The 53,969-nt window shown below is 70.0% G+C and carries 58 protein-coding genes (2 of these 58 cut by a window edge); 28 read left to right on the forward strand and 30 right to left on the reverse strand.

The genetic code is table 11. The features are described from left to right. Positions 1–75: the start of a DUF6049 family protein gene (locus FHS38_RS18755; protein WP_184734792.1), read on the reverse strand. It extends 2,241 nt beyond the left edge of the window; 75 of the gene's 2,316 nt are visible here — the first part of the coding sequence; the start codon lies at positions 73–75; the stop codon falls past the left edge of the window. 208 nt (positions 76–283) lie between these two features. Between FHS38_RS18755 and FHS38_RS18760 the strand changes: the two genes are divergently transcribed. Next, a complete protein-coding gene (locus FHS38_RS18760) occupies positions 284–1,762 on the forward strand; it encodes a CCA tRNA nucleotidyltransferase (protein ID WP_184734793.1) in 1,479 nt (492 codons plus the stop codon). 82 nt (positions 1,763–1,844) lie between these two features. Here FHS38_RS18760 and FHS38_RS18765 read toward each other — a convergent pair whose 3' ends face one another. The 4 genes from FHS38_RS18765 to FHS38_RS18780 form a co-directional block, all read right to left on the reverse strand. Further along, the gene (locus FHS38_RS18765; RefSeq protein WP_184734795.1) at positions 1,845–2,360 is read right to left on the reverse strand and encodes an LppU/SCO3897 family protein; all 516 of its coding nucleotides are present in this window, start codon (positions 2,358–2,360) and stop codon (positions 1,845–1,847) included. 121 nt (positions 2,361–2,481) lie between these two features. Beyond that, positions 2,482–3,750, reverse strand: a complete 1,269-nt coding sequence (locus FHS38_RS18770; protein WP_184734797.1) for an MFS transporter — start codon at positions 3,748–3,750, stop codon at positions 2,482–2,484. A gap of 107 nt (positions 3,751–3,857) precedes the next feature. Beyond that, entirely contained in the window at positions 3,858–4,940 is a 1,083-nt protein-coding gene (locus FHS38_RS18775; protein WP_184734799.1) for an inositol-3-phosphate synthase, read from the reverse strand. A gap of 50 nt (positions 4,941–4,990) precedes the next feature. Beyond that, complete coding sequence (locus FHS38_RS18780) at positions 4,991–5,659, reverse strand: PadR family transcriptional regulator (protein WP_184734802.1); 669 nt, start codon at positions 5,657–5,659, stop codon at positions 4,991–4,993. Between the two features lie 358 nt (positions 5,660–6,017). Here FHS38_RS18780 and FHS38_RS18785 point away from each other — a divergent pair, with 358 nt between their 5' ends. Together FHS38_RS18785 and FHS38_RS18790 are read left to right on the forward strand one after the other, a co-directional pair. After that, positions 6,018–8,657, forward strand: coding sequence for a transglycosylase domain-containing protein (locus FHS38_RS18785; RefSeq protein WP_184734804.1), 2,640 nt, complete (start codon positions 6,018–6,020; stop codon positions 8,655–8,657). 126 nt (positions 8,658–8,783) lie between these two features. After that, positions 8,784–10,277: a glycosyltransferase family 87 protein gene (locus FHS38_RS18790; RefSeq protein ID WP_184734806.1), complete on the forward strand. Its 1,494-nt coding sequence runs from the start codon at positions 8,784–8,786 to the stop codon at positions 10,275–10,277. 35 nt (positions 10,278–10,312) lie between these two features. On the opposite strand, the gene FHS38_RS18795 is transcribed toward FHS38_RS18790, so the two are convergent. The 3 genes from FHS38_RS18795 to FHS38_RS18805 form a co-directional block, all read right to left on the reverse strand. Continuing rightward, complete coding sequence (locus tag FHS38_RS18795; protein ID WP_184734808.1) at positions 10,313–11,344, reverse strand: alanine racemase; 1,032 nt, start codon at positions 11,342–11,344, stop codon at positions 10,313–10,315. A 96-nt stretch (positions 11,345–11,440) separates the two neighbouring features. Then, complete coding sequence (locus tag FHS38_RS18800; RefSeq protein ID WP_184734810.1) at positions 11,441–12,559, reverse strand: lipid II:glycine glycyltransferase FemX; 1,119 nt, start codon at positions 12,557–12,559, stop codon at positions 11,441–11,443. Between the two features lie 182 nt (positions 12,560–12,741). Further along, positions 12,742–13,071, reverse strand: coding sequence for a hypothetical protein (locus FHS38_RS18805; RefSeq protein ID WP_184734812.1), 330 nt, complete (start codon positions 13,069–13,071; stop codon positions 12,742–12,744). 275 nt (positions 13,072–13,346) lie between these two features. Between FHS38_RS18805 and rpsF the strand changes: the two genes are divergently transcribed. The 4 genes from rpsF to rplI all read left to right on the forward strand — a co-directional run bounded on the left by rpsF (position 13,347) and on the right by rplI (position 15,086). Beyond that, positions 13,347–13,637 carry a 30S ribosomal protein S6 gene (gene rpsF, locus FHS38_RS18810; protein ID WP_058045341.1) on the forward strand — a complete coding sequence of 97 codons (291 nt, stop codon included), beginning with the start codon at positions 13,347–13,349 and terminating at the stop codon, positions 13,635–13,637. An 81-nt stretch (positions 13,638–13,718) separates the two neighbouring features. Further along, positions 13,719–14,309, forward strand: coding sequence for a single-stranded DNA-binding protein (locus FHS38_RS18815; protein ID WP_130878562.1), 591 nt, complete (start codon positions 13,719–13,721; stop codon positions 14,307–14,309). 75 nt (positions 14,310–14,384) lie between these two features. Further along, on the forward strand, positions 14,385–14,621 hold the full coding sequence (gene rpsR, locus FHS38_RS18820; RefSeq protein WP_004950692.1) for a 30S ribosomal protein S18: 237 nt from the start codon (positions 14,385–14,387) through the stop codon (positions 14,619–14,621). Between the two features lie 18 nt (positions 14,622–14,639). Then, positions 14,640–15,086 (forward strand): 50S ribosomal protein L9, encoded by a 447-nt coding sequence (rplI, locus tag FHS38_RS18825; protein ID WP_184734814.1) that lies wholly within the window; start codon positions 14,640–14,642, stop codon positions 15,084–15,086. A gap of 302 nt (positions 15,087–15,388) precedes the next feature. Here the strand turns inward: rplI and FHS38_RS18830 are convergent, their stop codons facing one another. Next, positions 15,389–16,726, reverse strand: a complete 1,338-nt coding sequence (locus tag FHS38_RS18830) for an MATE family efflux transporter (RefSeq protein ID WP_184734816.1) — start codon at positions 16,724–16,726, stop codon at positions 15,389–15,391. Between the two features lie 470 nt (positions 16,727–17,196). On the opposite strand from FHS38_RS18830, the gene dnaB reads away from it, so the two are divergent. Next, the gene (gene dnaB, locus FHS38_RS18835) at positions 17,197–18,684 is read left to right on the forward strand and encodes a replicative DNA helicase (protein ID WP_184734818.1); all 1,488 of its coding nucleotides are present in this window, start codon (positions 17,197–17,199) and stop codon (positions 18,682–18,684) included. A gap of 133 nt (positions 18,685–18,817) precedes the next feature. On the opposite strand, the gene FHS38_RS18840 is transcribed toward dnaB, so the two are convergent. Together FHS38_RS18840 and FHS38_RS18845 are read right to left on the reverse strand one after the other, a co-directional pair. Continuing rightward, positions 18,818–19,381, reverse strand: coding sequence for a dihydrofolate reductase family protein (locus FHS38_RS18840; RefSeq protein WP_184734820.1), 564 nt, complete (start codon positions 19,379–19,381; stop codon positions 18,818–18,820). A gap of 92 nt (positions 19,382–19,473) precedes the next feature. Further along, on the reverse strand, positions 19,474–20,217 hold the full coding sequence (locus FHS38_RS18845; RefSeq protein ID WP_184734822.1) for a GbsR/MarR family transcriptional regulator: 744 nt from the start codon (positions 20,215–20,217) through the stop codon (positions 19,474–19,476). Between the two features lie 232 nt (positions 20,218–20,449). Between FHS38_RS18845 and FHS38_RS18850 the strand changes: the two genes are divergently transcribed. The 3 genes from FHS38_RS18850 to FHS38_RS18860 are packed head-to-tail and all read left to right on the forward strand — an operon-like array spanning position 20,450 to position 22,889. Further along, positions 20,450–21,118, forward strand: a complete 669-nt coding sequence (locus FHS38_RS18850; RefSeq protein WP_184734824.1) for a DUF4097 family beta strand repeat-containing protein — start codon at positions 20,450–20,452, stop codon at positions 21,116–21,118. A gap of 26 nt (positions 21,119–21,144) precedes the next feature. Continuing rightward, the gene (locus tag FHS38_RS18855; protein WP_184734826.1) at positions 21,145–22,107 is read left to right on the forward strand and encodes an ATP-binding cassette domain-containing protein; all 963 of its coding nucleotides are present in this window, start codon (positions 21,145–21,147) and stop codon (positions 22,105–22,107) included. Then, the gene (locus FHS38_RS18860) at positions 22,104–22,889 is read left to right on the forward strand and encodes an ABC transporter permease (protein ID WP_184734828.1); all 786 of its coding nucleotides are present in this window, start codon (positions 22,104–22,106) and stop codon (positions 22,887–22,889) included. The genes FHS38_RS18855 and FHS38_RS18860 overlap by 4 nt, the downstream gene beginning before the upstream one ends. 166 nt (positions 22,890–23,055) lie before the next feature. Here FHS38_RS18860 and FHS38_RS18865 read toward each other — a convergent pair whose 3' ends face one another. Then, positions 23,056–23,400, reverse strand: coding sequence for a putative quinol monooxygenase (locus tag FHS38_RS18865; protein WP_184734830.1), 345 nt, complete (start codon positions 23,398–23,400; stop codon positions 23,056–23,058). 100 nt (positions 23,401–23,500) lie between these two features. Between FHS38_RS18865 and FHS38_RS18870 the strand changes: the two genes are divergently transcribed. Further along, positions 23,501–23,818: an ArsR/SmtB family transcription factor gene (locus tag FHS38_RS18870; RefSeq protein WP_184734832.1), complete on the forward strand. Its 318-nt coding sequence runs from the start codon at positions 23,501–23,503 to the stop codon at positions 23,816–23,818. A gap of 2 nt (positions 23,819–23,820) precedes the next feature. Here FHS38_RS18870 and def read toward each other — a convergent pair whose 3' ends face one another. Beyond that, positions 23,821–24,483, reverse strand: a complete 663-nt coding sequence (gene def / locus FHS38_RS18875; RefSeq protein ID WP_184734834.1) for a peptide deformylase — start codon at positions 24,481–24,483, stop codon at positions 23,821–23,823. Between the two features lie 112 nt (positions 24,484–24,595). On the opposite strand from def, the gene FHS38_RS18880 reads away from it, so the two are divergent. Beyond that, positions 24,596–25,171 (forward strand): ArsR family transcriptional regulator, encoded by a 576-nt coding sequence (locus FHS38_RS18880; RefSeq protein WP_184734835.1) that lies wholly within the window; start codon positions 24,596–24,598, stop codon positions 25,169–25,171. A gap of 10 nt (positions 25,172–25,181) precedes the next feature. Here FHS38_RS18880 and FHS38_RS18885 read toward each other — a convergent pair whose 3' ends face one another. Continuing rightward, positions 25,182–25,976, reverse strand: coding sequence for an NAD(P)H-dependent oxidoreductase (locus tag FHS38_RS18885; RefSeq protein ID WP_184734837.1), 795 nt, complete (start codon positions 25,974–25,976; stop codon positions 25,182–25,184). Between the two features lie 97 nt (positions 25,977–26,073). Here FHS38_RS18885 and FHS38_RS18890 point away from each other — a divergent pair, with 97 nt between their 5' ends. Next, positions 26,074–27,012: a helix-turn-helix domain-containing protein gene (locus tag FHS38_RS18890; protein ID WP_184734839.1), complete on the forward strand. Its 939-nt coding sequence runs from the start codon at positions 26,074–26,076 to the stop codon at positions 27,010–27,012. Positions 27,013–27,049: 37 nt separating this feature from the next. Here the strand turns inward: FHS38_RS18890 and trxA are convergent, their stop codons facing one another. Then, on the reverse strand, positions 27,050–27,409 hold the full coding sequence (gene trxA, locus FHS38_RS18895; RefSeq protein ID WP_184734841.1) for a thioredoxin: 360 nt from the start codon (positions 27,407–27,409) through the stop codon (positions 27,050–27,052). Beyond that, entirely contained in the window at positions 27,406–27,855 is a 450-nt protein-coding gene (locus FHS38_RS18900; protein WP_184734843.1) for a MerR family transcriptional regulator, read from the reverse strand. Before FHS38_RS18900 ends, trxA begins: the two co-directional genes overlap by 4 nt. A 104-nt stretch (positions 27,856–27,959) precedes the next feature. On the opposite strand from FHS38_RS18900, the gene FHS38_RS18905 reads away from it, so the two are divergent. From FHS38_RS18905 to FHS38_RS18915, 3 genes are all read left to right on the forward strand, one after another. Continuing rightward, positions 27,960–29,357 carry a serine hydrolase domain-containing protein gene (locus FHS38_RS18905; RefSeq protein ID WP_184734845.1) on the forward strand — a complete coding sequence of 466 codons (1,398 nt, stop codon included), beginning with the start codon at positions 27,960–27,962 and terminating at the stop codon, positions 29,355–29,357. 354 nt (positions 29,358–29,711) lie between these two features. Continuing rightward, positions 29,712–30,839 (forward strand): pyridoxal-phosphate-dependent aminotransferase family protein, encoded by a 1,128-nt coding sequence (locus FHS38_RS18910; protein WP_184734847.1) that lies wholly within the window; start codon positions 29,712–29,714, stop codon positions 30,837–30,839. Positions 30,840–31,042: 203 nt separating this feature from the next. Next, on the forward strand, positions 31,043–31,822 hold the full coding sequence (locus tag FHS38_RS18915) for a TetR/AcrR family transcriptional regulator (protein ID WP_184734849.1): 780 nt from the start codon (positions 31,043–31,045) through the stop codon (positions 31,820–31,822). 18 nt (positions 31,823–31,840) lie between these two features. Here FHS38_RS18915 and FHS38_RS18920 read toward each other — a convergent pair whose 3' ends face one another. Together FHS38_RS18920 and FHS38_RS18925 are read right to left on the reverse strand one after the other, a co-directional pair. Then, positions 31,841–32,293, reverse strand: a complete 453-nt coding sequence (locus FHS38_RS18920; protein WP_184734851.1) for a GNAT family N-acetyltransferase — start codon at positions 32,291–32,293, stop codon at positions 31,841–31,843. A 212-nt stretch (positions 32,294–32,505) separates the two neighbouring features. Further along, on the reverse strand, positions 32,506–32,967 hold the full coding sequence (locus FHS38_RS18925) for a MarR family winged helix-turn-helix transcriptional regulator (RefSeq protein ID WP_184734853.1): 462 nt from the start codon (positions 32,965–32,967) through the stop codon (positions 32,506–32,508). Positions 32,968–33,217: 250 nt separating this feature from the next. Here FHS38_RS18925 and FHS38_RS18930 point away from each other — a divergent pair, with 250 nt between their 5' ends. Together FHS38_RS18930 and FHS38_RS18935 are read left to right on the forward strand one after the other, a co-directional pair. Beyond that, on the forward strand, positions 33,218–34,447 hold the full coding sequence (locus FHS38_RS18930) for an MFS transporter (protein ID WP_184734855.1): 1,230 nt from the start codon (positions 33,218–33,220) through the stop codon (positions 34,445–34,447). A 69-nt stretch (positions 34,448–34,516) separates the two neighbouring features. After that, positions 34,517–34,966, forward strand: coding sequence for a GlcG/HbpS family heme-binding protein (locus tag FHS38_RS18935; RefSeq protein WP_184734857.1), 450 nt, complete (start codon positions 34,517–34,519; stop codon positions 34,964–34,966). Here FHS38_RS18935 and FHS38_RS18940 read toward each other — a convergent pair. Then, positions 34,921–35,550 carry a DUF2269 domain-containing protein gene (locus FHS38_RS18940; protein WP_229822873.1) on the reverse strand — a complete coding sequence of 210 codons (630 nt, stop codon included), beginning with the start codon at positions 35,548–35,550 and terminating at the stop codon, positions 34,921–34,923. The genes FHS38_RS18935 and FHS38_RS18940 overlap by 46 nt on opposite strands. 91 nt (positions 35,551–35,641) lie before the next feature. Between FHS38_RS18940 and FHS38_RS18945 the strand changes: the two genes are divergently transcribed. Together FHS38_RS18945 and FHS38_RS18950 are read left to right on the forward strand one after the other, a co-directional pair. Continuing rightward, entirely contained in the window at positions 35,642–36,274 is a 633-nt protein-coding gene (locus tag FHS38_RS18945; RefSeq protein ID WP_184734859.1) for an HAD family hydrolase, read from the forward strand. A 715-nt stretch (positions 36,275–36,989) separates the two neighbouring features. After that, on the forward strand, positions 36,990–38,612 hold the full coding sequence (locus tag FHS38_RS18950) for a globin domain-containing protein (protein WP_373301871.1): 1,623 nt from the start codon (positions 36,990–36,992) through the stop codon (positions 38,610–38,612). 9 nt (positions 38,613–38,621) lie between these two features. Here the strand turns inward: FHS38_RS18950 and FHS38_RS18955 are convergent, their stop codons facing one another. The 4 genes from FHS38_RS18955 to FHS38_RS18970 form a co-directional block, all read right to left on the reverse strand. After that, positions 38,622–39,128 (reverse strand): NUDIX hydrolase, encoded by a 507-nt coding sequence (locus FHS38_RS18955; RefSeq protein WP_184734863.1) that lies wholly within the window; start codon positions 39,126–39,128, stop codon positions 38,622–38,624. Positions 39,129–39,205: 77 nt separating this feature from the next. Continuing rightward, complete coding sequence (locus FHS38_RS18960) at positions 39,206–40,102, reverse strand: LysR family transcriptional regulator (RefSeq protein WP_184734865.1); 897 nt, start codon at positions 40,100–40,102, stop codon at positions 39,206–39,208. Between the two features lie 249 nt (positions 40,103–40,351). Next, positions 40,352–40,546, reverse strand: a complete 195-nt coding sequence (locus FHS38_RS18965; protein WP_184734867.1) for a DUF397 domain-containing protein — start codon at positions 40,544–40,546, stop codon at positions 40,352–40,354. Continuing rightward, the gene (locus tag FHS38_RS18970; RefSeq protein WP_184734869.1) at positions 40,546–41,781 is read right to left on the reverse strand and encodes a helix-turn-helix domain-containing protein; all 1,236 of its coding nucleotides are present in this window, start codon (positions 41,779–41,781) and stop codon (positions 40,546–40,548) included. Before FHS38_RS18970 ends, FHS38_RS18965 begins: the two co-directional genes overlap by 1 nt. Before the next feature lie 117 nt (positions 41,782–41,898). Here FHS38_RS18970 and FHS38_RS18975 point away from each other — a divergent pair, with 117 nt between their 5' ends. Continuing rightward, positions 41,899–42,207, forward strand: coding sequence for a hypothetical protein (locus FHS38_RS18975; protein ID WP_184734871.1), 309 nt, complete (start codon positions 41,899–41,901; stop codon positions 42,205–42,207). An 8-nt stretch (positions 42,208–42,215) separates the two neighbouring features. Beyond that, positions 42,216–42,371: a DUF6255 family natural product biosynthesis protein gene (locus tag FHS38_RS36370; protein ID WP_373301872.1), complete on the forward strand. Its 156-nt coding sequence runs from the start codon at positions 42,216–42,218 to the stop codon at positions 42,369–42,371. On the opposite strand, the gene FHS38_RS18980 is transcribed toward FHS38_RS36370, so the two are convergent. Next, entirely contained in the window at positions 42,325–43,176 is an 852-nt protein-coding gene (locus tag FHS38_RS18980) for a hypothetical protein (RefSeq protein ID WP_184734873.1), read from the reverse strand. The genes FHS38_RS36370 and FHS38_RS18980 overlap by 47 nt on opposite strands. A gap of 219 nt (positions 43,177–43,395) precedes the next feature. Continuing rightward, positions 43,396–44,349 (reverse strand): AraC family transcriptional regulator, encoded by a 954-nt coding sequence (locus tag FHS38_RS18985; protein WP_184734875.1) that lies wholly within the window; start codon positions 44,347–44,349, stop codon positions 43,396–43,398. An 81-nt stretch (positions 44,350–44,430) separates the two neighbouring features. On the opposite strand from FHS38_RS18985, the gene FHS38_RS18990 reads away from it, so the two are divergent. Next, positions 44,431–45,264, forward strand: coding sequence for an NAD-dependent epimerase/dehydratase family protein (locus tag FHS38_RS18990; RefSeq protein WP_184734877.1), 834 nt, complete (start codon positions 44,431–44,433; stop codon positions 45,262–45,264). Between the two features lie 41 nt (positions 45,265–45,305). Here the strand turns inward: FHS38_RS18990 and FHS38_RS18995 are convergent, their stop codons facing one another. Further along, the gene (locus FHS38_RS18995) at positions 45,306–46,457 is read right to left on the reverse strand and encodes a cystathionine gamma-lyase (RefSeq protein ID WP_184734879.1); all 1,152 of its coding nucleotides are present in this window, start codon (positions 46,455–46,457) and stop codon (positions 45,306–45,308) included. A gap of 17 nt (positions 46,458–46,474) precedes the next feature. Beyond that, a complete protein-coding gene (locus FHS38_RS19000; protein ID WP_184734881.1) occupies positions 46,475–46,855 on the reverse strand; it encodes a phage holin family protein in 381 nt (126 codons plus the stop codon). 63 nt (positions 46,856–46,918) lie between these two features. Here FHS38_RS19000 and FHS38_RS19005 point away from each other — a divergent pair, with 63 nt between their 5' ends. From FHS38_RS19005 to FHS38_RS19015, 3 genes are all read left to right on the forward strand, one after another. After that, the gene (locus tag FHS38_RS19005; protein ID WP_130878534.1) at positions 46,919–47,236 is read left to right on the forward strand and encodes a cupin domain-containing protein; all 318 of its coding nucleotides are present in this window, start codon (positions 46,919–46,921) and stop codon (positions 47,234–47,236) included. A 163-nt stretch (positions 47,237–47,399) separates the two neighbouring features. Beyond that, the gene (locus tag FHS38_RS19010; RefSeq protein ID WP_184734883.1) at positions 47,400–47,621 is read left to right on the forward strand and encodes a DUF5326 family protein; all 222 of its coding nucleotides are present in this window, start codon (positions 47,400–47,402) and stop codon (positions 47,619–47,621) included. A 664-nt stretch (positions 47,622–48,285) separates the two neighbouring features. Continuing rightward, positions 48,286–48,732: an SsgA family sporulation/cell division regulator gene (locus FHS38_RS19015; RefSeq protein WP_130878532.1), complete on the forward strand. Its 447-nt coding sequence runs from the start codon at positions 48,286–48,288 to the stop codon at positions 48,730–48,732. A 194-nt stretch (positions 48,733–48,926) separates the two neighbouring features. On the opposite strand, the gene FHS38_RS19020 is transcribed toward FHS38_RS19015, so the two are convergent. Further along, positions 48,927–50,279, reverse strand: coding sequence for a YibE/F family protein (locus FHS38_RS19020; protein ID WP_373301873.1), 1,353 nt, complete (start codon positions 50,277–50,279; stop codon positions 48,927–48,929). Between the two features lie 183 nt (positions 50,280–50,462). Between FHS38_RS19020 and thiC the strand changes: the two genes are divergently transcribed. Beyond that, the gene (gene thiC / locus FHS38_RS19025) at positions 50,463–52,220 is read left to right on the forward strand and encodes a phosphomethylpyrimidine synthase ThiC (protein WP_184734885.1); all 1,758 of its coding nucleotides are present in this window, start codon (positions 50,463–50,465) and stop codon (positions 52,218–52,220) included. A gap of 88 nt (positions 52,221–52,308) precedes the next feature. Here the strand turns inward: thiC and FHS38_RS19030 are convergent, their stop codons facing one another. Then, positions 52,309–53,220, reverse strand: coding sequence for a hypothetical protein (locus tag FHS38_RS19030; protein WP_184734887.1), 912 nt, complete (start codon positions 53,218–53,220; stop codon positions 52,309–52,311). A 180-nt stretch (positions 53,221–53,400) separates the two neighbouring features. Further along, positions 53,401–53,969: the 3' portion of a metallophosphoesterase gene (locus FHS38_RS19035; RefSeq protein ID WP_373301868.1), read on the reverse strand. Its footprint extends 517 nt past the window's final position; 569 of the gene's 1,086 nt are visible here — the last part of the coding sequence; the start codon falls outside the window, past its right edge; its stop codon occupies positions 53,401–53,403.

Consider the following 53,969-nt stretch of genomic DNA (forward strand, 5'->3'; position numbering starts at 1 on the left):
CAGTGTCGCGGTGTGCCGGAACCACCGGCAGGCAGGAGCGGACCTCGTCCCCTGGATCTCTGCCGCCTCGGCCACGCGCTCGCCCGTCCCTCGTCGTCGTCAGTGGTCGTCGGTTGTGCGTCCACGAATGGTAACGAGGCCCGCTGTGACGAAGTGCTGCGGACCGCTGTACAAGATCGCCGTCGGGGCCCGATGTCCCGGCTGCGCCTGGTTTGCGGGGGCGAGGACAAGCGCCAAGGAACGAAGAGGCCCTCGCGCGCGCGGCCACGTACCCTCTTCTGTTGTGTCGAATGCCAACAATGACAGCCTCACCCCGCCGTCGCCGAACGAGCTCAGCCAGGTGCAGCGACGTGCCGTGAGTGAGCTCCTGCGGGTATCCCCCGTAGCCGACGACCTCGCCCGCCGATTTCAGGAGGCCGGGTTCACTCTTGCCCTGGTCGGCGGATCGGTGCGGGACGCGCTGCTCGGCCGGCTCGGCAACGACCTGGACTTCACGACGGACGCCCGCCCGGACGATGTACTGAAGATCGTCCGCCCCTGGGCGGACGCGGTCTGGGAAGTGGGCATCGCCTTCGGGACCGTGGGCTGCCGCAAATCAGACTTTGAGATTGAGATCACGACATATCGGTCGGAAGCGTACGACCGGACGTCGCGGAAGCCCGAGGTCTCCTACGGCGACTCCATCGAGCAGGACCTCGTCCGCCGCGACTTCACCGTCAACGCGATGGCCGTGGCGCTCCCGGAGAAGGAGTTCATTGACCCGCACAACGGCCTGGAGGACCTGGCGGCGCGTGTTCTGCGCACCCCGGGCACCCCGGAGGAGTCCTTCTCGGACGACCCGCTGCGCATGATGCGGGCCGCGCGTTTCGCCGCGCAGCTGGACTTCGAGGTCGCGCCCGAGGTCGTCGAGGCGATGACGGCCATGGCCGACCGCCTGCAGATCGTCTCGGCCGAGCGGGTCCGTGACGAACTGAACAAGCTGCTCCTCTCCGAGCAGCCCCGCAAGGGCCTGCGGCTGCTGGTCGACACCGGTATGGCTGACCTCGTGCTGCCGGAGCTCCCGGCCCTGCGCCTGGAGAGTGACGAGCACCACCGGCACAAGGACGTCTACGAGCACTCGCTGACCGTCCTGGAGCAGGCCATCGACCTCGAGGCCCCTCGTGATCAGCCCGGGGGCGGCCCCGACCTCGTGCTGCGCCTCGCCGCGCTGCTGCACGACATCGGCAAGCCGAGGACGCGTCGCTTCGAGAAGGACGGCCGGGTCTCCTTCCACCACCACGAGGTGGTGGGCGCGAAGATGACCAAGGCCCGGATGACGAAGCTCAAGTACTCCAACGAGCTGATCAAGGACGTCTCCAAGCTCGTCGAGCTGCATCTGCGCTTCCACGGCTACGGAACGGGCGAGTGGACGGACTCGGCCGTGCGCCGCTATGTCCGCGACGCCGGCCCGATGCTGGACCGGCTGCACAAGCTGACGCGGTCCGACTGCACGACGCGGAACAAGCGGAAGGCGAATGCGCTGTCGCGCGCCTACGACGGGCTCGAGGAGCGCATCGCCAGGCTCCAGGAGCAGGAAGAGCTGGACTCGATCCGCCCGGACCTGGACGGCAACGAGATCATGGAGATCCTCGGCGTCGGCCCCGGCCCGCAGGTCGGCAAGGCGTACAAGCACCTGCTGGAGCTGCGCCTGGAGAACGGCCCGATGGGGCACGACGCGGCGGCCGCGGCGCTCAAGGAGTGGTGGGCCGCGCAGGAGGCCTGAGCCGAGGCTCGTGTTTCACGTGAAACATGACGGAGCCGGGTGATGTTTCACGTGAAACATCACCCGGCTCCGTCATGTCCGGCTACTTGGCTCCGGCTGCCTTGTTGTCGCTGAAGCACAGCACGAAGGAGTCACTGCCGCGCGACTGCTCGTAACCGCCGGTGGCACCTTCCACGGCGGAGCAGGTGGCCATGGCCGACTTCGCGCCGTCGACCTTCTTGATGACCTTGTACTTGGCCTTGGCGTCCTTGCAGTCGACGACCTCGACGTCCGGCTTGGTGGCGGTGCCGGAGTTCATCACGCAGTCGCCGACGGCGGCGGTCTCCGCGTCGTCACGGGAGGCGATCCAGCCGACCACCGCCATGATGATGACGACGACCGGTATGCCGAACTTGCGAAGCATCTTGAGCTTGGAGCGACGCGGGGCCGGCTCCGGTGCGCCGGGGTAGGGCGCCATCGGCTGCTGACCGTACGGGCCCGGCTGCTGACCATACGGCGCCTGCGGCGGCTGGCCGTAAGGGGCCTGCGGCTGCTGGCCGTACGCGTTTCCACCCTGCTGGGCGAACGGGTTCTGGTTCTGCGGCGGCGGAGTGGTCACGTGGAATCCCTCGTGCTGAAGCGTGATCCGGTCGGAGTGCAGCCCGTAAGGTACCTGTAAAGAATCCGGCCACTCGGACATTTCCGCAGCTCAGATGGCGGCTGTAGCCTTGATGTGACACTTATCGGCGGCGAAAACCTGTCATAGCCACAGCAATTGCCGCGTAGATCACGGCCACCGTTACCACCAGCAGGGCCGACCGACCGTCAGGCGGCAGCATCAGGGCGGCCACTCCGGCCGCTCCCACGAACGCGACGTTGAACAGCACGTCGTAGAGCGAGAAGACCCGGCCCCGGAAGGCATCGTCGACGGACGACTGGACCACCGTGTCCGTGGAGATCTTCGCCCCCTGGGTGACGAGCCCGAGGACGAAGGCACCGATCAGCATCGGGACGCGCTCGAAGGGGAGTCCCAGAGCGGGTTCGAGGACCGCCGCGGCCGCGGCGCAGACCACTATCCAGCCGAGCGGCCCGAACCGGGCGGCCGCCCATGGGGTGATGACGGCAGCGGCGAAGAAGCCCGCGCCGGACACAGCGACGGCGAGGCCCAGCAGGGCGAGACCTTCGGAGTCGTCGTCGGTCCACGCGTATCGGCAGAGCATCAGCAAAGTGACCGTCAGCGCGCCGTAGCAGAACCGCATCAGGGTCATCGCACCCAGCGCCCGGGCTGCGGTGGGTCGCTCGGCCAGGTGGCGCAGCCCTGCGGTCAGCCCCGTGACGGTGGCCAGCATCGTGGTGCCCAGGGAGGCCCGGGCCGGGGTGGTGTCCGGCCCCAGCAAGCCCACGGGCATGCGCAGCGAGGAGAGCGCGGCGCACAAATACAGTGCCGCGCCCAGAAGGACGACCAGCGCGTCGGACGCGTGGCCTTCGGGGGAGGCCAGGCGTACGGCGAAGGCGAGGCCGCCGCCCGCGGTGGCGGCGAGCGTACCGGCGGTCGGGGACAGGGAGTTGGCCATGACCAGGCGTTCGCGCGAGTCGACGACGCGTGGCAGGGCGGCCGAGAGCCCGGCGAGGACGAAGCGGTTGACGGCGGTGACCGACAGCGCGGAGACGTAGAAGAGCCAGTCGGGGACGCGCGCGACCATGAGCAGCGCCGTGCCGGTGGCCAGAGCGGCTCGCAGGAGATTGCCGTGGAGCAGCACCTGACGGCGGCGCCAACGGTCCAGCAGGACGCCGGCGAACGGGCCCAGCAGTGAATAGGGCAGCAGGAGCACGGCCATGGCGGAGGCGATGGCCGCCGGAGAGGCCTGCTTCTCGGGAGAGAAGACGACGTACGTGGCGAGCGCGACCTGATAGACACCGTCGGCCGACTGGGACAGCAGCCGAACGGCCAGCAGGCGGCGGAAATCGCGCAGACGCAGCAGGACGCGCAGATCACGCACAACAGGCATGCCGAACAGCCTCACACACCACGCAGGCCCCCGGGTGGATTACCCGGGGGCCTGCGTGGAAGCGGAGTGTGGCCGCGGCGCGCTCAGCGCGCCGCGTCAGGCCTCGCTCAGCGCTCGACCTCGCCCTTGATGAACTTCTCGACGTTCTCGAGGGCCTCGTCGTCGAAGTACTGCACCGGCGGGGACTTCATGAAGTACGAGGACGCGGAGAGGATCGGGCCACCGATGCCGCGGTCCTTGGCGATCTTCGCGGCGCGCACGGCGTCGATGATGACACCCGCGGAGTTCGGGGAGTCCCACACCTCGAGCTTGTACTCGAGGTTCAGCGGGACGTCGCCGAAGGCACGGCCCTCGAGACGCACGTACGCCCACTTGCGGTCGTCCAGCCAGGCCACGTAGTCCGACGGGCCGATGTGGACGTTGTCCTCGCCCAGCTCGCGGTCGCGGATCTGCGAGGTGACGGACTGCGTCTTGGAGATCTTCTTGGACTCCAGGCGGTCACGCTCGAGCATGTTCTTGAAGTCCATGTTGCCGCCGACGTTCAGCTGCATGGTGCGCTCGAGGCGGACACCGCGGTCTTCGAAGAGCTTCGCCATCACGCGGTGCGTGATGGTGGCGCCGACCTGCGACTTGATGTCGTCGCCGACGATCGGGACGCCGGCCTCGGTGAACTTGTCCGCCCACTCCTTGGTACCGGCGATGAAGACCGGCAGAGCGTTGACGAACGCGACCTTGGCGTCGATGGCGCACTGCGCGTAGAACTTCGCGGCGTCCTCGGAGCCGACCGGCAGATAGCAGACCAGGACGTCGACCTGCTTGTCCTTGAGGACCTGGACGATGTCGACCGGGGCCTCGGCGGACTCCTCGATGGTCTGGCGGTAGTACTTGCCCAGACCGTCGTAGGTGTGGCCGCGCTGGACGGTGACGCCCGAGGACGGCACGTCGCAGATCTTGATGGTGTTGTTCTCGCTGGCGCCGATGGCGTCCGCGAGGTCGAGGCCGACCTTCTTCGCGTCGACGTCGAACGCGGCCACGAACTCCACGTCACCGACGTGGTAGTCGCCGAACTGCACGTGCATCAGACCCGGCACGCGGCCGTTCGGGTCGGCGTCCTTGTAGTACTCGACGCCCTGAACCAGCGAGGCGGCGCAGTTGCCCACGCCTACGATGGCTACGCGAACCGAACCCATTCCGGTTGCTCCCTGTTTTGTACTCGACAAAGCCCTGCGGAGTGCAGAGCTCACTTGGCGGTGTCATCGGACGGATCCGGCCGGGAAGAACCCCGGTGCCGGGGCAGGCCGTCCGCATCTCCGGTTGTGTCCTGCGCGGCGGAGCCGTTGCGCTGGTCGCGCCCGGCCCGCTCGCTCTCGATCAGCTCGTTCAGCCAGCGGACCTCACGCTCCACCGACTCCATGCCGTGACGCTGGAGCTCGAGGGTGTAGTCGTCCAGCCGCTCGCGCGTACGGGCCAGGGAGGCGCGCATCTTCTCGAGGCGCTCCTCCAACCGGCTGCGGCGGCCTTCCAGCACCCGCATCCGCACATCCCGCGAGGTCTGCCCGAAGAACGCGAAGCGGGCGGCGAAGTGCTCGTCCTCCCACGCGTCCGGGCCGGTGTGGGCGAGGAGCTCTTCGAAGTGCTCCTTGCCTTCCGCCGTCAGTCGGTAGACGATCTTCGCCCGGCGGCCGGCCAGTGATGCCGCGCGGGCATCCTCCGGTGCGCTGCCGGGCTCCTCGATCAACCATCCGTTGGCGACCAGAGTCTTGAGGCAGGGGTAGAGGGTGCCGTAGCTGAACGCACGGAACACCCCGAGTGAGGTGTTGAGGCGTTTGCGCAGCTCATAGCCGTGCATCGGAGACTCGCGGAGCAGGCCGAGGACGGCGAACTCAAGGATGCCGGAGCGTCTGCTCATTTCTTGCCTCCTTGGTCCTCTACGTCCCTTATGCCGAGCTGATGTATCGACTCGATACATCCAGACGATAGAACGAGCGTCCTGTTGCGACAAGAGGGGGCACGGTGAACGAGGTCACATCACTGATTCGTGGGACAGAACCCGCCTGATTTGGAGTGAACATCCCCAGTGGGCGGGATTTGGCCGTGCGTAGTCTGTGCGCCATGCAGACCACCGGGAACCGTGTGACGTCGTCAGACGTCCTCGTCCTGGATGCAGTGCGCCCGGTTGCTCAGGGGGGCCCGGATCGCGCATCGGGGGGAACGGAAGCCACCTGCCGCTTTCAGGCGATAGTGCCTGCCCGAGGAGTAGTCGTTCGATGAGCGAGCATCGTCGCAAGCCGCCGCAGTCCCAGGGCGGCGGACGGGCCGCGTCCCGGCGCGCGGCGCAGCAGCCGGATGCCGGCCGCCGCGCCGCACCGCCGGGGGGCGCGGCCGAGTCCAGCCATGGCCACATGGCTGATTCGCAGTACACAAGCAGGTCCGGAGCCCGGCGCGGGGCGCAGCGCGGTGACGGTGCCACCGGGCGCAGACGTCCGGCCCCGGGGGCCGGTGGAGCGGGCCGGGGGCGGCGGGACAGCGGCCGCCCGGCCAAGAAGCGCTTCATCGACTACCCGCGGGCGGGCAAGGTCGGTGCGCGGCGCTGGTTGCCGTCGTGGAAGCTGGTCACCGGGCTGTGCATCGCCTTTCTCGGGTTGATCATCGGTGTCGTCGGGATCGCGCTGCTGATCGTGCAGGTGCCGACGGCGCGAGCCGCCTCGACCGTCCAGAAGAACGTCTATTACTGGGCGGACGGCGACCAGATGGTCGTGGCCGGTGGTGGTGAGCTCAACCGTCAGATCGTGCCGATCGCCAAGATTCCCGAGGCGATGCAGAACGCGGTGGTCTCGGCCGAGAACGCCACGTTCTGGGAGGACCAGGGCGTCGACCCGATGGGTATCGCCCGTGCCGTGGTCAAGATGGCGCAGGGCGGTGAGACGCAGAGTGGTTCGACCATCACCCAGCAGTTCGTGAAGAACACCTATCTCAGTCAGGACCAGACGCTGACGCGTAAGGCCACCGAGCTGCTGATCTCGATAAAGGTGGGGGCGACCGAGGACAAGAGCAAGATCCTCGAGGGCTACCTCAACACGGCCTACTACGGACGTGGCGCCTACGGTATCCAGGCCGCCGCACGGGCGTATTACAACAAGGACTGCACGGAGCTGAACGCGAGCGAGAGCGCGTTCCTGGCGGCGACCTTGAACGGCCCGAACCTGTACGACCCGTACGGCGGTCAGGGGCCCGCGGCCACTCCGGAGAAGAACACGAAGCGGGCCACGGACCGCTGGAAGTGGACGCTGGAACGAGAGGTCGAGGTCAGCCACAAGTACCTGTCGCCGGGAGAGCGCGACAAGTGGATCGCGAAGGGGTTCCCGAAGCCCCAGCCGCCCAAGCCGGCGACCAACCGGGCCGGGCAGATCGGCTATCTCACCAGCCTCGCCGACAACTACATCGTCGCGCACTCCAACCTCAGCAAGGCCCAGTTGGACAAGGGTGGATTCCAGATCCACACCACGTTCGACAAGAAAAAGGTGAACGCGCTGGCCAAGTCGGTGGCGGACGTCCGCAAGGCCAACATCAAGCCGAACGCGCGCGAGGTCGACAAGCACGTGCAGTTCGGCGGGGCCTCCGTGGATCCCAAGACCGGCAAGATCGTCGCCATTTACGGCGGTGAGAACGCGCTGGAGCACTTCACCAACAACGCCGACTACACCGGTGTCCAGGTGGGATCGACGTTCAAGCCCTTCGTCCTGGCCGCCGCGATGACGCACGGAAAGCGCAATCCGGCACTCGGCTCGCACCAGACCGATTCCCAGCGCACGGTGGTCTCGCCGGACAGCATCTACAACGGTGACAACAAGCTGACGCTGCAGGACTACAACGGCCAGGTCTGGCACGACCAGAACGGCAGCGAGTGGCATCAGAGGAACGACGGTGACGAGGACAAGGGACTCGTCACCCTGCGTACCGCCATGCAGTACTCGGTGAATACGCCCTTCATACAGCTCGGCATGGACGTCGGCACCGACCTGGTGAAGGAGTCGGCGGTCAAGGCGGGACTGGACGAGGACCAGCTGGCCTCCCTTTCCCCGACCTTCTCCCTCGGTACGTCGGCGCCCAGTGCGATCCGCCTGGCGGGCTCCTACGCGACCTTCGCCGCGAGCGGGAAGCAGATCGACCCCTATTCGGTCGAGAAGGTGGAGAAGGACGGCAAGCCGCTCTTCAAGCACGAGGAGAAGAGCGCGCAGGCCTTCGACGCGAATGTGGCGAACAACGTCACCGACGTGCTGAGGACGGTCGTGCAGGACGGCACGGGTACCGCGGCGCAGCTGGGTGACCGCCCGGTGGCGGGCAAGACCGGTACGACCGACGAGAACCGCTCGGCCTGGTTCGCCGGCTACACCCCGCAGCTGTCCACGGCGATCGGTATGTATCGCGTCGACCCCAACGCGAAGAAGCAGGAATTCCTGTCGATGCGCGGTGTGGGTGGCAAGGCGACCATTCACGGTGCCTCGTTCCCGGCCGAGATCTGGGCCGACTACATGGGCAAGGCACTGAAGGGGAAGCCGATCGAGCAGTTCGAGGCGGCGCAGCCGATCGGCAAGAAGATCTACGGAGACGGCGCGAGCCCCTCCCCCAGCCCGACCCCGTCCACGGCCGCGTCGCCGACGCCGTCGAAGTCCGCGTCGCCGAGCCCGTCGAAGACCCCGAAGAAGTCCCCGTCGCCGAGCAGGTCCTGCCACCCGCTCGACCCGCGGTGCAAGCCCGGCGGCCCCGGAGGCCCGGGGGGCGGCAACGGAGGCGCGTCGGGCGGTCCCGGTGGCCCGGGCGGAGACACGGGCAGTCCGGGTGAGTCCCCGGAGCCGGACCCGACCCGGGGCCGCCCGGGAGGGCTGTTCGGCGGTCCGAGTAACTAGCCCGACCTGCCGGTACACCCATCCGGAGTGATCCTTTTCGAGGGCCGTCCCGCATTCGAGCGGGGCGGCCCTCGAGGTTGTCCACAGGCTCCGGCGGGCGACAGGCTCTTACGGCAGGATGTCCGCATGAGGAGCGTGCGGGACGACGAGCAGGTACGGCCCACCGTCGAGGACGAGGTGGCCGCCGCCGGCAGTGAGCTCATCGGCGGACCGTCCGGGCGGCGTGCCCTGGCCGGACTGGGCTGGTGGACGCCGGTCCGGGTGATCGCGCTGGTCGCGCTCGGCATGTTCGCGCTCGGGATGGTGCAGAAGCTGCCCTGCTACAACTACGGCTGGTTCTACGGCGCCACCACCCAGTACACGCACGCCTGCTACTCCGACATCCCCCACCTCTACAGCGGGCGCGGCTTCGATCTCGGGCTCGTCCCGTATTTCGACAAGATCCCGCAGACCGTGTCCGGTGGCATGGACTATCTGGAGTATCCGGTCCTCACCGGGTTGTTCATGGAGATCGCCGCCCGGCTCACCCCCGGGGGCGGGAGCATCCAGCACCGCGAGCAGCTCTACTGGCTGATCAACTCCGGCATGCTGATGGCCTGTGCCGCGGTGATCGCGCTGTGCGTGGCCCGGACGCACCGCCGCCGCCCCTGGGACGCGCTCCTGGTCGCCCTCGCGCCGGCGTTCGCTCTCACGGCCACCATCAACTGGGATCTGTTCGCGGTCGCCCTCACGGCCGCCGCGATGCTCATGTGGTCACGCGGCCGGTCCCTCGCGGCGGGCATCCTGATCGGTCTCGCCGCCGCGGCGAAGCTGTATCCGGCGCTGCTGCTCGGGCCGCTGTTCATCCTGTGCTGGCGGGCCGGGCGTCACCGGGCGTTCCTCAGGGCTGTGGCCGGCGCGGCCGGGGCCTGGCTGGTGGTGAATCTGCCGGTCATGCTGACGCACGACGCGAGCGGTTTCCACGTCCGCGAGGGCTGGGCGAAGTTCTACACCTTCAGCCAGGAGCGGCCGGTCGACTTCGGTTCGGTCTGGCTCTTCATCTCCCAGCGCACCGGGAATCCGCTGGAGGAAGCCAACACGTACGCGACGCTGCTGATGATCCTCGGCTGTCTGGCCCTGGGGTTCCTCGGGCTGTACGCGCCCAGGCGGCCGCGCTTCGCGCAGCTGGTCTTCCTGGTGGTGGCGCTCTTCATCCTGACCAACAAGGTCTATTCGCCGCAGTACGTGCTGTGGCTGATCCCGCTCGCGGCGCTGGCCCGCCCGAAGTGGCGTGACTTCCTCATTTGGCAGGCGTGCGAGGTCCTGTACTTCCTCGGCATCTGGTTCTACCTGGCCTACACGGGAAGCGGCGACAAGCACCAGGGTCTGCCCGTGGAGGGTTACCAACTGGCGATCGTGCTGCACCTGTTGGGCACGCTGTACCTCTGCGCGGTCGTCGTGCGCGACATCCTGCTGCCGGAGCGGGACGTCGTCCGGCGGGACGGCTCGGACGACCCCTCGGGCGGTGTGCTGGACGGGGCCCCGGACATATTCGTCCTCGGCTCCGCGCGCCGGGCACGGCACGCGGAGACTCTCGAAGGCACACGCGTCCAATGGGGTGCCGCGAGCCGCGAACCGTAGTCACGCGGCTCCGGCCCCGCATCAGGGGGGGTGGATCAGTGATCGAGCAGACGGTCGAACTGGGTGGTGGTGTGCCGCAGGTGGGCCACCAGTTCGTCGCCGACCTGGGGGGCGGGGACGTCGCCGGGCACGAACAGGATGGAGACCTGCATGTGCGGGGGCTCCGCGAACCAGCGCTGCTTGCCCGCCCAGACGAAGGGCGAGAGGTTGCGGTTCATCGTCGCGAGTCCGGCCCTGGCGACGCCCTTGGCGCGCGGCATCATGCCGTGCAGTGCCTTCGGGGCCTCCAGGCCGACGCCGTGCGAGGTGCCGCCGGCCACCACGACCAGGTAGCCGTCGCCGGCCGCCTTCTGCTGGCGGTAGCCGAAGCGGTCGCCCTTGGCGACGGGCGTGACGTCCAGGACGGCACCCCGGTACTGGGTGGCGTCGTGGTCGCCGAGCCACAGCCGGGTGCCGATGCGGGCGCGGAAGCGCGTCTGCGGGAACTGCTGCTGCAGATGGGCGAGTTCATCGGCCTTGAGGTGGCTGACGAACATGGTGTGCAGCGGCAGCCGCGCGTTGCGCAGCCGCTCCATCCAGCCCATGACCTCGCCGACGGCGTCGGAGCCGTCGGTGCGGTCCAGCGGGAGGTGGATGGCGAAGCCCTCCAGGCGCACGTCCTCGATGGCGGCGTGCAGCTTGGGGAGGTCCTCCTCGCTGATGCCGTGGCGCTTCATGCTGCTCATGACCTCGACCACGACGCGGGCGCCCACGAGGCCGCGCACGCCGTCGACGGAGGAGACCGACCGGATGGCCCGGTCGGGCAGCGGCACCGGCTCCTCGCCGAGGCGGAACGGCGTCAGCACGAGCAGATCACCGCTGAAGAAGTCCTTGATGCGGGCCGCTTCGTAGGTCGTGCCGACGGCGAGTATGTCCGTCCCGAAGCGGGCGGCCTCGTCGGCCAGCCGCTCGTGGCCGAAGCCGTAGCCGTTGCCCTTGCAGACCGGGACTATCCCCGGGAACTGCTGAAGGACGGTCTGCTGGTGTGCCCGCCAACGCGCGGTGTCGACGTAGAGCGTGAGCGCCATGGCCGGTCCCGGAACCTTTCGCTGAGTCTGCTGTGTGACGTGGTCGTGTGTCTGACGGCGCTGCCTCGTGGCCCGGCGGACGGCCGGGCCGACGGGTCAGCGGCGCGACATGTACATGTCGAGGGCCTTGTGCAGCAGCTTGTTGAGCGGGAAGTCCCACTCGCCGAGGTACTCCGCCGCCTGGCCGCCCGTGCCGACCTTGAACTGGATGAGGCCGAAGAGGTGGTCGCTCTCGTCGAGCGAGTCGCCGATGCCGCGCAGGTCGTAGACGCTCGCCCCCAGGGCGTAGGCGTCGCGCAGCATGCGCCACTGCATCGCGTTCGACGGGCGGACCTCGCGCTTGTGGTTGGCGGAGGCGCCGTAGGAGTACCAGACGTGGCCGCCGACGATCAGCATCGTCGCCGCGGCGACCGCCTCGCCCTCGTGCACGGCGAAGTACAGCCGCATGCGGTTGGGGTCCTCGGTGTTGAGGGCGGTCCACATGCGCTGGAAGTAACTGAGCGGGCGCGGGCGGAACTTGTCGCGCTCGGCCGTGATCTCGTACAGGTGCTGCCAGGTCGCCAGGTCCTCGTAGCCGCCCTGGACCACCTCGACGCCGGCCTTCTCGGCCTTCTTGATGTTGCGGCGCCACAGCTGGTTGAAGCCCTTGTGGACGTCCTCCAGCGAGCGGTTCTCCAGCGGCACCTGGAAGACGTAGCGCGGCTGGACGTCACCGAAGCCGGCGCCGCCGTCCTCGCCCTGCTGCCAGCCCATGCGGCGCAGCTGGTCGGCGACCTCGAAGGCGCGCGGCTCGATGTGGGTGGCCTCGACGTCCCGCAGACGCTTGACGTCGGGGTCGGCGATGCCGGACTTGATGGCATTGGAGTCCCAGCGCCGGATGACGACGGGCGGGCCCATCTTCACGGAGAAGGCGCCCTGCTGCTTGAGGTGGGCCAGCATGGGCCGCAGCCAGTCGTCCAGGTGCGGGGAGAACCAGTTGATGACCGGGCCCTCGGGCAGGTAGGCCAGGTATCGCTTGATCTTGGGCAGCTGGCGGTACAGGACCAGGCCGGCGCCGACGAGCTGGCCGGTCTTGTCGAACCAGCCCAGGCTCTCCGAGCGCCACTCCGCCTTTACATCAGCCCAGGCCGGGACCTGCATGTGGCTGGCCGCGGGCAGGCTCTGGATGTACGCCAGATGCTGCTCACGGCTAATGGTCCTCAGGGTCAGGCTCATGCGGGGCGCTCCTCGGCAGGTGTGTCCCCAGGGTCGGGGCTCCGGCTCTCGCGCCGAAGCCTACTGCGACAGGGGAGCGCCCCGGTTGGGCGTACTGCCGCATGGCTCTGTGCGCCCGCGCCTGTACCCGGAGTGCGGGTACGGACGGGGCGGGGCCCACAGTGGCCGGCGCGGCCCTGCGGCTATCCGAGGACGCCGCCGAAGAGCCCGCCGTGCGCCATGCCCAGGAAGAAGCCCACGGCAGCGGCACCGAGGCCGATGATCAGCAGGAAACGCTCGCCCGTCGTGGCCGAGATGAACTGGCCCCAGGCCCCGGTGAGGATGCCGACCAGACCGGTCCAGGAGCTGAGCAGATGGAGATTGTGGAAGGCCGACGAGATGAAGGCGATCGCGCCGAGCACGATCGTCACGGCGACCAAGGTGTTCTCGACGGGGTGGGCCTTGCCGTCGCTGTTCAGCACGGAAGCGATCAGCGAGCGGGGGCCTTGTTGCGGTCGAGCATCCTGTGCCATGGGGATACCTCCTGTAGGCAGGCGGCGCACTGTAGCGCCGGTCACACCCGATGGGTCCAGATTGCGGTGCCGGACGCCTGGATTTCAACCGGAAGCCGGAGTGCGGGTACTGTGTACCGTCTGCACCGGTGTCTGCCCAGACCAGCTTCGGTCTCCAGGGGCGACCCAGGGACTTCCGCTGATTGTCAGTGTCGGCCGATACCGTTGTTCACGCATCACGACCCTCCTGCCACGGAACGACCGTGGCCGCTGAGTCCAAAGGAGGTGGGTTCCACATGCGTCACTACGAGGTGATGGTCATCCTCGACCCCGATCTCGAGGAGCGCGCTGTCTCCCCGCTGATCGAGAACTTCCTCTCCGTCGTCCGTGAGGGCAACGGAAAGGTCGAGAAGGTCGACACCTGGGGCCGTCGTCGTCTCTCGTACGAGATCAAGAAGAAGCCCGAGGGCATCTACTCGGTCATCGACCTGCAGGCCACGCCTGCGGTCGTCAAGGAGCTCGACCGCCAGATGAACCTGAACGAGTCGGTCCTCCGGACCAAGGTCCTCCGTCCCGAGACCCACTGAACCCCAGCGGTTCAGAGGTAATCGGGCTGCATCGCAACGAGTAGCAAGCAGCCAGCAGCACACCCGCCGAGAGGTTCATCCATGGCAGGCGAGACCGTCATCACGGTCGTCGGCAATCTCGTCGACGACCCCGAGCTGCGCTTCACCCCGTCCGGTGCGGCGGTCGCGAAGTTCCGCGTCGCGTCCACTCCCCGCACCTTCGACCGCCAGACCAACGAGTGGAAGGACGGCGAGAGCCTCTTCCTCACGTGTTCGGTGTGGCGGCAGGCGGCGGAGAACGTCGCCGAGTCGCTTCAGCGCGGCATGCGCGTCATCGTGCAGGGCCGGCTCAAGCAGCGGTCCTACGAGGACCGCGAGGGCGTCAAGCGCACGGTCTACGAGCTCGACGTCGAAGAGGTCGGCGCCAGCCTGAAGAACGCCACGGCGAAGGTCACCAAGACCGCGGGTCGCGGTGGCCAGGGTGGCTTCGGCGGCGGCGGCGGTGGTGGCCAGCAGGGCGGCGGCTGGGGCAACAGCTCCGGCGGCGGCCAGCAGGGCGGCGGCGGTGCTCCCGCCGACGACCCGTGGGCGACCAGTGCTCCGTCCGGCAGCCAGCAGGGCGGCGGCGGCGGTGGCTGGGGCGGCGGCTCCGGCAACTCCGGCGGCGGCTACTCGGACGAGCCGCCCTTCTAGGTCCGCAAGGGCCCGGACCCTCGTGGTCCGAGGGGCGACAGCACAAAAACTTCTTGATCACACAGGAGAGAGACAATGGCGAAGCCGCCTCCGCGCAAGCCTAAGAAGAAGGTCTGCGCGTTCTGCAAGGACAAGACCGCTTACGTGGACTACAAGGACACGAACATGCTGCGGAAGTTCATTTCCGACCGCGGCAAGATCCGTGCCCGTCGCGTGACCGGCAACTGCACTCAGCACCAGCGTGACGTCGCCACGGCCGTGAAGAACAGCCGTGAGATGGCGCTGCTGCCCTACACCTCGTCCGCGCGATAAGGGAAGGGTGACCGAAAAATGAAGATCATCCTCACCCACGAGGTCTCTGGCCTCGGCACCGCCGGTGACGTCGTTGACGTCAAGGACGGTTACGCTCGCAACTACCTGGTCCCGCGTGGTTTCGCGATCCGCTGGACCAAGGGTGGCGAGAAGGACGTCGCGCAGATCCGTCGTGGTCGCAAGATCCGCGAGATCGCGACGATCGAGCAGGCCAACGAGGTCAAGGGTCAGCTCGAGGGCGTCAAGGTCAACCTTGGCACCCGCGCCGGCGACGCCGGCCGTCTGTTCGGCTCCGTCACCCCCGCCGACATCGCTGCGGCGATCGAGGCTTCGGGTGGCCCGAAGGTCGACAAGCGTCGTGTCGAGGTGGGCTCGCCCATCAAGACCCTGGGCTCGCACCAGGTGACCGTGCGTCTGCACGCCGACGTTGTCGCCAAGGTCAACATCGACGTCGTCGCCGCCTGATCGCTGCGCTCGACTGAGTCGATGTGAAGGGCCGCACCCCCTCGGGGGTGCGGCCCTTCGCCGTTGGGGGCGCTGCGGCAGGGGCGTCGGCAGGACGGGGAACCGTAGGGTCGTCCGCCTCCGCGGGTGACGCCGTCGCCGATCCCGCCGTCGCCGATCCCGCCGTGGCGATACGAGAAGGCCCGGACGCGGGAGGCCGTGTCCAGCCGGAGGGGGACGGCGGGCAGCAGGGCAGGGCACAGGGCCCGTCGCAGGGTTCTGTGGTCGCCTCGCTCGCGCAGGGCTACCGCTTCAGCGCAGCGCTACCGCACGGCGCCGGTGACGAGCCAGCGGCCGGAGCGGGTGCGGGTCCACAGGGTCAGCATGCGGACCGTCATCATCAGCGTCATCGCCCACCACAGCGCCGTCAGCCCGCCGCCGAACGTGGGGACGAGCAGTGCGACGGGCGCGAAGGCGGCGAGGACCAGCAGCATCGCCCAGGCCAGGTAGGGGCCGTCACCGGCGCCCATCAGGACGCCGTCCAGGATGAAGACGACGCCCGCGACGGGCTGGCTGAGCGCCACGACCAGGAGCGCGGGAAGCAGTGCGTCCCGTACGGCCGGGTCGGAAGTGAACAGCGGGACGAACACCGGGCGTGAGGCCACGACCAGCACCCCGAGCACCACGCCCGCGCCGATGCCCCACTGGACCATGCGGCGGCAGACGGCGCGCGCTCCGTCGGGGTCGTCCGCCCCGAGGTAGCGGCCTATGATCGCCTGTCCCGCGATGGCTATGGCGTCCAGCGCGAAGGCGAGCAGGCTCCACAGGGTCAGCACGATCTGGTGGGCGGCGATGTCGGTGTCGCCCAGCCGGGCCGCGACCGCCGTGGCGATCATGAGGACGGCGCGCAGCGAGAGGGTGCGGACGAGCAGCGGCACCCCGGCCTGGGCGCAGGCCCGTATGCCGGCGGCGTCGGGGCGCAGCGAAGCGCCGTGGCGTCGTGCGCCGCGTACGACGACGGCGAGGTAGACGGCGGCCATGGCGCACTGGGCGATGACCGTGCCCCAGGCGGAGCCGGCGATGCCGAGGCCGGCGCCGTAGACCAGGAGGACGTTGAGCGCGGCGTTGGCGGCGAATCCGCCGACGGCGACGTACAGCGGGGTCCTGGTGTCCTGTAGGCCGCGCAGCACGCCGGTGGCGGCGAGCACGACGAGCATGGCGGGTATGCCGAGCGAGCTCACCCGCAGATAGGTCGTGGCGTAGGGGGCGGCCGTCGGTGAGGCGCCGAAGAGCTCCACCAGCGCGGGGGCGGTGGGCAGGACGACGGCGATGACGGCGGCGCCGAGCAGGAGGGCGAGCCAGATGCCGTCCATGCCCTGGCGGATGGCGGCCGGGAGGTCACCGGCGCCGACGCGGCGGGCGACGGCGGCGGTGGTGGCGTACGCGAGGAAGACGAAGACGCTGACGGCCGTCGTCAGGAGCGCCGCCGCGACGCCGAGTCCGGCGAGTTGCGGGGTGCCCAGGTGGCCCACGACGGCGCTGTCGGCCATCACGAAGAGGGGCTCCGCGACGAGGGCGCCGAAGGCCGGCACGGCCAGGGCGACGATCTCGCGGTCGTGCCGGCGGAGGCCGCGCCGGTCGCGTATGTGGGCCTGGGTCATGGGCCCCAATGTAATCTTCCACAGGTAATTGGTGCAACTATCCCGTGACCCTTACCGTTCGCTGCTGTGGGTGATCTTCTCTGCGTCGTTTGTCGTGATCTTCGGCCAGCCGGGAAAGTTTTTCTCCTCAACAGCCCGTGGATGTTAAAAGCGCAGGTCAGAGGGGTGGGAGCCAAGTGATTGTGTGTTTGTCCACAGTGGTTTCCCCCGTGCCGTGCACAGGTTCCACGGACTTCTCCACAGGATGGGGGCCTTCATCCACATGCCCTGTGGATAACCAGATTGGCTGACGGTGCCCGCGGGCCTACCGTGGACCGGCGCCCACCGTCTGTTCCCGTCTCGGAAACCTTGCGAGACCGACACGAACTCGACGCGTCATTACCGGAGTCGGGCGTCCTAATTGTCAGAGCCGTGCCGTAAGAAAGAGTGGCACGGCGAGGTCCGCGTCGCGGACGGGAGGAGGTGGCGGGGTGAGCATCCCCGAGCCCATGGACGACCCCTGGGCGGACGCCGGCCCCAGCGACCGGCTCCCGGTCTCCCGCCCTCGCCGTGGCGACGGCGGCGGCCGCCGTGACCAGGCCGCGCAGCACGACCGCGGCGGCGACGACAGCGGTTCCTGGTCCTCCCAGGGCGGCTTCGAGCGCGTCCCCCCGCAGGACCTCGATGCCGAGCAGTCCGTCCTCGGCGGCATGCTGCTCTCCAAGGACGCCATCGCCGACGTCGTCGAGGTCCTCAAGGGCAACGACTTCTACCGCCCGGCGCACGAGACCGTCTATCAGGCGATCCTCGACCTCTACGCCAAGGGCGAGCCCGCCGACCCCATCACCGTCGCGGCCGAGCTGACCAAGCGCGGCGAGATCACCCGCGTCGGCGGCGCCGCGTATCTGCACACCCTGGTCCAGTCCGTCCCGACCGCGGCCAACGCCGAGTACTACGCCGAGATCGTCCACGAGCGGGCCGTGCTGCGCCGCCTGGTCGAGGCGGGCACGCGGATCACGCAGATGGGATACGCGGCCGACGGCGACGTCGACGACATCGTCAACAAGGCCCAGGCCGAGGTCTACGCGGTCACCGAGCAGCGCACCAGCGAGGACTATCTGCCGCTCGGCGACATCATGGAGGGCGCGCTCGACGAGATCGAGGCCATCGGTTCGCGCAGTGGTGAGATGACCGGCGTCCCCACCGGCTTCACCGACCTCGACTCCCTGACGAACGGTCTGCACCCCGGCCAGATGATCGTCATCGCGGCCCGTCCCGCCATGGGTAAGTCGACCCTGGCGCTGGACTTCGCCCGAGCCTGCTCGATCAAGCACAAGATGCCGAGCGTGATCTTCTCGCTCGAAATGGGCCGCAACGAGATCGCGATGCGTCTGCTGTCCGCAGAGGCCCGGGTGGCGCTGCACCACATGCGCTCCGGCTCCATGACCGACGAGGACTGGACCCGGCTCGCGCGGCGGATGCCCGATGTGTCCGAGGCCCCGCTGTTCATCGACGATTCGCCGAACCTGTCGATGATGGAGATCCGCGCGAAGTGCCGGCGGCTCAAGCAGCGCAGCGGCATCAAGCTCGTGATCATCGACTATCTGCAGCTGATGCAGGCCGGTGGCGCCAAGCGCGCCGAGAGCCGCCAGCAAGAGGTCTCGGACATGTCCCGAAACCTCAAGCTGCTGGCCAAGGAGCTGGAGCTGCCGGTCATCGCCCTGTCGCAGCTGAACCGTGGCCCCGAGCAGCGCACGGACAAGAAGCCGATGGTCTCCGACCTCCGTGAGTCGGGCTCCATCGAGCAGGACGCCGACATGGTCATCCTTCTCCACCGCGAGGACGCGTACGAGAAGGAGTCACCGCGCGCCGGTGAGGCGGACATCATCGTCGGCAAGCACCGAAACGGTCCGACGGCCACGATCACGGTGGCCTTCCAGGGCCACTACTCCCGCTTCGTGGACATGGCGGGAGCCTGACCGAGGCGGGTGCAGTGGTACGTCGAGCGGTTCGGCGTACTCGCGGTCCATGAGGGCGCGTGCGCGGCGCAACCGAGCCGGCTCCTCGGGTGTCACCCGCGGAGCACGTGGCCCGTGACTCCCGGACGGGCGCTCAGCGCCTCGTCTCGTACCTGGTCAGGATCACGCCGCAGGGAAACGTCCGCGTCTCCACCAGGTTCAGGTTCACCCAGTTGTCCAGCGCCGTGAAGAACGGCGTGCCGCCGCCCACCAGGACCGGCGCGGTGGCCAGCACGTACTCGTCAATCAGCCCGGCCCGCATGGCCGCCCCGGCGAGCGTCGCGCCGCCGATGTCCATCGGGCCGCCGTCCTCGGCCTTGAGCCGGGTGATCTCGGCGACCGCGTCGCCGGTGACCAGGCGGGTGTTCCAGTCGACCTTGTCGATCGTCGAGGAGAACACCACCTTCGACATGTCCAGCCAGCGGCGCGCGAACTCGATCTCCGCCGGGGTGGCGTTGGGTTGCCGGCCGCCGGTCGGCCAGTAGGAGCTCATCGTCTGCCACAGCTTGCGCCCGTACAGCGACAGGTCGGTCGCCTGCAACTGGTCGGACCAGAACTGGAACAGCTCGCCGCTCGGCACGCTCCAGCCGATGTCGTCGCCGGGCGCGGCGATGTAGCCGTCCAGGGTCAGGTTCATGCCGTAGATCAATTTCCGCATGGCGCCAGCATTCCGTGAGTCGGTCTCACGCGGACGGACCGGCGCGGGCGCCACTGGCTGTGACCATCAGGACCGGCTGGTCCAGCCGCGTTCTAACTCGGCTCGGCAGTGCCGCCTGAGGGCGTTCCGGGTTCCGCGTGGAGGATCTCGCGGGCCTGCTTCGCGGCGCGGGCGGTGCTCTCGGAGACGAAGTCGAGGAAGCGGGCGATGTTCTCCAGGCGGTCGGCGGCCGGGGTGCCGGAGCCGAGGACGGGGACGCCCTGCCGTGCGATTTCGACGATCTTTGCGATGGACCGGGCGCTGGCCATCATCGACTGGTACCAGACGTCGTCGTCGACGACGTAGCGCTCGCGGCGACGTTCATCGCGTTCCCGGCGGACGAGGCCTTGGCTCTCGAGGTACGTGATCGCTTTGGAGATGGACGCCGGGCTGACCTGGAGGCGCTGGGCGAGTTCGGACGCGGTGAGGCTGCCCGCGTCGGTGAGGGTGAGGCAGGCCAGCACCCTCGACATCATCGTGGGCATGCCCGACGCCATCATGACGGTGGTGAACACCTCCTCGTACTCGCGCACCGCCCCGGCATCGCGTCCGTAGGCCTGCGGGAGCGCCTCCGCCTCCCGGGGCGTGGCCTGCCTGCGCCGTTGGGTGCGGCGTTCGGTGGCGCGGTGGGCCAGGTCAGCGCGGTAGGCCGTGGGGCCGCCGTTGCGCATGACCTCGCGCGTGATGGTCGAGGTCGGGCGATCGAGGCGTCTGGCGATCTCCGCGTAGGCGAGGCCGTCGGCCAGTCCCAGCGCGATCTGCTGACGTTCCTGCTGGGTGAGTCTGCCTCCCGGCATCGCGGTCTCCTTTGTGATCCTTCGTGCCCCTTGGCTCCTCCAGTATAGCGTTCACTTCCATTCCATTGCAACGAACGGATGGCTGACGTTGCGTTACCCAGCAAGGGCATTGCAACGACTTTATGGCTCTGACCTGCAATGATGATGATTACGCGCAACGAAGTTGTTGCGGGAAGTTCGAACGCAACGTAGCTTTTCCCTCATCGGAAACAACGAGTTGAAGGAAAACATCATGCAGAAGTTCGCCACCACCGCCCCGATCGCCGCCGTCCTCGACATCCCCGCCGGGAGCGTCCGGTTCATCGCCGCCCACCGCGCCGACACCACGGTCGAGGTCCTGCCCGCCAACGCCGCGAAGAGCCGCGATGTGAAGGCGGCCGAGCAGATCACGGTCGAATACGGCGACGGCGTCCTGCGGATCGCGGCCCCGGCCGCGAAGAACCAGTACTTCGGCCCGTCCGGGTCGGTCGAGGTGACGGTCCAGCTGCCCGCGGGTTCCCGGGTCGAGGCGAAGGCGGCCGCCGCCGAGTTCCGGGGCGTCGGGCGGCTCGGCGACGTCGTCTTCGAGGGCGCGCAGGGCCCGGTCAAGCTCGACGAGGCCGCGAGCGTCCGCCTGACCGTTCTCGACGGTGACGTCTCGGTCGGCCGCCTGGGCGGTCCCGCGGAGATCAGCACCCAGCGGGGCGGCATCCACATCGCCGAGGCCATGAGCGGCACGGTCACCCTGAGCGCCCAGCAGGGCGACATCTCGGTCGGCGCCGCCCGCGGTGTCTCCGCCTCCCTGGACGCCGGCACCGGCTACGGCCGGATTCACAACTCGCTCAAGAACGCCGAGGGCGACGCCGCCCTGAACATCCACGCGACCACCGCCCACGGCGACATCGCCGCCCGCAGCCTCTGACCCGTAGCCTCCAAGGAGCAACCACCATGACCAGCTTGGCCATCGCGGCGAACGGGCTGCGCAAGTCCTACGGTGACAAGGTCGTCCTCGACGGCGTCGACCTGGCCGTCCCCGAAGGAACGATCTTCTCCCTGCTCGGCCCGAACGGCGCCGGCAAGACCACCGCCGTCAAGATCCTCTCCACCCTCGTCTCCGCCGACCCCGGCACCGGCAGCATCCACATCGGTGGCCACGATCTGGCCGTCGACCCGCAGGCGGTGCGTGGCGCGATCGGTGTCACCGGGCAGTTCTCCGCTGTCGACGGGCTGATCACGGGGGAGGAGAACATGCTCCTCATGGCGGACCTGCACCACTTGTCCAAGCGTGAGGGGCGGCGGGTCGCTGCCGAGCTGCTGGAGCGTTTCGACCTGGTGGAGGCGGCGAAGAAGCCCGCCTCCACCTACTCCGGGGGCATGAAGCGCCGTCTGGACATCGCCATGACGCTGGTCGGCAGCCCGCGGATCATCTTCCTCGACGAGCCGACCACCGGCCTCGACCCGCGCAGCCGTCACAACATGTGGCAGATCATCCGCGAGCTCGTCTCCGACGGGGTGACGGTCTTCCTCACCACCCAGTACCTGGAGGAGGCCGACGAGCTCGCCGACCGCATCGCCGTGCTCAACGACGGCAGGATCGCTGCCCAGGGCACCGCCGAGGAGCTCAAGCGCCTCATCCCCGGCGGGCACGTCCGGCTCCGCTTCACCGACCCTGCCGCGTACCGGTCCGCCGCCTCCGCACTGCGCGAGACCACCCGGGACGACGAGGCGCTGTCACTGCAGATCCCCAGCGACGGCAGCCAGCGCGAGCTGCGCTCCCTCCTCGACTGGCTCGACTCCGCCGGCATCGAGGCCGACGAGCTCACCGTGCACACCCCCGACCTCGACGACGTGTTCTTCGCCCTGACCAGCGGCACCACCGTGCCCAACCAGCCCAAGGAAGCAGTCCGATGAGCGCCTTCTCCCTCGCCCTGCGCGACTCGTCCACGATGCTGCGCCGCAACCTCCTGCACGCGCGCCGCTACCCGTCCCTCACTCTGAACCTGCTGCTCACGCCGATCATGCTGCTGTTGCTCTTCGTCTACATCTTCGGCGACGTGATGAGCGCGGGCATCGGTGGCGGCGGCCGCTCCGAGTACATCGCCTACCTCGTGCCGGGCCTCCTGCTGATGACCATCGGCAGCACCACGATCGGGACCGCGGTGTCGGTCTCCAACGACATGACCGAGGGCATCATCGCCCGCTTCCGCACCATGGCGATCCACCGCGGCTCCGTGCTCATCGGGCACGTCATCGGCAGCGTGCTGCAATCGATCGCCAGCGTGGTCCTCGTCGGCGCCGTCGCCGTGGCCATCGGCTTCCGGTCCACCGACGCCACGGTCCTGGAATGGCTGGCCGCGTTCGGACTGCTCGTGCTCTTCGCCCTGGCACTCACCTGGATCGCGGTCGGCATGGGCCTCATCAGCCCGAACGCCGAGGCCGCCAGCAACAACGCGCTGCCGATGATCCTCCTGCCGCTCCTGTCCAGCGCCTTCGTCCCCGTCGACGGAATGCCGGGCTGGTTCCAGCCCATCGCCGAGTACCAGCCGTTCACGCCCGCCATCGAGACCCTGCGCGGACTGCTGCTCGGCACCGAGATCGGCCACAACGGATGGCTCGCGGTCGCCTGGTGCCTGGGACTCACGGTGCTCGGCTACTTCTGGTCGACCTCGAAGTTCAACCAGGACCCGAAGTAACCGCCGTGACAGCGCGGGCAGCCTCCCGCAACTCCTTCCGCCCGAGGGCGGCGTACCCCGACACCGCGTCGACCTACGCCGCCCCTCCACCTCCACCGACCTCGCCCCTGCCCGGGAATCCCGGACAGGGGCGAGGTCGGTGGAGGCGTTCATGAACGGCGCGGCGTCACCGGGCTGCCGGAGGCTGCGCTCCGGTCCGGTCGGCCGGCTCGTAGGGGCTGTGCATGGTGAGGAAGCGGATGTCGAGGTCCGTCTCCAGGTAGTCCATGCGCCGCTCCCAGAAGGCCTGCATGTGAGGGAGGGCGAGGTGGGCGTCGAGATCGGCCTGGGAGCGCCAGGCCTCGTAGAAGACGAAGGCGCCGGGGTCGTTGCGATCTTCGTGGAAGTGGTACTCCAGGCAGCCGGATTCCTGCCGGGTCGGCTCGACGAACGAGAGCAGAAGCTGCTTCAACTCCTCGGCTCGTTCGGGTTTGGGATGAGCGGTGCCGACGAGTGCGAATGGCTGAGGCATACGGGGTTCTCTCCCTGACAGGTACGACTGATCTCGTACCTGCCGGACGCTACCCAACTTGTAGGTACGATGCAATCCATACCTGAAGGGAGTGTTCCGAATGCCCGATGACGAAGGCCACCCGAACGTCGAGGAGATCGAGCTCGGCCCGGTACTCGCCGCACTGGCGGATCCGCTGCGCCGCCGCGTGGTGCGTGAGCTGGCGGCCGAACCCGACGGCGCGGCGCGGACGTGCAGTTCCTTCGGGCTGCCGGTCTCCAAGGCGACCGTCACGCACCATTTCCGCGCACTGCGCGAGGCCGGGTTGATCCGGCAGGTCGACCGGGGCAACAGCCGGATGGCCAGCCTGCGCCGGGCCGACATCGAGCAGCGGTTTCCCGGACTGCTGGGCATCGTGGCGGCCGAGTCGGAGGAGTGAGCTCAGCGGCTCAACTGGGCTGCCTTGACCACGCGTTGCGCGAAGACGTCCTCGCGGCGGTCCGCCATCTGGCGCAGCGCGTCCTTGCGGTCCCGCTTGGACAGCCGGTCGAGATACGTGTGGCCGAAGAGGTGGTCGGTCTCGTGCTGGAGGCACCGCGCGAAGTAGCCCGTGCCCTCGATGACGAGGGGATTGCCGTCCATGTCGAGTCCGCGGACGACGGCACGATCGGTACGGGACACCGTCATGGTGGCACCCGGCACGGACAGGCAGCCCTCGAATTCGTCGACGAGGCGGCGGCTACCCGGATCGGGCAGGTCGAGAACCGGGTTGATGATGTGGCCGACATGCCGGATCCCGTCGTCGTCCGGGCAGTCGTACACGAAAAGCCGCAGGTCGACGTCCACCTGGTTGGCGGCCAGGCCGGCACCGTCGGCCACGTGCATCGTCAGGAACATGTCGTCGATCAACGCCGACAGTTCCGGAGTTCCGAACTCGGTCACCTCCTGGCACGGTCGGCTCAGGATCTCCTCGCCCACCACCGTGACCCGGCGCACCGAACCCCGTGCCACCTCCGGTGGCAGAGCGGGATACGAGTCGACGGGTCGGCCCTGCACACGGACCCGCCGGTCCACGGGACGTAACCGGTCGTGATGAACGGACATCGCTGTCTCCCTCTTCTGCGCAGGCCACGCCCGCCGGGGGCGGCACGCGGCCTGGTACCTCCGGGCAAGGACCCTCTTGCCAAGATCTTTGCAAAGTAGCAGACTTTGCAAAGTGACTGAAGACGACCTCAACTCCCAGCCCGGACAGCCCCGGGACACCGGCGACGAACTGCGCGAGCACGAGGTCCGCACGGCGCTGCTGGACCTGCTGGCCGAAGTCGGCACCGTCACGGCGACCGAGGCCGCCGTCCGGCTGGGCTACAGCTCCGGGCTCTGCTCGTTCCACCTGCGGCAGCTCGCACGTCACGGACACATCGAGGAAGCCCCGCACCACGGGGGGCGCGCACGCCCCTGGCGCCTGAGGCAGCACGACTCCACGACCGGCGCTCCCGAGGAGGAGCAGTTCGGCGACTTGGCCCGGGGGCTGGAGGACGAGAGCTGGCAGCGTTGGCTCGCCCAGCGCGACCAAGCGCCGGCCGAATGGCGCAACGACGAAGCGTTCAGCGCCGTCACGTACCTGACCCCCGAGGAAATGAGCCGGGTCGCGGACGTCGTCCGACGGGCGCTCGCCCCCTACCAGGACCGCGAACAACGCCCCTTGGCCCGGCCTGACGGCGCCCGGCCGGTGGCCCTCATCACCCGGCTGTTCCCCTTGCTTCCCCACGCGACGGACGAGCCGGGCCGGTAGCCCGGGCCGCTCAGCCGCGCGGGTGGGTGTGCATCTCCAGCCCGGTCATCCCTTGGGTCTCGACGCCGGGCAGCAGCCGCATGTCGTGGTCGTAGTCGCCGGCGACGAGTGAGCGGAACGGGATCGGCGCGTCTGTGAAGAGCCCGTCGAGCCGACGTGCGTACTCCCGCTTCGCCGCCTCGAACCGCTCCTCCGGCAGGTCGTTCGCTCCGTATACCGCGAACGGTTCGAGCGGCGTCATGCCGGTGAACCAGAACAGGCCGTGCTGCACCGGGTGGAGGACGTCGGCCAGCCGCCCGTGGATGCCCCGGTCGGAGAAGGACGACTCCCGGGCGCCGGCCGTCACGGACACCAGCGCACGCCGTCCGCCCAGGGTGCCCTCGCTGTAGGGCGGGGGGACCTGCGGGCCGTAGGCGAACCCGCTGGTGAAGACCCGGTCGATCCAGCCCTTGAGTATCGCGGGCGTGGAGAACCACCACAGCGGGAACTGCAGGATCACCGCGTCCGACCAGCGCACCTTCTCCTGCTCCGCCGCGATGTCGGGCGACAGCCGGTCCGCCAGGGTGGCGCGCTCGGAGGCGGCCATCACGTTCAGTCGCTCGTCCGCGACGTGGTCGGGGAAGTCGTCGGCGTCCACCGTCGCCTTCCACTTCATCGCGTAGAGGTCCGACACCTGAACCTCGTGGCCCGCCGCGCGCAGGTGTTCTACGGCGAAGCCGGTGAGAGCGGAGTTGAGCGAACGGGGGTCCGGGTGGGCGCTGACGACGAGGATCTTCTTCTGCTGCTGCGGCGTGGCTGCGTTCATGCCGCTACGTTCTCCCGGGCGCCGACGGGCAGCCAGCACCCTGACCGGCGGCGGAACGGCAGTCCTGGTACTGCGAGGGCCACCCATACTTGAGCGCATGGACGGGGTGGACCACATCGAGCGCACTGAACGCGTCGAGCGTATCGAGCGCACTGAGAGTGCTGAGCGCAATGAGCGCATCGGCGGGATCGGCGACAGCGAGCGGGCGCTCGGCGACTTTCTGCGCGCCCGCCGGGGGCGCGTCGCGCCGGAGCACGTCGGGCTCACCGGCGGCCGTCGCCGACGGGTGCGCGGGCTGCGCCGCGAGGAGTTGGCCCAGCTCGCCGGGATCAGCGTGGACTACTACGTGCGTCTCGAACAGGGCCGGGCCACCCAGCCGTCCCCCGAGGTGCTCGACGCGCTCGCCGGGGCGCTCGGCCTCGACGCGGCGGAGCGCGGGCACCTCGCCACCCTCGCCGGCGCCCGGCGCGGCCCGGCGCCCAGGGCCCGGGTCAGCCCCCTGATGCAACGGGTCCTCGACGCCATGACCGATCTGCCGGCCTTCGCGACGGACCACCGCCTCCACGTGGTGGCCTGGAACGGCCTGGGCTCCGAACTGATCGGCGGCCTGGCCGACCCGGCCCGCCGCGACCGGAACAACGCCAGGTTCCTCTTCCTCGACCCCGCCTCCCGCCTCGTCCATCCCGAGTGGGAGGACAGGGCGGCGGAGGCCGTGGGACAGTTGCGGGTCGCCGCGGGGCGCTACCCCGACGACGTGGAACTGGCCGGCCTCATCTCCGAACTGGGCGCGGGCAGCACCGAATTCCGGCGGATCTGGGACAGCGGCGAGGTCGTGATGTGCGCGGCGGGCCGCAAGCGGCTGCGGCACCCGGTGGCGGGGCTGCTCACCCTGGACTTCGAGACGCTGCACGTGCCGGCCGCGCCCGGTGAGACGGGTCTGGTGGTGCACGTGTTCAGCGCCGAGGAGGGCAGCGGGGAGGCCGCCGCCCTCGCCCGGCTGGCCACGGCAGCGGCGGCGGTGCCCGGTCTGCCGTAGCCGGACGGCCGCGTTCGTCTATCGGCCGCGGGGTCCGTCAGCGGGGGGCGAGCCAGGGGAGTTCGTCCGCGAGGTCCTGGCGCAGACGGCGCTTGGGGCGGGCGCCCACGACGGACTTCACGGGCTCGCCCGCGCGGAAGAGGAGAAGGGTGGGCATGGACAGGACGCCGTAGGCGGCCTGCGTGGCCGGGTTGGCGTCCACGTCGAGCTTCACGATCTTGAGGCGCCCGGCCTCCTCCTCCGCCAGCTCCGCGAGTACGGGCGCGATCATGCGGCACGGCCCGCACCAGGCGGCGGTGAAGTCGACGAGAACGGGCAGGTCGGAGGCCAGTACCTCGGCCGCGAACGTCGCGTCGGTGACCGGGATGACGGGTGTGTCTGTTGCCGTGCTGGTCATGGCTTGCTGCTCCCTGGTGCGGTGTCGGGCGGGGTGAAGGCGCAACGGGGCGGCGGACCGCCCGGAATATCGGCCTCCGCTTGTAGTGCGGCGCGGGCCAGCTCGGCGCGGGCCAGCTGGGCACCGACCTCGGCCCGTACGCGCTGGAGGTCCTCGATGCAGTCGTCGAGTTCCGCGAGCTTGCGGCGGTAGACCTCCAGCGAGGCCGGGCAGGAGTCGCCGGCCGGGTGGCCGGCCCGTAGGCATTCCACGAACGGCCGGGTCTCCTCCAGGCCGAAACCGAAGTCCGCGAGGGTGCGGATCTGCCGCAGGAGGCGCAGATCCTCCTCGTCGTACGTGCGGTAGCCGTTGCCGGTGCGGCGGGCGGGCAGGAGTCCCAGGGACTCGTAGTGCCGCAGGGTGCGGGTGGTGATGCCCGCCTGTTGAGCCAGTTCCCCGATGCGCATGGGCACGACCGTAGACCTTGACGTCGGCGTCAAGGCCAGCCCGCGGCAGCGGCCGTGCGAAACCCCTTTGGGCGGTCCGGCGGGCCCTGGCTAGGGTGCGGTTCATGACAGCCTCGTACGAAGTACCCGCGTCGAAGGAGCAGTTCGCCGAGCTGCTCCCCGCCACGCGCCGTGCCCTCCTGCACCGCCTCGCCGTCGGTCAGAACAACGGCCGCGCGCCCTCCATGGTGGGCGCGGTGATGCGTGAGGGACGCATGGTGTGGGCCGAGGGGTACGGCGCGGTCGACGGGCAGGTGCCGGGAGCCGATACGCAGTACCGGATCGGCTCCCTCACCAAGACGTTCGTCGCCGTGCTGGTCCTGCGGCTGCGCGACGAGGGCCTGATCGACCTCGGTGACCCGCTGGGCAAGCACCTCGACACCCCCGAGGGAGGCGAGGCCACCATCGCCCAGCTCCTCGCCCACACCTCCGGGCTCGCTGCCGAGGCGCGCGGCCCGTGGTGGGAGCGCACGGACGGGGCACTGCGCCCCGACCTTGCCGACATCTTCGGCGAGCGCCCCCAGCGCCACCCGGCGGGCAGGCTGCACCACTACTCCAATCCCGGTTTCGCGCTGCTCGGCGCGCTCGTCGAGCGGCTGCGCGGAGACGACTGGGGCACGGTGCTGCGCCGGGAGGTGCTGGAGCCGCTCGGCATGGACCGTACGACGCTCGGCCCCGAGGCTCCGCACGCGGCGGGATGGGCCGTGCACCCCTGGGCGGACGCGCTGCTTCCGGAGCCCGCCGTGAACACGGGGCGGATGGCTCCCGCCGGGGAGTTGTGGTCCACGGCGGCGGATCTGTGCCGTTTCGCGGCCTTCCTCCTGGACGGTGACGACCGGGTGCTCGGTGCGGAGTCGCTCGCGGAGATGCGCGTTCCGGCGGTCGGGCCGCAGGACCCGCAGTGGGTGACGGGCTACGGGCTCGGGGTGCAGATGACCCGTCAGAACGGTCGAGTCCTCTTCGGTCACTGCGGCTCCATGCCGGGCTTCGTGTCGGCGCTGTGGGTGAGCCCGGAAGAGTCCCTGGCCGGCGTCGCGCTCGCCAACCTCACCAACGGCTTCGAGGTCTCCGCCCTGGCGTCCGACCTGGTCGGCACCGTCGCCGACCACGAGCCCCGGATCCCGGCGCCCTGGCGGCCGCTCGACGAGGTCGATCCGGAGCTGCTGGAGCTGACCGGCCCCTGGTACTGGGGCGCGACCCCGTTCGCGCTGCGGCTGTGCGCCGGGCGCGGGCTGGAGCTGTCGCCGCTCGGACGCGGCGGCCGCGGGGCGCGGTTCCGCGCGGAGGCGGACGGCACCTGGACGGGGCTCGACGGGTACTACACGGGGGAGACCCTGCGCGCCGTCCGGACGGCCGCCGGGGCGCCGAGCCACCTGGACATCGGCACGTTCGTGTTCACGCGCGAGCCCTATGAGCCGGGCGACGCCGTGCCGGGCGGTGTGGACGAGGGCGGCTGGCGTTAGGGCCTGTCCGGCGGATGTTCGCGGGCTCCCGGGCGCCCGGCACGCACATGGTGTTGTCGGGTTCGCCCGAGTGCGCCCGTAACGAGGGCGACCCCTCCGTCGTGCGAGCGTACGCACCGGACGCCGCTCGCTGATCCATGAAGATCCGCCGGCGTTGTCGTCGGGTGCCGACGCTCCGGGGCGACGCAGGGAGAGCCGCGTCCAAGAGCCGCGTCCGAGGGACGGTCCGCCGGGCCGGTGCCGCGCACGCGGAGAGGCCCCCGGCGCCCTCTGCGCCGACGGCCGGGCGGACGTAGGGTCGTGGGGAGATTGGCGGGCGCCGGGACACGGCGCTACAGACCCCGGAAGGCCACCGTGACTGCGAACACCGCACCGGTCCTGCTCGACCTCGCGCCGCTCGGCGCCGGGCACTTCGCGCGCATCGAGGACAAGGTCGCCGCGCTGATGCGCACGCGCGAGAGCGTCGTCGCGATGCAGGGCGAGGCCCTGTTGCCGCTGGAGGCGTGCATCCGCTCGGCCGTACGCCCCGGCAGCACCGCGCTGAACATCATCACCGGCCCGTACGGCGAGACCTTCGGTGGCTGGCTGCGTTCCTGCGGCGCCGAGGTGATCACCGTGGACGCGCCCTTCAGCGGTGCGGTCGACGCCGGACAGGTCGCCGACGCGCTGCGCGCGCACCCGGCCATCGACTTCGTCAGCCTCGTCCACGCGGAGGCGGCCACCGGCAACACCAACCCCGTCGCCGAGATCGGGGCCGTCGTCCGTGAGCACGGCGCGCTGCTGATGCTCGACGCCGTCGCCTCCGTGGCGGCCGAGCCGCTGCTCACCGACGAGTGGGGCGTCGACCTGTGCGTCATCGGCGCGCAGAAGGCGATGGCGGGACCGGCCGGAGTCTCGGCCGTGTCGGTCAGTGCCCGCGCGTGGGAGCGGATAGCCGCCAACGAGCAGGCGCCCCGCCGCTCCTACCTCTCCCTCCTGGACTGGAAGGAGCGGTGGATCGACGGCGGCCGGACGGCCCTGCCGCACGCCCCCGCGCAGCTGGAGATGCTCGCCCTGGAGCAGGCCGTCGACCGCATCGAGGCGGACGGCCTGGACTCCGTCATCGCCCGGCACCGCGCCGCCGCCGCGGCCACCAGGGCGGGCGTACGGGCCCTGGGCTCCCTCACCCCCTACGTCGTCCGCGACCAGGACGCCGCCCCGGCCGCCACGACGCTGCGCGCCCCCGACGGCGTCGACGCCCGCGAGATCGTCGCGAAGGCCCTCAAGGCCGACGCCGCCGTGCCCGTGCAGGCGGCGGCCGGCGCGCTCGCCAAGGAGATGATCCGCGTCAACCACTACGGTCTCGCGGCGGACCGCGCCGTCGTGCTGGCCTCGCTGGCGGCGCTGGGCGAGGGTCTGCGCGCGATGGGCGTCGAGACGGTGGCCGTGGGCGAGGCCCTGGAGGCCGCCGGAACGGCGTGGGACGCCGTGATCGCCGACTGATCCACCCGATATGACCCGCTTTTAGCGGTTCACGCACCACTTTCCGAGGCCGCTGTCCGCGCTTTCGCGCCGACAGCGGCCTTTTGCGTAGCCCGCTCCTCGGCGTACATCGCCCCGTTCGTGGCTCACAGCCCCTTGTTCAGACGTGCGGATAGAATCGGAACCTCGATCCCGTTTCGTCATTCCGCACGTGGAGCTCCCAGATGGCACAGCGAAGACAGCCGCCGGCATCACCGGTGCCGCCCGCTCCGCGGCGCAGGGCGGATGCCCGGCGCAACAGGGCGCTCGTCCTGGAAGCGGCCCGATCCGCCTTCGAGGAAGCCGGGTTGGCGGTGCCGCTCGGCGCGATCGCCCGTCGCGCGGGGGTGGGTGCCGGGACCGTCTACCGTCATTTCCCGTCCAAGGAAGCCCTGTTCAGGGCGACGGTGGTGGACAGGATCAGGCTTTTCACCGACACGGCAAGGGAGTTGACGGACGCGGCCGACCCGGGAGCGGTGTTCTTTCGCTATCTGGCGTCGGTGGTGCGGCTGTCGGCCCGGAACAAGGCGCTCTGTGACGCGCTGGAGGCGAGCGCCGAGGGGCGCTTCGAGCCGACGCCGGGCGTGGAGCGGGACTTCCGCGAGGCCCTGGCGGTACTGCTGACGCGTGCTCAGAAAGCGGGAGCAGTACGGAAAGACGTGCTGATCGGCGATGTGATGACGCTGCTCGTCGGGTGTCTCTCGATGGAGCTGCGCCGGGGCCCGGACGGGCAGCCCGGGAGGGTCACCGCGCTGGTGTGCGACAGTCTTCGCCCGGGGCGAGGTGTGACGAAACTACCGGCGCAGGCCGGGCCAAGCCGTAACGAAACCCGGATTGCGGTGGTATGTGCGATGTGCGGCGGGCCCGTGCCCTCCGCGCGTACGGGCAGGCCCGCCCGGTACTGCGGGGGCGCCTGCCGTCAGCGGGCCCACCGCGAGCGGGCCCGGGCCCGTAGCGACGCCTGATCGAGCTGTTGTGCCTGATCAGAGCTGGTACTTGAAGCCGAGGTGCGACGCCTCGAAGCCGAGCCGCTCGTAGAAGCGGTGGGCGTCGATCCGTGTGGCGTCCGAGGTGAGCTGCACCAACTGGCACCCCTCACGGCGTGACGCGTCGATGGCCCACTCGATGAAGCGCGTGCCGAGGCCGCTGCCGCGCTCGTCGCTGTGGACGCGGACGCCCTCGATGACCGACCGCGTCGCGCCGCGCCGGGACAGCCCCGGGATGACCGTGAGCTGGAGCGTGCCGATCGTGCGGCCGTCGCGGACGGCGACGACGAGGTGCTGGTTGGGGTCGTCGACGAGGCGGGCGAAGGCCGCGCGGTAGGGCGTCAGGTCGTCGGGGGACTCGCGCTTCGCGCCGAGGGCGTCGTCGGCCAGCAGCGCGACGATGGCGGGGATGTCGCCGGCGGTCGCGGGCCTGATCTCTATGTCGCTCATGATCCGGACCCTAGCGCTCGGGATCCGGTCATAGTCGATCAAGAACGGAACGGGGGCGGGGCGCGCGGCCCAAGGGGTTGTTCTGGGCGGGGCAGCGGCAGCGCTCCGCTGCGGGGTGACTCAACGGCTGCGCGCCGTGTCCTCGAACGCAGGGCGGGCCGGAAACCCTGCCCGCCCTGCGTTCGATGCCGTGCTCGTCCGAGAGACCCGCGCTACGCGGCCGGCGAGAGCGATTCCACGGCGGCGACCAGCGGTGCCAGCTCCGCGCGCTTCGACGCCTCCCGCAGCGCCTCGCCCAGCGCGGCGTCGTTGGTCGGCCGGGCCTCGGCGAGGAGGGCTCGGCCGGCGTCCGTGACGTCGGTGTAGATGCCGCGGCGGTCGGTGAGGCAGAGGTAGCGGGTGAGCAGGCCGCGGTCCTCCAGGCGGTTGACCAGGCGGGTCGTCGCGCTCTGGCTGAGGACGACCGCGTCGGCGACCTGGTTCATGCGCAGGTGGCCGCCCTCGCCGTCGTGCTGGCGGCTGAGCACGTCCAGCACGGAGAACTCGCGGACGCTCAGCTCGTGCCCGGCCTGCAGCGCGCGCTCGATGTGCGCCTCGATCCGCCCGTGCAGCGCGGAGAGCGCGCACCAGCCCTGCGCCAGGCCGACCAGGGCGGGGTCCGGGGTGCGGGACATGACGTTCCCTCCTTCGCCTTCTGCGTCGTACGCGCGTCGTGCGTCCGTGTCGCCTCGTGCGACCGCGTCGTCGTGCGTCCGTGTCGTCTTCGGAAACAGGATAGCTCGCTTGCGCAATAGCCCGCGCTTGCAATTAACCCGCGTCTGCAATTATTGTCGACGCTCGTAAGGTTCGCTTGCAACGAAGGATCGAGCGCAGCGAACCGCGTCCGTCCCCCATCTCCCTCACTGTCTGAAGGACACCCCCGTCATGCCTCTCGCTCTGCTGGCGCTCGCGATCGGCGCCTTCGGTATCGGCACCACCGAATTCGTGATCACGGGCCTGCTGCCCGACATCGCCGCGGACTTCGGCGTCTCCATCCCCACAGCCGGCTTCCTGACCACCGGATATGCCCTCGGCGTCGTCGTCGGGGCCCCGCTGCTGGCCATCGTCGGCAGGCGCGTCTCGCGCAAGCGGATGCTGATGGTCCTGATGGGGCTGTTCATCGCGGGCAATCTGCTCTCCGCCGTCGCCCCCGTCTTCGAGGTGATGCTGGCCGGCCGGATCGTCGCCTCGCTCGCACACGGAGCGTTCTTCGGCATCGGCTCGATCGTGGCCGCCGGGCTCGTCGCACCGGAGAAGAAGGCGGGTGCGATCGCGATGATGTTCACCGGACTGACCGCCGCGACCGTCGCGGGCGTGCCCATGTCCACCCTGGTCGGCCAGCACGCGGGCTGGCGCGTCACCTTCTTCATCATCGCCGGCCTCGGCGTCCTGGGTCTGGCCGGTGTCGCCGCGCTCGTCCCGCAGCAGCCGAAGCCCGAAGCGGGCCGCATCGGCGGCGAGTTGGCCGCCTTCCGCAACCCGCAGGTCCTGCTCGCGATGGCGATGACCGTCCTCGGCTTCGGTGGCGTCTTCACCATGAGCACCTACGTCACGCCGATGATGACCGAGGTCGCGGGCTACGCGCCCGGTTCGGTCACCTGGCTGCTCGTCCTCTTCGGTGTGGGCATGCTCGTCGGCAACCTCGTCGGCGGGCGGTACGCGGACCGGGCGCTGATGCCCCTGCTGTACGTGACGCTGAGCTCGCTCGCGATCGTGCTCGCCCTGCTGCCGCTGGCCGCGCACAACAAGATCGCGGCTGCCGTGGCCATCCCGCTGATCGGCGCCTTCGGCTTCGCGTCCGTACCGCCGCTCCAGAAGCGCGTCCTGGACCACACCGCCGACGCCCCGACCCTGGCCTCCGCCGTCAACATCGGCGCCTTCAACCTCGGCAACGCGATCGCGGCCTGGCTCGGTGGCGTCGTCATCTCCGCCGGCTTCGGCTACACCGCGCCCAACTGGGTCGGCGCCCTGATGGCCGCCTCCGCGCTGGTCCTGGCCCTCGTGTCGGCCTCGCTGGAGCGGCGCACGGGCGCCCGTGGCGGTCGTATCGCCGCCGGGTCCACCCGGTCCACCCCCCTCTCCGCCGAGCGCGAGCCCGTGACGGTCGGGCACTGACCCCGTAGAAGCCCGACTCGCTGCCCCCACACCCCCCCGCATCACCGCACATCGCAAGGAGCACTTCCCATGACCGCCACCATCACCGAGACCGAGACCGCGACCCCCGTCCGCCCGCTCACCACGCACGAAGCGGACGCCCTCGTCGCCGCCGTGCGCCGGGCCGCCGAGGAGCAGGGCGTTCGGATCGCCGTCAGCGTCCTCGACGCGGGCGGTCACCCGCTGGCCTTCCGCCGGGACGACCGGGCCGTGCTGATCGCGGGGGAGACCAGCACGCGGAAGGCGTTCACCGCCTTGCAGCTGGACGCGCCGACCGCCGACGTGGTCGATGCCGTCCAGCCCGGCGGCCTCTTCCACACCCTGCCGACCGCGCTCGACCGCCCGCTGCTCTTCATCGCCGGGGGCGTGCCCCTGCACCGCGACGGGCGCCTCGTCGGTGCGATCGGGGTGGGCGGCGGCGCGCCGGAGCAGGATCACCGCTTCGCGGTGTCGGCGATCGAGGCCGTGCTGGGCGGCTGATCGCCGGTGTCATGGACGGCGGGGGTACGTGGGGCGCCGGCCTCACGTACCCCCGCCGTCGTACGTGCCCCCGCCGTCCGGCGCGCGGCGCGGTGCCGGCGGCCGCGTGCCGTGAGTCCCCAGGGCTTGAGGACCGAGATCGCGGTCATGAAGACGTACAGGCTCAGGGACACGATCGGGGCGGCGAGGAGGTCCTGGCTCGTGGCGGCGGCGACCCCGTCACCCGTCGCGACGGATGCCGCCGCCTCGTTCAGAGCGGGGCGCAGGGAGAGGGCGGAGGCCAGCGTCGCGCCGAGGGTCAGCCAGAACTTGAGGTACACCCAGCGGTGCCGGGCCAGGCCCCAGGGCGTGCCGAGGGACAGGACCAGGCCGCTGACCAGGGCGGACAGACTGAGCGGAATGATCAGCCAGTCGCCGAAGAGCTTCATGGAGCGGTAGACGGCGGCCTGGGTCTGTGGGGAGGCGGTGGTCGCGCCGGTGATCCCGAGGACCAGCAGCCCGAGCGTGAGCCCGAGCCAGCCGACCGAGGTGACGACGTGGACGACGAGGATGCCCCGGCGCGCGGGGCGAGTGAGCTGCCGCATGCCCCAACCGTCGCGCGGGAGCCCGCCCGGGGCGTCTGACCAGGGGAGTATTCGCGCGTACTCGGCGGCGAGTACGCCTACCCTCGAGCCCATGACCAGACTGCATTTGTTCGATCTCGACGGCACGCTGATGTACGGATCGGCGGCGGCGATCGAGATATCCCGGCAACTCGGGGTGGAGCGGGAGATCGACGAGCTGGAGCGGGGGTTCGCGGCGGGGGAGCTGACGCCGCCGCGGTTCGCGGCGCTGGCCGTCGAGCTGTGGGCGGACCTGACCGAGGCGCAGGTGGCGGCGGCGTTCGAGGGCGCGCCCTGGCTCTCGGGCATCCGGGAGGTCTGGGCGGACATCCAGGCGCGGGGCGAGCGCTGCGCGGTGATCTCCCTCTCGCCCGGCTTCTTCGTGGAACGCCTGCTCACCTGGGGTGCGGACGCGGCCCACGGCTCGCTCTGGCCCGCGGTGCCGTTCCGCGAGCCGGTGAACCCGGCGGGCATCCTCGACGCGGCGGCCAAGGTGCGGATCGCGGACGAACTCTGCGAGAAGTTCGGTCTGAGCCGCGGTGACTGTGTGGCGTACGGGGACTCGATGTCGGACGCCCGCCTGTTCGAGGTGGTTCCGGTGTCGGTGGCGGTCAACGCGGACCATCACGTAAGGGACGTCGCCGTGCACGCGTATACAGGACGCGACCTTCGAGAGGCGTACGAACTGGTGGGAAGCCAGGGGTAATTGGTGTGACGCTTGTGCATCGGGTCGCGCCCTGTAGGGTCAACGCCGCCGGAGTGTCGGCCATTTGACGGCCGACTGTCCGGGAAATGGTTCAGCTTAACCTCAACGGGCCTGCTGGCACTTGAACTTCCGGCTAAATGCCCGTAGTCGGGTCAGACGGTGGCATGCTACGCGGACTGGTACAGCGGCCCGAGGCAAATCGGGGAATCGCGGCACTTTCCGGTTCCGGCGGGAGTGCGAAGACCGACCGAGAGATGTTCGAGGCGAGGCACTGATGGATGCTCCGACCCCAACGTCGGCCGATGGAGGCTCCTTCGGCACCGCGGGTGAGCGGGGTTGGTTCACCCCACCGCGTCCCGTGCCGGACGCGGCGGCGCCGGAGCCGTCGCGGGAGGTGGCTGCCGAGGAGACCGGCGGCAGCGGGGACCGGCCGACCGGCTGGGAACCCGTCGCGCGCGCGATGCTGCCGGAGACCGAGCGGGATGCCGGGTACGACCCCGGGCTGCCGATCAGCGCGGTGTGGCGGCCCCCGGCGCCCGACGGCGACCCGGTGCCGTTCAACCGCCGGGAAGGGCCGGAACCGAGTGGATCCTCGGTGGATCCGGGGTACGGAAGCCGCCTTGAGCGACCGGGCCGCCAACCGCAGCCGGAGCCACCACCGGCGGCCCCTTCGAGCCGGTGGGCGCCCCTGTACCAGTCGGGGTACGTCGGGCAGATGGAGCAGCCGGACCGGCAGGATCCGTACGCGCCCCCGGAACGGTCCGTGCCCCCGGAACGGTCCGCGCCACCGGAGCGGTCCGCGCCACCAGAATGGCCTGCGCCGCCGGAACGGCTCGCGCCGCCGGAACGGTCCGCGCCCCCCGACCGTCCTGCGCCGGAATGGTCCGAGGCGCCCGACCAGCAGGCCCGCACCGACCAGCAGGCCCACCCTGACCGGCAGGATCCGCCGCTGCCGCGAGGCCGACGGCACCGGCGCCCCGCCGAGCCACTGCCGGCCCCGGCGGCCGGGCAGCTCCCGACGCCGCCCCCCGCCCCGGGCACCGGTCGGGCCCCGGGCACCGGATGGGCCCCGGTCACTGGATGGGGGGCCTCCATACCGGCCTCGTCCGCAGCGGCCTCCGCCCCCGCCGATGCGCAGCCCCCGGCCCCGGGTATGCCACCGGCTCGCGATCGACTACCCGTCCGGCGGGCCGGATCGGCCCCCTCCCCCGACACCGTTCTGATCCGCCGCACGCTGGCCGAGATCGAACCCGTCGCCGACAAGGCCACGTCGTACTTCTACGCGCTGCTCTTCATCCGCCACCCCGATCTGCGGTCCCTGTTCCCCGTCGCGATGGACACCCAGCGCGACCGGCTCTTCAAGGCGCTGCTGACGGCCGCCGAGCACGCCGACGACACCGCGACGCTCACCGAATACCTCTCCCACCTCGGTCGTGGGCACCGTAAATACGGCACGCTGCCCGAGCACTACCCGGCCGTCGGCGAGTGCCTGATCGCCGCCCTCACCCGCTTCGCGTCGGACACCTGGAGCGAGGCCACGGAGGCCGCCTGGGTGCGCGTCTACACGACCGTTTCGCAGATCATGATCGACGCGGCGGCCGAGGACGAGCAGAGCTCTCCGGCCTGGTGGCAGGCCGAGGTCGTCGGCCATGAGCTGCGCACGCGGGACATCGCCGTCGTGACCGTACGGCCCGAGGAGCCCTACCCCTTCCTCGCCGGGCAGTACACCAGTCTGGAAACGCCCTGGTGGCCGCGCATCTGGCGCAACTACTCCTTCTCGTCCGCACCCCGCTCGGACGGACTGCTCACCTTCCACGTGAAGGCCGTACCGGCCGGCTGGGTGTCCAACGCCCTGGTCCATCACGCCCGCCCCGGTGACGTCCTGCGCCTCGGGCCCCCTGCCGGTTCCATGATTGTCGACCACACCACTGACAACGGGCTGTTGTGCCTGGGAGGCGGTACCGGCATCGCACCGATCAAGGCGCTCGTGGAGGACGTCGCGGAGCACGGCCGCCGCCGTCCGGTCGAGGTCTTCTACGGCGCCCGGCACGACGACGACCTCTACGACATCGACACCATGCTCGGCCTCCAGCGGTCGCACCCGTGGCTGTCGGTCCGCCCCGTCGTCTCCGACGGCCCCACGCGCCGACTGAGCGGCCAACTCACCCACATAGTCCGCGAGTACGGGCCCTGGCCCGCCTACGACGCCTACCTCTCCGGCCCGCCGGGCATGATCCGCAGCGGCGTGGACACCCTCGTCGGCATCGGCATACCGTCCCACCGAATAAGGCACGACGGGATCGACGAGCTGACGACGTCGTCGACGGACCGGGGGTAGGAGGACCGCTCAGCCGAGGTCGTCGGCGAGCAGCGCCCGTACGCCCTCGATGTTCGCGTCGAGGTACGCGCGCAGCGACGGCGGCACCATCTCCACGGAGGCGACGCCCTCCCTGGTGAAGGGGATGCGCACCACCTCGTACGTCCCGCACGGCTGGTCCACCTCCGGGCCGTGCCGCCGGGAGAGGTCCATCGAGGCCAGGCGGCAGACGAAGAAGTGCTGCACCTTCACACCGTGCGCGGCGTGGTGCAGGGAGTGCGAGACGGTGTCGACGAACGCGGGAACGACGTCGAAGACCTTCGCGCCGAGCTCCTCGTCGACCTCGCGGTGCAGAGCGGCGACGACGGTGGTGTCCTCCGGCTCCACGCCGCCGCCCGGGGTGATCCAATACGGATCCTCGCCGGGCTTCGTCCGTTTGATCAGGATCATCTGAAGGTCGGAATGGGACGTGGTGCCGATGTCGCCGTCGAGCAGGATGGCGCGGGCGGTGCGTTTGACCACTGGACGTTCGGTCATACGGGACATCTGCCGCGCGGGACCCCTGGCGAAACCCCTTCCCGGCATCCCCTTTCCCATCGGTTTCCCACCGGATCTCACCAGGAGACGGCGGCACGCAGCAGCCACTCGTGCACCCGGGCCAGGTGGGGGTGGGCGAGCGTGCCGGTCCGTACGACCAGGAAATACGTGCGCAGCGGGGGTACGGGCGGGTCGAGCAGGGCCACGACCTCGCCCGTGTCGAGGGCGTCGGCGCACAGATACCTGGGCAGCACCCCGAGTCCCGCCCCGGCGGCCACACAGGCGAGCACGGCCCGCAGATCGGGGACGACGACGGTGCCGGCGGTGATGGGCTTGCTGTCGAAGACGGCGGCCCAGTAGCGGGCCACGAAGGGCAGGCACTCGTGCACCTCGACCACCGGCAGATGCTCCAGCGCCCGCACCCCCTTGTCCCGCACGACCGCCGCCCCGCCGAGCCTGGCCGCCCAGCGCGGGGCCGCCACCAGCACGTGCTCCTCGTCGCAGAGCGGGGTGGCCGTGAGCAGCCGGCCGCGCGGCCGTGACGTGGTGATCGCGAGGTCGTGATGGCCCGCCGCGAGCGCCTCGAAGAGATCCTCCGCGATGCCCTGTGCCGCCCGCACGGTCAGCCCCTGCGCCACGAGCGGCGTGAGCGCGGGCAGCGCCCGCACGGCGATGAACTCCGGCGGTCCGGCCAGATGCAGCGTGCGGTTGGCCCACTGCTCGTCGAGATCGGCCTCGGTGATCTCCAGCAGCGCGTCGACATGCGGCGCGATCTTGTGCGCGAGCTCGTCCCCGATGCTCGTCGGACTCACGCCGCGCGCCTGCCGGACGAACAGCGGCCGCCCCAACTGCCGCTCCAAGGTCCGGATCTGGCCGGTGACGGCGGGCTGGGACAGCCCGAGCAGAGCGGCGGCGCGGGTGAACGACCCGGCCCGGTGCACCGTGACGAACGTGCGTAAGAGGGCCAGATCCATGTCTTCTCCCCGGCTCGCCGCCAACCGCTCGTATCGGAACTATAAATAAGTCGATAGGGCTGTGTCGCTAGCGTGATTGGACACTGACGCAGAGTCAACTAGCCTTGGTCGCGCGGTTCCTCGCGCGTCGGAACCGCGACGGCTCGAGCCAAGAGGGGGGAGGCTCGAGCCGTCTCCTTGCCGGAGGGGCGCCGCGGTACGTGGCTTAGCCGCCGGGCATCCCCGCTACGGCCGTTGTGGGCGTCCGGCTTACAGCGCGGCTATGAACGCGGCCCAGGCTCTGACGGGGATCGCCAGGGCCGGGCCGTGAGGGTTCTTGGAATCCCGGACGGGGACGACGCCGGATATGTTGTCGGCGACCTCGACGCAGTCGCCCCCGGACGGGTTGCTGTAGCTGCTCTTGCGCCAGGTCGCTTCGCTCAGGTCGGCTCGTGTGGCGCGCATCAGTCGTGCGCCTTGAGAGCGGCCACGAGGTGCCGCCCCTCCGGGGCTCTGTGTCGGAGCAACGCGGCTGCCGTGGTGTGGAGTTCGTTCCATGCGTGCGGCCGCCCGACGGCGGCCGCGTCCGGGACGGCTTGCAGCGCGACCGTCAAGGCTTGCTCCGCCTCTCCCGCACCGGCAGCCGCGTGGGCCAGGCAGGCGCGGTACCAGGCCTTGTCGCGCCGGTAGTCGTCGGGCAGGGCGGCGAGTCCGCCGGTGAGGTGTCCGATGGCGACCGACCAGCTTCCCAAGTGCATCTCTGCCATGCCGCGTTGCAGGGCGAACCAGGTCTCGTCGTAGAAGTACATCCAGGGCGGCTCGTCCTCGGGGCGCTCGGCTGCCTGGCCGATGAGGGTCTGCGCCTCGTCGAGGAGGCGGTGGGACTCGTCGGCGTCGCCGTTGAGCGCGTGTCCGCGTGCCTCCATCTGTGCGGCCATGCCCCGCACCCCGAGGGAAGTGCCCGGGACGGACCAGCGGGCGGCCTCGGCGAGCCGTACGCACCGGGTGCCGAGCCCGCCGGACCAGGCCATGTGGGCCTTCATGCTGAGCGTGGTCGCCGCCATGCCGGCGTCACCGGCCTCCAGAGCCCATACGTGGGCCCGGTCGTACCACGCCAGCGCCGCAGCGCTGTCGGCCTGGTCCTGTGCCATCCACGCGAGGAACTGCGCGTGCTCGGCGGCGAGTCGGACGACCCGGTCCGCCAGTTCGCCCCGGGCGCCGGAGTGCAGATCCACCACGGTGCGGAGCTGCTGACGCATCACGTCGGTCAGTGGCCGGGAGCCGATGACGTCCTCCGCCCGCCGGTGCTCGGCCAAGAGCCGGTCGAGCCAGTCCAGAGTCGCTGTGTCGACCCGTTCGGCGCCGCCGACGGCATTCGTCACGCGCGCCAGAAGGTCCGCGTCCGGAGCGATGCCCGTCAGGGCCAGGCCGGTGACAGGAGGCGGGACGGCCCGTTCCCCGACGGTGGCCAGCAGTGCCGGGGGAATTCCGAGCCCGGACACGATGCGCTGCCGCACCTCCACGGACGTCACCCGACGGCGGCCCCGCTCGATGTCGGACACGTCCGGTTGTACGAGTCCGACCAGCCCGCCGAGCTTCGTCTGGCTGATGCCGGTGAGCCGGCGGTACGTCCTCAAGAGGACGGCCCAATCCTGGCTCGCGACCGCTGCCGTCAGCCGAGGGTGAGTCCAGAGGTCCACGACGTGATCCCCCACATGTCGACTATAGGGCGGCCTATAGGGCCTTGGGATTGGTTGCCGATCCGTGACCCGCGACGGTGTTCGTGACAGTGATCCGAACAGCCACGGAGGCGGGACGTGATGTCGTACCGGGAAGGTGCGTACGTGGTCGATACGGGCAACGGGACGTTCGCGCAGGTGATGGGCCGGATTGGGCCTCGGGTGCAGGTGCGGCGGCCTGAGGGTGGGCGGGAGTGGGAGGTGCCGCCGACGGCGTTGCGGCTGGCCACGTTCGAGGAGTGCCGGGCCGCCGACCCGGCGGATCGGTGCGACGGGTGTGAGCGGACCAGGGAGGGTCGGCGGGATGCCGAGGCGCGGGGCGACAAGTCGGCGATGACCGATGCCGCGGTGCTCATGGGTCGACATCAGCGCGAGGCCCACCCGTGACCCGCGTGGTGGGCCGCCTGGTCTCCGCCTGTTCTCGACTGTCCGGGTGGACGCGCACAGTCGACAAGGACACATGTAACTGCTGCGGCCTGGAGCGCTATTCGACATATCGGCTGCTCAGAATGCCGGTTGAACGGTCATCGCCCCCGCGCCGCTACTGGTGAACGCCGCTGCTTCCTGTCGGCAGTCGCGGCATTTGGTCTCGTCCGCGACCGGGCGGAATACGCGGTCGCAGGTGCCTGCGCAGGAGCGCAACGGTTGCGGGGCGGCGACGGGGGTGGCGAACGGCGGAGGCTCCGGCATCTTGCGGGTCAGGCGGTTGCGGGCCAGGGCTGCGGGGGAGTGGACGCGGCCCGGTAGCCCGTCCGTCAGGGCCTCACGTAGGTCCTTCGCCGTGGCTCCCCTCAAGAGCCATTCGCCTGCCAGGGCGGCGAGTTGCTGGATATCGCGGCCGTTGAGCCGCAGTCGGCGTTCCTTGTGGGAGACCGAGGCCAGGATCAGACCTCCACGTTCGATGAGCGGAGCGGGTACGTGGGAGGGCTGGGAGGGAGGGTTCTCTTTCTTCCCCTCTGTGTTTGTTGGGTGATGGCCGACGGCCCGGTCCTCCGGTTGACCGACGGCCGGTTCCGGGGCAGTCGGTCGGGGCCCGTCCCGTAACGCCAGGGCCTCTTCCTCCGTGAGGACCACGTTGGAGACCATCTGCGTCGTCCCCCACCGGCCGCCTTCACCCTGGCGGCGCCACTCGTGGAAGTAGCCCTCCGCGATCAGTTCCCGCTTCGCGCGGATGAACGCGGTCTTCTTGATCCCCGCGTCCCTCGCCGTCTCCGACAGCGGAGCTCTCACACTGTCCGGGAGCGACAACTGCCAGGTCAGCAGCCGCACGGCCGCCGCCGACAGGCGTGGGTGGCGGATGATCTCGTTCGATACCTGGGTGAAGAAACGCTCGGGAGCGATAGCATGCCGGAGCATCCTGGGTCTCCTTCGAAGACCTCGTGGGTGAAGGCCCTCGACCGGTGTTGGCGCACCGCCGAGGGCCGCCTCGTTCTCATGACGAAGCAGCCGATTCCCGGCCACCGTAGCGCAATGTCCGCACCCCCCAAGCGCACTCAACTGCGTTGATCGCACGCGTGGTTCATTGCGATCAGCTGTGCTCGATTCCGTCGCCAACTGCCCACACCGGGTAGCTTCCTAACCGGCCGTCCGGGCGGCGGCCGTGCGGTGCTGGCTGGGGCGGATTCCGTACACGCGGTTGAAGGCCACGCTCAGCCCGAAGGCGCTTCGGTAGCCGACCTGTCGGGCGATCGATTCCACGGTGGCCTCGGTGCGCGCCAGCAGGTCGGCTGCCAGCGCGAGGCGCCAGTCGGTCAGATAGGCCATGGGCGGCTGGCCGACCAGGTCGCTGAAGCGGCGGGCGAACGTCGCTCGTGACACACCGGCTTCCTCGGCGAGAGCCGTCACGGTCCACGGGTGTTCGGGTCGGTCGTGGATCAGCCGTAGTGCCCTGCCCGCGACGGGGTCGCCAAGGGCTCGGTACCACCCCGGTGGATCGGCCTCGGGACGGGCGAACCATTCACGCAGGGTGGAGAGCAGCAACAGGTCCAGCAGTCTGTCGAGGACGGCTTGCTGTCCCGGGTCGTCCCGACTGATCTCCATGGCGGTGAGTTCCAGGATCGGGCCGGGCCGGCCGTCGTTGCGGACCACGAGCACCCGGGGAAGCGCGCTCAGCAGTCGTTCGGATACCCGGCCGCCGACCCGATAGCTGCCGGTGAGCATGACGGTCGGGCCGTCCAGGCTGTTCCCGCAGGTGCGGAGGCTCTGTATGAGGTCGTCGCCGACCTCGTCCCCGTCGGCCGTCGTGCAGTGGTAGGGGTCGTGCACCACGTAGAGCGGCGGTGTTCGTCGGTCGGCGTCGTCGGCGATGGAGAACGGCTCCGACCCCGCCACGATGGCCACATCGCCAGGGCCGAGCTCAACGGGGGCGTCGTCGTCGGGGACGACCCAACCCGTGCCGCGCAGCATGGTGATCAAGGTGAGTGGCGTTCGGTCGGCGATCCGGACCGACCACGGTGGGGCCACGATGTTCCGGCTGAACAAGGCGCCATCGGATCGCACTTCGTACAGCAGGGCCGCCAACGCATCCATGGGGCCGAGCCTAGACGCTCAGACATCGATGTGAGCGGGTAGACCATTCTCCGTCTCACCGGCGAGCGGTTGACTCCTCACATGACGATGAAACCGATTTTGGTCCTCGGCGGCACGGGCAAGACGGGACGCCGCGTGGTCGTCCGCCTCCAGCAACGCGGACACGACGTGCGGGTGGCCTCCAGGAAGGGGCCGAACCCCTTCGACTGGGACGACGAGAACACGTGGGAGCCGGTGCTGGCGGGCGCCGGCGCGGCCTACCTGGTCGACTCACGGCTCGGTGACGCCGCGCCGTCGATGAGCTCCTTCAGCAAGCTTGCCGTGTCCAGCGGTGTCGAGCGGCTGGTGCTGTTGTCCCACCGCGACTGGGCGGTGTCGGATGGTGAGGAAAAGCTTCCCTGTGAGCGGGCGGTGCGGGAATCCGGCGCGGAGTGGACGATCCTGAAGCCGGCCTGGTTCGTACAGAACTTCAGTGAGGAGTCGTTCTTCCGAGGGCAGGTCGTTGACGGTGAGGTCGTCCTGCCGACCGGGGACGGTGTCGAGCCGTTCATCGACGCCGAAGACATTGCCGACGTCGCCGTGGCCACTCTCACCGAGGACGGCCACGGCGGGCAGGCGTACGAGCTGTCCGGACCGCGGCTGCTGAGCCTGGGCGCGGTGGTCGACGAGATCGCCCGCGCCACCGGCCGGAGCATCACCTACCGTCCCGTCTCGTCGGCCGACTTCGCGGCCTACGGCACGGAGAACGGCCTGCCGGAGGACTTCACCGCCATGCTGAACCTGCTTTTCGGCTGGATCAGCGAGAACCGCTTCGCCCAACTCGCCGACGGTGTTCAGCGAGTGCTCGGTCGCGAGCCCCGCGACTTCGCCGACTACGTCCGAGCCACCGCCGTGACCGGGGTGTGGCACGGCTGACCGGATCTCCGTAACGCATGGCGCCGGTGGTCCTGGGGGTTTCAAACCCCGTGCGATTGTGCGAAGTTCAGTGCCGTCAATACGTCATCGACAAGATCTTCCGTGTCCTCGACGCCCACCGAGAAACGGATGAAACCTTCCGGCACCGCGTCCCCGCCCCAGCGTCCGCGCCGCTCCGCCGTCGACCGCACCCCGCCGAAACTGGTCGCTTCGTCGACAAGCCGCAGCGCGGCCAGAAATCGCTCCGCGTGTGCCCGGTCCGGGAGGACGAAGGAGACCACGCAGCCGAAGCGGCCGCCGTGCATCTGGCGCAGGGCGACCGCGTGCGCCGGGTCGTCCGGCAAGCCCGGGTGGCGCACGGCGGTCACTTCGCGCCGGTCGTGCAGGGCGCGTGCGAGAGCGAGGGCGGTCGCCGCCTGCCGGTCCACGCGGAGCTGGAGGGTGGCGAGGGAGCGGTGGGCGAGCCAGGCCTCCATGGGGCCCGGGATTGCTCCTGTGGTCTTGCGCCAGGCCCGTACGGCCGCCGCCAGCTCCGGGTCCAGAGTGGTCACATAGCCCAGGAGTACGTCGCCGTGACCGGTGAGGGCCTTGGTGCCGCTGGCGACCGAGAAGTCCGCGCCCAGCTCCAGCGGGCGCTGTCCGAGCGGCGTGGCGAGGGTGTTGTCGACGGCGACCAGGGCGCCGCGGTGGTGTGCGGCGTCGGCGAGGCGGCGGATGTCGCACACGTCGAGGCCCGGGTTCGAGGGCGTCTCGATCCACAGCAGGCGGGCGCCGTCCAGGGCGCCCAGTTGTGCGTCGCCGCCGGTCGGCGCGGTGCGGACCGTGACGCCGAAGTCCTCCAGGCGCTCGCGTAGCGCGGGCAGCAGCTGATAGCCGTCACCGGGCAGGACGGCCGTGTCGCCCGGCCGCAGCCGGGAGAAGAGCACGGCGGAGATCGCCGCCATCCCGGACGGGAACGTGATCGTCTCGGCCGCCGGAACCTCCGCCGGATCCCCCACCGGGTACTCCAGCTCGCTGATCGCCCGCTCCAGCGCCGTCCACGTGGGGTTCCCCTCGCGGCCGTACGTGTACGGGCCCGCGACCTCGCCCGGCAGGTGGTAGTGGGCGGCGAAGGCCGGGCCCGGCAGCGCCGGCTCGTTCGCCCGCGGCTCCGGCAGTCCCGCCCGTACGACCCTCGTCCCGTCTCCGGTCATGCCGCAGCCCCTCTCCGTCAGTCCTGCTCGTCCGGCAGGATCACATGCATCGCCCACGCCACGATCGAGATGATCAGACCACCGATCAGGGCGGTCCAGAAGCCTTCGACGTGGAAGGCCAAGTCCAGTTGGTTCGCGAACCATGAGGTCAGCAGCAGCATCAACGCGTTGATCACCAACGTGATGAGGCCGAGCGTGAGGATGAAGAGCGGGAAGGACAGCAGCTTCACGACCGGCTTGACCACGAAGTTGACCACGCCGAAGAGGAACGCGACGGCGACCAGCGTCAGCACCTTGCGCGCGGTGTTCTCCCCGGACAGCGTGATGCCCTTGAGCAGCCAGATCGCGACCGCCATGGCCGCCGCATTGGCAATCGTCTTGACTACGAAATTCTTCATGATGAGATCGTTGCAGACGGGATCGGCCCGGCGAGGATCGGCACTGCAAGGGGTGAACGACGGATGAAGGCGTTCCGGCTGGACGAGCTGGAAGCGGAGCGGGCCGCCAACGAGGGCGCCTACCTCCAGTTCCTGCGCGAACGGAACATGTCGGTCGGGCTGTACGCGCTGGACGCGGGCGACGCGGACCCGCAGAGCCCGCACGCCCAGGACGAGGTGTACCTGGTGGTCAGCGGCCGGGCCTCGATCACGGTGGGGCTGGAGACCACGGAGGTGGCGCGGGGCAGCGTCGTCTACGTACCCGCCGGGGTGGCGCACAAGTTCCACCACATCAGCGAGGATCTCCGGGTCGTGGTGGTCTTCTCTCCGCCTGAGAGCTGAGCCCGGCCCCCGGTGTCCCGTAGGGGGACGCTCAGGGATGGACGGGGGCTGCGGGGACCCCACGGACCCACCGGTCCGTCCTAGCATCGAGAGCAGGCCGGATCATCCGGCTCCGGACGGACTCGTGAACCGTGCGGACTCGTGAGCGGAAAGCAGGGACGACATGGCCGAGAAGGGGATATTCGAAGGACTGCCCTGGTGGGTGAAGTGGATCGCCGTGCCGGTCCTCGTGCTCGCCGTCTTCGGCAGCCTGATCGTCAGCGTGCTCGGCTTCGTGCTCACGTTTGCCTTCAAGCTGCTGCTGCTCGCGGCGTTGATCGGCGGTCTCGTCTTCGTCGTCAAGAAGTTCACGTCGTCCTCGTCGTCCTCGAAGGGCGACTGGTAGGCACCCGGGCCGACGTCACAGCCCGGCCCGACAGGCATCGACGGTCCCGGCCGGCTCGACACACTCCTGCCCGGCTCGACTCCGGGGCGGCCTCACCCAACGGCAATCCCGCCGCGCGATTAACCCGCGAGGCGGGTTTTTCCGTTTTCTGGCTTACGCCCATCTGCCGCGCGCGGGTTCGGGTCTTCCGCCCGACGTGACCCATCCGTCACACGGAGTCAACTCGACGAAGCGGACTAGCGGGATCATCCCTCCCTCTTCCCGGTATATCCCTCCATGCGGCACAGTGTGCGTGAGAAGCACCCTCTGCTCCATCGCGAACCCACCCCGCCGTGACGTCAACCGGAGCGCGAGGCAAGGGAATACGCCCTCGTCACGCGCTTGCCGCCGCCTTTGCCGACTAGCCGAACCCGTCCCGGTTCGGCGTCAATGGATCCGGCGACTCTGGCGATTTCTCAACCGTCGAATCTCCCGGATCGACTCCTCCCTGTAGTCGAGTCGCTACGCTCCAGAGTCAGGAAGCTCGTATGCTCACTCACGATCTCTATCAGTATCTGAAAAATCACTCCTTGTGGTCTGGTAGGCGTTGTTGTCAGACTATGGCGCCAATAGGTTCATGGGGATCCAATCCCGGCCAAAACCGACATAGACGGGACATTGGGCGATGCGCGAAACAGTTCAGGCGGAAGTGATCATGACGTTCCTCGTCTCCGAGGAGCTGTCCTTCCGGATCCCGGTGGCGCTGGATTACGACAGCAGCGACCCCTACGCGGTGAAGTTCACCTTCCACCTTCCCGGCGACGCGCCTGTGACCTGGGCGTTCGCGCGGGAGTTGCTGCTCGACGGGCTGAGCCAGCCGTCCGGCGAAGGCGATGTGCACATCTCCCCCGCCTCCGCCGAGCACCTGTCCGACGTCTTCATCCGGCTGCAAGTGGGCGGCGAAGGCGCGCTGTTCCGGGCCGGGGCCGCGGCCCTGGTGGCCTTCCTCGACCGGACCGACCGCATCGCCCCGCTCGGTGAGGAGCGCTCCGTCGCCGACTTCGACTACGAGCTCGCCGCCGCCCTCGACAGCATCCTCGCCGGTAACCCCGAGGGGCAGAACGCCGGTTAGTGCCCCGGTCGGTGCCCTCCCTGCGGGACGGGAAGGTCATCGGGGTCGGCCAGGCCCCTCGGGTCGGCCAGACCCACCGAGGGCGCCAGGCTCATCGAGGGCGCCCCAGCCCATCGAGGACGCCCAGGCCCATCGAGGTCGGCCCGGTCACCGGGACAGGCCCGACGGCAGGGATCCGCCCCGTCCTCGTCCCGTCACTTCGCGCGGCGGCGCCTGCCGCCCTTGCCCCCGGTGCGCGCCCCGGGCTTCCCCTTGGCCTTGCCCTTCGCCGTGTGGCGGTCGGCGCTGACGACGAGCGCCGCCAAGGCCGTCGTCACCGGGACCGAGGCCACCAGCCCGATGCTGCCCACCAGCGTCCGTACGATCTCCTCCGCGACGAGCTCGCTGGTCGCGACGGTCCCCACCCCGGCGTCCGCGATCGTGAACAACAGCAGCAACGGCAACGACGCGCCCGCGTACGCCAGCACCAGCGTATTGACCACCGACGCGATGTGGTCCCGGCCGATCCGCATGGCGGATCCATACAGTTTGCGCCAACTCGCGCTCGGGTCGGCCTCCTTCAGCTCCCACACCGCCGACGTCTGCGTCACCGTCACGTCGTCGAGGACGCCCAGCGAACCGATGATGATCCCCGCCAGCAGCAGACCCTGGATCTCGATCTGCGGAAAGAGGCCGTGGACCAGGGCCGTCTGGTCGTCCGTGTTGCCCGTCAGATGCGCCCAGTCGATGAACAGGGAGCCGAGCAGTCCGATGACCAGCAGCGACGTCAAAGTCCCCAGCACCGCCACGGACGTCCGGGCGGTGAGGCCGTGGCACATGTAGAGCGCGATGAGCATGATCGCGCTGCCGCCGACCACGGCGACCAGCAGCGGGTTCGAACCCTGGAGGATCGCCGGGAGGATGAACATCGTCAGCACGCCGAAGCTGATGACCAGGGCGATCAGCGCGAAGACGCCGCGCAGCCGTCCGACGACCACGACCGCGAGTGCGAACAGCACGGCGAGGACGATCATCGGCACCGTCCGGTCCACGTCCGTGACCGAATACCGCAGATTCTCCGGGGCCTTCGGCGCGTGGGCGAGCACCACCTCCTGGCCCACGGAGTAGCGGCGTGAGGAGTCCGGCCGTACGACCTCGGTGAAGGTCTTGCCCTTGTCCGGGCCCTCGGCGACCTCGATGGTCGCGGTCTCGCAGGACCCCGGAGGCGGCGCCGGCGCGCCGGGACCGCCCTGGCCACCGGGCTGCCCCTGCTGCTGCGGCAGGGCGCCCACCTTGGCGCAATCGACCTCCTCGATCTTGACGACCCGGCCCGCCCGGGTCTGCTGGTCGACGCCCAGCCCGGAGGGCTTGTGCGGGGGCGCGCCACCGGGCCAGAGCACGATCAGACCGGCAACCACCGCGACGGCGAACGGGATCAGCACCGCCGCGATCACCTTCCGCAGATGCGCGGAGACGGGGGCGGCCGGGCCGTGGCTGTGCGAGTGGGAATGCGCGTGGGAGTGCGCGTGGGACTGGGGACTACGGTCTGGGCTGGTCACGCCCCGCATCATCGCAAGCCCCACTGGTCCTCCGGACGGGGGAAGCGCTAGCGTGGTGCCACCTTTGCAATCGCGGGAGCTCGGAGCACCGGGCTGAGAGGGCGCTGACCTCCGTACGTACGTCGTGCGGAAGCCGCTGCGCCGACCGCCGAACCTGTTACCGGGTAATGCCGGCGTAGGGAGTCTGGTCTCATGACCTCGCAGGATGCACGCACGTCCGAAACCGGCCAGATCGGCTGGCACAAGGACTACGTGACCGGCTCGCGGCCGGACCTTCGGGTTCCGGTACGGCGGGTCCACCTCACCAACGGCCAGGACGTACGGCTGTACGACACGTCCGGCCCGTACACCGATGCTGCCGTCGAGACGGATGTCCGGCGCGGTCTTCCGCCGCTGCGGGAGAACTGGATCGTCGGCCGGGGCGACACCGAGGAGTACGCGGGCCGCCCGATGCGGCCGGAGGACGACGGGCTCAAGCACACCTCGCCGCGCGGGGGCCTGAAGAACCTCGACGCGGTCTTCCCCGGCCGCCCCCGCCAGCCCCGCCGGGGCCGGTCGGGCGCCGCCGTCACGCAGCTCGCGTACGCCCGCCGCGGTGAGATCACCGAGGAGATGGAGTACGTGGCGCTCCGGGAGAACGTTTCTCCCGAGACCGTCCGCGAGGAGATCGCGGCGGGCCGGGCCGTGCTTCCGGCCAATGTGAACCACCCGGAGATCGAGCCGATGATCATCGGCAAGAAGTTCCTGGTGAAGGTCAACGCCAACATCGGCAACTCCGCCGTCACCTCCTCCATCGAGGAGGAGGTGGAGAAGATGACCTGGGCGACCCGCTGGGGCGCCGACACGGTCATGGACCTCTCCACCGGCCGCAACATCCACACCACGCGCGAGTGGGTGCTGCGCAACTCCCCCGTGCCGATCGGCACCGTGCCGCTCTACCAGGCGCTGGAGAAGGTCGACGGCAAGGCCGAGGAGCTGACCTGGGAGATCTACAAGGACACGGTCATCGAGCAGGCCGAGCAGGGCGTGGACTACATGACCGTCCACGCGGGCGTGCTGCTGCGCTACGTCCCGCTGACCGCCCGCCGCAAGACCGGCATCGTCTCGCGCGGCGGCTCGATCATGGCCGCGTGGTGCCTGGCGCACCACAAGGAGTCGTTCCTGTACGAGAACTTCGAGGAGCTCTGCGAGATCCTCGCCTCCTACGACGTGACGTACTCCCTCGGCGACGGGCTGCGCCCCGGCTCGATCGCGGACGCCAACGACGAGGCGCAGTTCGCGGAGCTGAAGACGCTCGGCGAGCTGAACACGATCGCCAAGCGGCACAACGTGCAGACGATGATCGAGGGCCCCGGGCACGTCCCGATGCACAAGATCAAGGAGAACATCGACCTCCAGCAGGAGATCTGCGAGGAGGCGCCGTTCTACACGCTCGGCCCGCTGACGACCGACGTCGCGCCCGCGTACGACCACATCACCTCGGGGATCGGTGCGGCGATGATCGCGTGGTGGGGCACGGCGATGCTCTGCTACGTCACGCCGAAGGAGCACCTGGGCCTGCCGGACCGCGACGACGTGAAGACCGGCGTCATCACGTACAAGATCGCGGCGCATGCGGCGGACCTCGCCAAGGGGCACCCGGGCGCGCAGGAGTGGGACGACGCGCTGTCCGACGCGCGCTTCGAATTCCGCTGGGAGGACCAGTTCAACCTGGCCCTCGACCCGGACACGGCCCGCGCCTTCCACGACGAGACGCTTCCGGCGGAGCCGGCGAAGACCGCGCACTTCTGTTCCATGTGCGGGCCGAAGTTCTGCTCGATGAAGATCTCGCAGGACATCCGGCGTGAGCACGGCGGGGACCTGGCCGTCGACCCGGAGGCGGGCATGGCGGAGAAGTCCAAGGAGTTCGCGGCGAGCGGCAACCGGGTCTATCTGCCGCTGGCCGACTGACCCCACGTCCCACGAACGCCCTCAAGGAGAGCCACCGCGCGCCGTGCGGTGGCTCTCTCGTCCTGCGCCGCCTTCGGTGGCTGCGGACTCAGTCCGGCCGGTGGTCCGGGCCGCCGTAATCGGGGCTGGTGAAGTCGGGGCGGGAGTAGCCCGGGCGGGGGCTGGGGGAGGACTCGTCGTCCGGGCTGGAGAAGCCGGGGCGGGAGTAGCCGAGGGTCGGCGTACGGCTGTGGGGGTCGCGGGCCCGGGGCGGGGGTGTCGGCGGAGTGGGTGAGGGGGCGGGCGGTGTGCGTGGTGTCACCGGGGCGTTGGCGAGGGACTCGCGCAGGAACGGCAGCATGCCGCGCTCCAGCAGCGCCTGCCGCCAGACGTCGCGCGCCCGCTCGGCGTCCTCGCTCAGCCGGATGCCGCGCGCGTCCTGTGCCAGGCCCGAGCCGTTGCGCAGGGCGGTGACCAGCATGCCGGCCATGGCGACGAACACTCCGGCGACGGTGAGGCCGGCGAACCACCAGCCGACGGTGATCATCGGGTCCGCCACGGCCTCGTTCGACGCGACCGTGCGCAGGACGTAGCCGACGAGGAGGAAGAGGAGCGCCGCGATCCCGGCGAGGACCGGGGCGAGTACGGCGAGGACCGCGCCGGCGCCCGCGCCGGCCGCCTCGGAGACGTCACCGACGACGGTGAGGGGCGCGACCCCGCCCCCGGCGCCGCCGTCGGCGCCGCGCGGGCCGGTGCCGACCGGCTGGGGCTGGGCGGCATTGGCGGGCGCGCGCAGTTCTTCGCGCGCCTTCAGAAAGCTCTGGTATTCGGTCGCCGCACAGGCCGCGATCGCGGCCATGGCGCTGTGCGCCATCGTGCGGAGCTGTTCTGCGTCGAGCCGCTGTCCTATCGCGGCGGCCAGTTCCGGGTCATGGTCTGCGGTACGCAACGCTTGGTCGAGGACGCGCTCGAATTCCGGGCGGTCCTCGGCCAGCAGGTGCGGAGCGCTGTTCATGTGCATCCCCCGATGCTCCGTAGGGCCTCGTCGCCGGCTTACACCGGCAGTGGGCGGAAACGGAGGAGAGCCTGCTACGGATAAGCCGATGGTAGAGCCGTTCTGTCGCGAGGTGACAGAGAGTTTGCCGAATTACCCCGCGCCAGTGGAACCCCGTACCTGCCCGTGCGCCGGCGCACTGAACCCTCAGGCACCCAGCGGAAGTTGCACCACCAGTAGCTTTCCGGCCATTGTGACCCCGCCGTCCATCGCGACCGCGAGTCCGTCCGCGTACAGGTGCGGGCCGTCGACCAGCGGGCCGCCGTCCTCGTCGCTGTCCGCGTCCTCGGTGCCGACCTCGCCCAGCAGGTAGGGGATGGGGCTGTGGCCGTGCACGATGCGGCCGCCGCCGTAGGTGTCGAGCAGCTCCCGCACGGCCAGCGGACCGGCCTCGTCGTCGCGGAAGGCGAACCGCTTGGTGAACTTGCGGAACAGGTCCCAGACCTCGTCCGGGTCGTTGCGCTGCAGGGCCTCGGTGACGGCGTCGTTGACGGCCTCGATGGAGTCGCCGTAGTCGAGGTAGGCGGTGGTGTCGGAGTGCACGAGCAGGTGCCCGTCCTCCTCGGCCATCGCGTCGAGCCGGGACATCCACTGCATGTGGTGGTCCTGGAGCCGCTCCATGTCGGTGCGCTGGCCGCCGTTGAGCAGCCAGGCCGCCTGGAAGGAGGCGGTGCCGGCACCGGAGTGGACGGGGGTGTCGGCGAACCGCTTGGCGC

Source organism: Streptomyces netropsis (assembly GCF_014203545.1).
Classification (GTDB): Bacteria; Actinomycetota; Actinomycetes; order Streptomycetales; family Streptomycetaceae; genus Streptomyces; species Streptomyces netropsis.

Coding starts and splice junctions, on each gene's coding strand:
- def (WP_184734834.1), bottom strand. CDS start 24,483: ATGTCCGTTCATCACGACCGGTTACGTCCCGTGGACCGGCGGGTCCGT.
- FHS38_RS18925 (WP_184734853.1), bottom strand. CDS start 32,967: ATGTCCCGCACCCCGGACCCCGCCCTGGTCGGCCTGGCGCAGGGCTGG.
- FHS38_RS18785 (WP_184734804.1), top strand. CDS start 6,018: ATGAGCGAGCATCGTCGCAAGCCGCCGCAGTCCCAGGGCGGCGGACGG.
- FHS38_RS18815 (WP_130878562.1), top strand. CDS start 13,719: ATGGCAGGCGAGACCGTCATCACGGTCGTCGGCAATCTCGTCGACGAC.
- FHS38_RS19020 (WP_373301873.1), bottom strand. CDS start 50,279: ATGCGGGGCGTGACCAGCCCAGACCGTAGTCCCCAGTCCCACGCGCAC.
- FHS38_RS18920 (WP_184734851.1), bottom strand. CDS start 32,293: ATGAGCGACATAGAGATCAGGCCCGCGACCGCCGGCGACATCCCCGCC.
- FHS38_RS18780 (WP_184734802.1), bottom strand. CDS start 5,659: ATGAGCAGACGCTCCGGCATCCTTGAGTTCGCCGTCCTCGGCCTGCTC.
- rplI (WP_184734814.1), top strand. CDS start 14,640: ATGAAGATCATCCTCACCCACGAGGTCTCTGGCCTCGGCACCGCCGGT.
- FHS38_RS18930 (WP_184734855.1), top strand. CDS start 33,218: ATGCCTCTCGCTCTGCTGGCGCTCGCGATCGGCGCCTTCGGTATCGGC.
- rpsF (WP_058045341.1), top strand. CDS start 13,347: ATGCGTCACTACGAGGTGATGGTCATCCTCGACCCCGATCTCGAGGAG.
- FHS38_RS18985 (WP_184734875.1), bottom strand. CDS start 44,349: ATGGATGCGTTGGCGGCCCTGCTGTACGAAGTGCGATCCGATGGCGCC.
- FHS38_RS18770 (WP_184734797.1), bottom strand. CDS start 3,750: ATGCCTGTTGTGCGTGATCTGCGCGTCCTGCTGCGTCTGCGCGATTTC.
- FHS38_RS18900 (WP_184734843.1), bottom strand. CDS start 27,855: ATGCGCATCGGGGAACTGGCTCAACAGGCGGGCATCACCACCCGCACC.
- FHS38_RS18885 (WP_184734837.1), bottom strand. CDS start 25,976: ATGAACGCAGCCACGCCGCAGCAGCAGAAGAAGATCCTCGTCGTCAGC.
- FHS38_RS18960 (WP_184734865.1), bottom strand. CDS start 40,102: ATGGATCTGGCCCTCTTACGCACGTTCGTCACGGTGCACCGGGCCGGG.
- FHS38_RS18845 (WP_184734822.1), bottom strand. CDS start 20,217: ATGCCGGGAGGCAGACTCACCCAGCAGGAACGTCAGCAGATCGCGCTG.
- FHS38_RS18865 (WP_184734830.1), bottom strand. CDS start 23,400: ATGCCTCAGCCATTCGCACTCGTCGGCACCGCTCATCCCAAACCCGAA.
- FHS38_RS18870 (WP_184734832.1), top strand. CDS start 23,501: ATGCCCGATGACGAAGGCCACCCGAACGTCGAGGAGATCGAGCTCGGC.
- FHS38_RS19030 (WP_184734887.1), bottom strand. CDS start 53,220: ATGCACATGAACAGCGCTCCGCACCTGCTGGCCGAGGACCGCCCGGAA.
- FHS38_RS18965 (WP_184734867.1), bottom strand. CDS start 40,546: ATGCGCGCCACACGAGCCGACCTGAGCGAAGCGACCTGGCGCAAGAGC.
- FHS38_RS18905 (WP_184734845.1), top strand. CDS start 27,960: ATGACAGCCTCGTACGAAGTACCCGCGTCGAAGGAGCAGTTCGCCGAG.
- FHS38_RS18775 (WP_184734799.1), bottom strand. CDS start 4,940: ATGGGTTCGGTTCGCGTAGCCATCGTAGGCGTGGGCAACTGCGCCGCC.
- FHS38_RS18955 (WP_184734863.1), bottom strand. CDS start 39,128: ATGACCGAACGTCCAGTGGTCAAACGCACCGCCCGCGCCATCCTGCTC.
- FHS38_RS18855 (WP_184734826.1), top strand. CDS start 21,145: ATGACCAGCTTGGCCATCGCGGCGAACGGGCTGCGCAAGTCCTACGGT.
- FHS38_RS18935 (WP_184734857.1), top strand. CDS start 34,517: ATGACCGCCACCATCACCGAGACCGAGACCGCGACCCCCGTCCGCCCG.
- thiC (WP_184734885.1), top strand. CDS start 50,463: ATGACCTCGCAGGATGCACGCACGTCCGAAACCGGCCAGATCGGCTGG.
- FHS38_RS18860 (WP_184734828.1), top strand. CDS start 22,104: ATGAGCGCCTTCTCCCTCGCCCTGCGCGACTCGTCCACGATGCTGCGC.
- FHS38_RS18995 (WP_184734879.1), bottom strand. CDS start 46,457: ATGACCGGAGACGGGACGAGGGTCGTACGGGCGGGACTGCCGGAGCCG.
- FHS38_RS18790 (WP_184734806.1), top strand. CDS start 8,784: ATGAGGAGCGTGCGGGACGACGAGCAGGTACGGCCCACCGTCGAGGAC.
- FHS38_RS19010 (WP_184734883.1), top strand. CDS start 47,400: ATGGCCGAGAAGGGGATATTCGAAGGACTGCCCTGGTGGGTGAAGTGG.
- FHS38_RS18795 (WP_184734808.1), bottom strand. CDS start 11,344: ATGGCGCTCACGCTCTACGTCGACACCGCGCGTTGGCGGGCACACCAG.
- FHS38_RS18830 (WP_184734816.1), bottom strand. CDS start 16,726: ATGACCCAGGCCCACATACGCGACCGGCGCGGCCTCCGCCGGCACGAC.
- FHS38_RS18805 (WP_184734812.1), bottom strand. CDS start 13,071: ATGGCACAGGATGCTCGACCGCAACAAGGCCCCCGCTCGCTGATCGCT.
- rpsR (WP_004950692.1), top strand. CDS start 14,385: ATGGCGAAGCCGCCTCCGCGCAAGCCTAAGAAGAAGGTCTGCGCGTTC.
- FHS38_RS18945 (WP_184734859.1), top strand. CDS start 35,642: ATGACCAGACTGCATTTGTTCGATCTCGACGGCACGCTGATGTACGGA.
- FHS38_RS18940 (WP_229822873.1), bottom strand. CDS start 35,550: ATGCGGCAGCTCACTCGCCCCGCGCGCCGGGGCATCCTCGTCGTCCAC.
- FHS38_RS18980 (WP_184734873.1), bottom strand. CDS start 43,176: ATGCTCCGGCATGCTATCGCTCCCGAGCGTTTCTTCACCCAGGTATCG.
- FHS38_RS19015 (WP_130878532.1), top strand. CDS start 48,286: ATGCGCGAAACAGTTCAGGCGGAAGTGATCATGACGTTCCTCGTCTCC.
- FHS38_RS18950 (WP_373301871.1), top strand. CDS start 36,990: ATGGAGCAGCCGGACCGGCAGGATCCGTACGCGCCCCCGGAACGGTCC.
- FHS38_RS18800 (WP_184734810.1), bottom strand. CDS start 12,559: ATGAGCCTGACCCTGAGGACCATTAGCCGTGAGCAGCATCTGGCGTAC.
- FHS38_RS18890 (WP_184734839.1), top strand. CDS start 26,074: ATGGACGGGGTGGACCACATCGAGCGCACTGAACGCGTCGAGCGTATC.
- FHS38_RS18990 (WP_184734877.1), top strand. CDS start 44,431: ATGACGATGAAACCGATTTTGGTCCTCGGCGGCACGGGCAAGACGGGA.
- FHS38_RS18840 (WP_184734820.1), bottom strand. CDS start 19,381: ATGCGGAAATTGATCTACGGCATGAACCTGACCCTGGACGGCTACATC.
- FHS38_RS19000 (WP_184734881.1), bottom strand. CDS start 46,855: ATGAAGAATTTCGTAGTCAAGACGATTGCCAATGCGGCGGCCATGGCG.
- trxA (WP_184734841.1), bottom strand. CDS start 27,409: ATGACCAGCACGGCAACAGACACACCCGTCATCCCGGTCACCGACGCG.
- FHS38_RS18915 (WP_184734849.1), top strand. CDS start 31,043: ATGGCACAGCGAAGACAGCCGCCGGCATCACCGGTGCCGCCCGCTCCG.
- FHS38_RS18850 (WP_184734824.1), top strand. CDS start 20,450: ATGCAGAAGTTCGCCACCACCGCCCCGATCGCCGCCGTCCTCGACATC.
- FHS38_RS19005 (WP_130878534.1), top strand. CDS start 46,919: ATGAAGGCGTTCCGGCTGGACGAGCTGGAAGCGGAGCGGGCCGCCAAC.